The organism is Lactiplantibacillus daowaiensis (assembly GCF_005405085.1).
GTDB lineage: Bacteria > Bacillota > Bacilli > Lactobacillales > Lactobacillaceae > Lactiplantibacillus > Lactiplantibacillus daowaiensis.
Map to the genome: position 1 here is coordinate 57,672 of NZ_BJDJ01000002.1, position 57,671 is coordinate 115,342.

Genomic DNA, 57,671 nt, shown 5'->3' on the forward strand with positions numbered 1-57,671 from the left:
AAAGCCAACCATCGTGAACACGACATCACTATTAGCGGCGACGGCCGCTGGCGTGTCGGCCCAAGTTGCGCCGGCCGCAACTAACGCATCAGTCTTTTGTTTCGTCCGATTATAGACGGTCAATTGATGTCCCGCTGCCATTAAGTTAGTCGCAATTGCAGCACCCATCACACCAGTACCCACAAATCCAAGTTGCATCTTAATCACCTTTCTTTGTCGCGCGTCGACTACGGCGCACAAAATGAATCCCTAACGTTATGACAAATGCCCCCAAGACGATCATCCCAAAAATGCTAGCTGGAATATCCCAGTCAATTGCAGGAATCGAGATGAACAGCTTAATTGCAATCACAACGATTAACACATAGGCCATTGTTTCCAGTTCTGGAATCTTACGCATGAGCCGCATGATTACTTCAGCAATGCCCCGCATACAAGCAATCCCTAACATGCCACCAATCAAGACAATCACTGGATTACTAGAAATTGCCAATGACGCTAGCACGGAATCAATCGAAAAAATAATATCCATCATTTCAATTTGAAGCACCACTGACCAAAAATGACTCAACCCGAACCAGCGGTGTTGTTTAACTGGCTTCGTCGTCGTTTTCTCTTGATGTTGCGTAAAAAAGCGATAGACCAAGTACAATAAGTACGCCGCACCTAGAACTTTAATTTCCCAAAAACTAATTAAATACGTCCCAATCCCAATAATTAAGAAGCGGAATATATAAGCCCCCCAGAGGCCGTAAAACAAAGACTTTTCCCGTTCCTGCAGATTATCCAAACTTTGCGTTTGCGCGGCCAAGACCACAGCATTATCAACTGATAGCAAACATTCAATTAACGCTAATGAAAGAATAACTAACCAATCATTCCCCGAGGTAATCACCTGACTCCAATTGGCACCGCTAAAAAACGGGCCGTATAGCTGTTCGATGAACTGTATCACTGAAAAACCTCTTTCTGAAATTGTTTGGGTTCTTCTTTAGTATACCCGTTTTAATTACTTTTTTAATCATCACAATTCAGTTTAATTTAATTTTAGACTTGAGACGCGTACGATAATGATGGGGGTGAGCTTCATTATGGAACTAGGAACATTATCTGAATGGGTCGCGGCCACTGCGGAAACTTTAGCAGTCATTGTCGCTTTATTCTTACCATATTATACGCAGCGCCAAGCACGAAAGGCCCGGGCAAAACGCTTCGAAAAAATCGTCAGTCAAGGCATCAGTCGGTTAGCTGAAGGTGACTTGGCCGACTTAGACGACTTTAAATCATTTGTTAAGATTTCATCGTTACTTGAAATCGATGATGATTTACTCGCACTGTTACAAATTGGTCAAACGGCCGTCAACGTGATTGGTTCAGCAACTACCTTGACCCAAACCCAACAACATGATTTAGCCGAGTTACAACAACAATTACGCTTGGTCTAATCACACAAGGATTCTATCTGACGACAATCAAACTTGAAACAAATGAGGTCACCGCAAAAAATACGGTGGCCTCATTTTTCTTATGATTCAGCTAGTTCAGCAACTTATTATTGCAAGTCTTGATACGCCAAAATCAACGACCGAATGGCTTGATTATCCACCGCCGTACCAATCGTTAGTCGCAACCAATTTGGTCGCAATCCGGTGCGAAGACTGTACCCATGTTGTAACAAATAAGTCGCCAATTGATCTGCTTGCGGATAAGTAAAGAAGATAAAGTTGGCGGCACTTTGATCATATTGAATGCCTTGCTCATCAAAAAATGCTTGCCAGAGGGCCCGTTCCGTAGCATTTTTTGCCACAGTATCCGCAACAAAGGCCTGATCTTTGATCGCGGCTAAGGCGGCAATTTGCGTTAAGCTGTTCAAATTATACGGTAGCCGGACTGCTTGCAACGTCGGTGCTAAAGCTGGCGGTACCACCGCATAACCGACCCGAAAGTTCGCCAACCCATACGCTTTAGAAAAGGTGCGCATGACAATGACATTTGGATAAGCAGCTGGTAACTGCATCGCGGTCAACGCGGTGGCCTGGGGGGCAAAATCCAGATAAGCTTCATCGATCAACACCATTGTGGTTGCCGGGATTGCTTGAACAAACGCCGTTATATCGGCTAAGCTTTCAACCGTCCCCGTGGGATTATTCGGATTACATAGCCACACCATTTTTACCTGCGGCGTTACCGCTGCTTGCATCGCCGGCCAATCAATTTGACCGTTAGTTTTAGTCGGAACTGAAACGAGTTGACCGCCTTCGATTTCAGCGTGTAACCCATATTCACCAAATGTTGGTGTCGCCACTAAGACTTGATCATTGGGACTTAAAAAGGTCCGCGATAACATCACGATCATTTCATCTAAGCCGACACTAAAGACCAGCTGGTCAGGATCGACGTGTTGTTGGGTCGCCACTGCTTGGCGTAGTTCAGCTGCTTCAGCATCGGGATAACGATTACTTTGCGTAAAGTCCCAATTTTTCACAGCTGCCGCGACTTTCGGCGATGTCCCATATGGGTTCTCATTGGCAGACAGACGCACCAGTTGGTCAAGTCCCAGTTCAGCTTTTAACGTCGTCAATGGTTTTTCGGGGACGTATGGTTGTAAATGTTGAATGCTTGCCTTCATTTAAAAGCCCCCTATAAATTCTTAATCTCTGGTCGATCCTTAAAATCACTCATCTTGCCTTCACGCTTAGCTAGTTCAGCCTTGATTTGGTCAAAACTAACCCCTCGTTCAACCAGCAACACTAACACGTGATAAAACAAGTCCGCCGTTTCATAGACCAGTTCATCATCACCTGGATTCTTGGCAGCGACGATCACTTCAGTCGATTCTTCACCGACCTTCTTTAGAATCTTATCTAAGCCTTCAGTAAAGAGGTAGTCCGTATACGAGCCCTGCTTAGGATTCTTTTGGCGTGCAGCGATCATTTGATATAAGTCTTCCATATTTTGCATTGTTTTAATCTTCTTTCTTTGTCATGACGGTTTTAAAGAAACAACTTTGATGGCCAGTGTGACAGGCCGGGCCATGCGGATTCACCGCAATTAACAACGTATCGTTATCACAGTCAAGTTGAATTTCGACTACATCTTGTAAATTGCCACTGGTGGCGCCTTTATGCCACAGTTCTTGGCGCGAACGTGACCAAAACCAGGTTTGCCCAGTAGCTAAGGTCCGCCGATAACTTTCCGCGTTCATCCAAGCGACCATTAAAACGGCCTGCGTCGTGGCATCGGTCACCACGGTCGTCACTAAGCCATGGCCTTTTTCAAAATCTGGTTCAACACTCATCTGACAACCACTCCTTTAGCTGCTAGGGCTTGCTTAACTTGACCAATCGTTAACTCTCCATAATGAAAGACCGAGGCCGCCAGCGCCCCATCGACAGGTGCCTGCTCAAAGACGGTCACAAAATCTTGTAAGTTACCCGCACCACCCGAAGCAATAATTGGCACGGCGACCACTTCACCTAACGCTTGATACAGCTTTAAATCAAACCCTGCTTTAGTCCCATCGCGGTCCATACTAGTGACTAATAATTCACCAGCACCTAGGGCGACCACTTGTTGCGCCCAGGCAATCGCATCCAGATCCGTGGCTTGTTTGCCACCATGCGTATAGACCCGATACATCTGGGCCTGCTCATCCCAAGCCGCATCAATGGCAACAACGATACATTGGTTACCGAATTTTTCAGCACCAGCTTGAATCAAAGCTGGTTGCGCCACGGCCGCTGAATTAATGGCGACTTTGTCAGCGCCAGCTTTTAAAAGGCGCTGCATATCGGCCACACTGCTAATGCCACCACCAATCGTTAATGGCATAAAGACTTGCGCAGAAACTTGTTCGACTAACGCGGCCATCGTTTTACGATGTTCATTAGTTGCGGCAATATCTAAGAAAACCAATTCATCGGCGCCTTGCTGCTGATAAGCGGCGGCGATCTCAACCGGGTCTCCCACGTCCGTTAAGTTCACAAAGTTAACGCCTTTTTTGACACGCCCATCTGCCACATCTAAACATGGAATTAATCGTTTTGCTAACATGCATCCACCTCCGCTAAATCTGCTAATGTCAAGGTCCCAGCATATAAGGCTTTGCCAACGATGGCGTCTTGGATTCCAAGCGCTTGCAATGTCTGCAAGTCAGCCACATTCCGAATGCCACCACTGGCAATCAAGTTGGCCGCTGGCACTTGCGCTTGTAATTGCGTCAGCAACGCCACATTAGGCCCTTGCAAGGTACCATCACGGGCCACGTCAGTGACGATGAAGTGCTTGGCGCCACTAGCTATCATCGTTTGAATCAGCGTACTCATCTTTGTTTGTGATTGGGATAGCCAACCATCGATCGCGACTTGACCATTTTGACCATCGACGCCAATAACGATCCGATCACCGCCAAACTCGGTCAGTAAGCGCCGCACTAATGCCGGATTGGTTAATGCTGCTGAGCCAATAATCAACCGATCGATGCCTAGTTTTAAGTACCGCGCGGCTAACTCATAACTCCGAATCCCACCACCGAGTTCTAGTGTTCCCGTAAAGGCCTGCCGCACAGCCGCGATCGTCGCGGTATTTTCAGGCTGGCCGGACTTAGCACCATCGAGATCGACTAAATGTAACTGGTTGAGACCAGCCGCATTGATTTGTTGCGCCTGGGCCACTGGATCAGCGTTGATTAACGTCGCTTGTTGAAAATCACCTTGGTATAACCGGACACTTTGACCGGCTTTTAAATCAATTGCGGGAAAAATCATGTGCACTCACCATTTCCTTAAACGTCGCTAATTGTTGCAACCCAACTTGACCACTTTTTTCCGGATGAAACTGCATACCAACGACATTTTGTCGTTGCACGACACTGGGGACACGGACACCGTGTTGGACAGTCGCCACGATTTCTTCAGCCGGACAAATCGCATAATAAGAATGAACAAAATAAGTGTAGTTTTGATCAAGCGCTTTAAAAGGACTCGCGGGCTGTTGCACGACATTTTGATTCCAACCCATTTGTGGGACTTTCACGCCTAAGTCAGCTGGTAACGCCGTAACCCGGCCTTGCAATAAGCCCAAGCCATCATGATTGCCATATTCATTACTACTTTCAAATAATAATTGCATGCCTAAGCAAATCCCGAGCATCGGCTTACCGGCTTGTGCCAATCGTTGTAGCACGGGCACGAGTTGCCGGTCATTTAAAGCCGTCATCGCGGCCGCAAACGCCCCAACGCCTGGTAAAATCACGGCATCGGCCGCCGCTAATTCAACCGGATCAGCGGTTAACTGTGTTGGCACCTGCAAATAATCAAAGGCTTTTTTTAAATTGCGGGTATTCCCAGTATCATAATCTACGATTGCAAACATTTAAATCACACCCTTTGTCGAATTGACCCCCTGAATATCAGGATTAATCGTGACTGCGGCGCGCATCGCTCGGCCAAAAGCTTTGAATAAACTTTCAACTTTGTGATGGGTATTACGGCCATACAAGATACGCGCGTGTAAGTTCATCTCAGCCGCAAACGCCACCGCCTGGAAAAAGTCTTCGACCGTTTCTGTATCCAGCCCGCCTAAGCGTGGATTAGTTAACTCCGCATCAAAGACTAAATATGACCGACCACTCAAATCAACACTGACTTGCCCCAGCGTCTCATCCATCGGCACAAATTCAGTGCCATACCGTTCAATGCCCACCTTATCGCCTAAAGCTTGTTTAAAGCATTCCCCTAAGACGATGCCGGTATCTTCAGTCGTGTGGTGTGGATCAACGGCTAAGTCACCATGGGCTTTGACGACGAGCCCAAAGCGCCCGTGCTTGGCAAATAAATTCAACATGTGATTCAAAAAGCCAATCCCGGTGTCGATTTCAATTCCACTTTGTTCATCTAGATTTAAACTCACTTCAATTTGGGTTTCTTTGGTAACGCGTTTAATGGTTGCTTGTCGCATACTGATGACCTCCTTAGTCGTAATACGTGTCAAATCGCGCTTCAATCGCTCGGGCATGACCTTCTAGCCCTTCGACCCGCGCTAAAGTCGTAATCGCTTGGGCTTCTTTCGCTAACGCGGGCTTCGTATATTGAATAAATGAGGTCCGTTTGACGAAGTCATACACCCCTAGTGGTGAACTAAAGCGGGCGGTCCCACTAGTTGGCAAGATATGATTAGGCCCCGCCACATAATCGCCAAGTGGCTCTGACGCATACCGGCCTAGGAAAACCGAGCCAGCATTTTTAATCAAGTTTAAGTATTGGGTAGGATTTTGTAACTGAATCTCTAAGTGTTCAGGCGCCACGGTATTCATGAGGTCAAACATATCGGCGACTTGATCGACAACAGCGATGAACCCTTTGTTCATCACCGAAGCCGTCGCAATTTCCGTGCGTGGTAACACCTTCAGTTGCGACGTAACGTTATCACTCACCGCTTGAGCCAACTTAGGACTATCTGTAATTAGAATCGGTCGCGCTAATTTATCATGCTCCGCTTGGCTCAACAAATCAGCCGCCAACTCACGCGGATTGGCACTGTCATCAGCGATGATGCCAATCTCAGATGGCCCGGCAACCATATCAATGGCAACTTGACCAAAGACTTGCTTTTTCGCCGTCGCCACAAAAACATTCCCGGGACCAATGATTTTATCCACTTGGGGAATCGAATCAGTCCCGTAGGCCAGGGCCGCAATCGCTTGGGCGCCACCAACTTGATAAATCGCATCGACCCCGGCAATTTTCGCCGCGGCTAAGACCGCTGGATTAATGCCATCGGCTTGCGGCGGGGTCACCATAATCACTTCATTAACCCCAGCAATCTTAGCGGGCAAGGCACTCATCAAAATCGTTGACGGATACGCAGCCGTGCCACCTGGTACATAGAGGCCGACCCGGTTGAGTGGCAGTAGCTTTTGTCCACGTAAGACGCCAGGTTGTTCAGCATCGATGAACCCGGTCGCCTTTTCCTTTTCGTGGAAACTGGTAATATTGCGCTTGGCTAACAACAAGGCATCTTTAATAGCTGGGTCCAAGTTAGCGTATGCCGTATCGATTGTGGCTTGGTCGAGCTTGAACTGGTCAATCGTCACCTGATCAAATTGCTGTTCATATTGCCGTAGTGCGGTGTCCCCGTTTTGAATCACGTTGGCAATAATGGCTTGTACACTGGCAACCACGTTAGCATCCGTTAATTGTTGCGTCTTAGTTTGAACTAACTGCTTTAAGCTTGCTAAATCTTCATTAATAATTTTCATGATGGCATAACTTCCTTTTTCGCATTGGCATTGACGACGGCACTTAAGCGATCGACCAACTGATAAATCGACGTCGCTTGTTGTTTTAACGCCAGCCGATTCACAACTAACCGGGTTGAAACCGGCTGTAAATAATCATAAATTTGTAATTGATTTTCTCGAATAGTCGTTCCAGTTTCCGTAATATCAACGATGGCATCCGCCAATCCCGTTAACGGGGCCAACTCAACTGAACCTTCGATCTTGATAATTTCAACATCTTGGCCTAACCGGTCAAAATAGCGTTTGGTAATCAATGGGTATTTTGTCCCGATAATTTTCCGGCGCGGGGCCCGTGGATCAAAATCCTGAGTAGAGGCCAGCACAAACTGGCATTCACCAACACCTAAATCCAACAATTCATATTGTGTGCTTTGATGTTCGACTAAAATGTCACTACCGACGATGCCAATATCAGCGGCGCCACGTTCTAAAAAGGTGGTCACGTCTGGCCCTTTGGCTAAGATGAACTCATACGGCTGGGACTTAGAATCAAAAATCAAGCGGCGCTGCTTATGCCGTAATTGCTGACAATCAATGCCAGCTTGTTCAAGTAATGGGATCACTTGCTGTTCAACGCGCCCTTTGGTTAGGGCAATTTTCAATCGTGTTTTAGGCATTGGCTGTCCCCTCCGTTAAATCAATCAAAGTTGCGCCTAACTGCTGGGCTTCAATCATGGCGCCCGCCCGATCATCAGCTAGACTCAATCGCGCTTGCGGTTGTGCAGCCAAGACTGCTTCAGCCTGTGACCATTGATCGGGATTAAAGTAAATCACTGCCGTCGGCGTCGCTGAACTAGGCTGCAGGGCAAGCTCGGTCAACAAATCCACATCAAGCCCCATACCAACGGCTGGTTCACTTTTAGCTTGGAAGTTAGCCAACAACTGATCATAGCGACCACCGCTGAATAAGTAGCCCGCACCGGCTTGTGAAAAGCCGCGAAAGGTGAGTCCAGTGTAATACTTCTGCGGTGCCTGACTGCTTAAGTCGATGGAGACCGCTTGGGCCGGCATCGTCGTTTGCATCCAGGCGACAACTGTTTTTAGTTGGCTCAGACATGGCGTCACACTTGCTGGTAACGGGGCTTGAGCCAATTGCTGGAAAACTTGGGCTGGTTGACCAAATAAACGCGGCCACCGCTGCAAAAATGGATAAAGTGCTTGGTCTTGATACGCGGCAATCAAAGCGGTATATTGTGGCACCTGCTTATTGAATAGCGCGGTTTTAATCGCGGCTTGTTGCTGCGGGTCATTGGTTAAAGTTGCCACAACTTGTTGGGCAAATTGGGCATCGCCCAATTCAATTTCAACATCATCATCGATTAATTCAGCGCTCAATTGATTGGCAATCGCCAAACACTCTAATTCAGCTTTCAACGATGCATAACCGATCAGCTCAACCCCGGCTTGCGTGATCTGATTATAGGATCCGGACAACCGCCGGCTAACGCGAAAAATATCACCGACATAGCCAAATTTTTGTGGTAACGGTACTTTGGTCGCACTCAGAAAACGGGCAATCGGTAACGTCATATCCGGCCGTAAAACCAGGGTCTGTCCTTCCGGGTCAAGCAACCGATACAACTGATAGTTACCCATTTGATAGGGTGCAAAAACCGCTTGATTCTCTAGCAATGGCGTTGCAATCGGGGCTAAGCCACGTTGCTTGAAATGGGCTTGGATCACCGCGATGAGTTGTTGTTTAGTCGCGGCCCATTGACCAAATTCATCGCGGGTACCGAGTGGTAATAGATTACTTAACATGTGCAAGACCCCCTTGTTTAGTTGCGCTAATCTTTTTTGGTTGAAACGTGTTCAGTTGGGCAGCGGCCTCCGCTTAGCTACGCTAGGGAATTATCCCGGAAAACCCACCGGCATATTCCCCTAGCTAGGCTAATGCTCAGCAGCTACCGCCCGCCTTCACACTCTTAATAAAAAAACGCCCTTCTAGCATTATGCTAAAAGGACGTTCACACGTGGTTCCACCTTATTTCGTTACCAGCTCACACTGGTAACCTCATGTTGACTGATCGTCAACTTGGATAACGAAACCATTCGGCCAAGGCTAATTTACCTGGTTCACCTTGGCAGTTCATAGATGTGGGTTCGTTAATAATATCTGCTCGGTTCTCAGCTACCCGAACTCTCTGGATGAGGAAGTTATTAACTACTTTTTCTAATCACAACCATTTATTAAAATTTGATTAGGCATTTAATTTAAAATTCATTCTAGTAACTTAATCAGCATTTGTCAACCCAAAATTAATTTTTTTATGAGATGCTGGCCGCGACCGACGCTTAAAATATCATGGGCATCAGAACCATAAACTAGCGGAATATCTAGCTTTTGCGCCCGTTTTAGGATTTGATTACCAGGATAAAAATCGTTACAAAATGGTTTGAACAAACCGGCTAAATTTAAATCCAATTCCCGTTGTTGGGTTTTAATCAAAGCTAATATTTGATCAACTAACCTTAAATTTTCATCAGCAAACGGGGTGGTCAATGCAAAGTAATCTTGATATTTTCTAACGAGACTCATATGTCCAATCCGTTGCGGAGCATACGGTCCTAAGTCGGCCTGCACCGAAGCTAAGACCGTTTGATAGTAAATCTTGAACAGGGCTTGTGGCTGTGATAACCATGGTTGAAAGGCTACCCCAAAGTTTTCTGGTGACAAGTCGATCGCCCAGTTTTTATGATTGATTCCCGGCATAAAGTGGACTGATAAAATACTTTCCTGTGTTTTAGGGCCATACGTATTCAAGAAGTCCCGCGTCCACGCTTCAAACCCTGGCAAATAATCGACTTCAAAACCAATCGAGATGTCAATTTGGTCACGATATTGTTGTTGTAACTGTTGGCCCAACGCTAAGTATTGTGGTACTTGTGCCATCGTTAGCGATGCGGTCGTAATCCCAGTCGGGTCACCAGCGTAAGTTGCCGCATACGTTGGTGGCAATGGCGCATGTTCGGTGATGCAGTATTTTTGTAGCCCTAATTGAATCGCTCGCTGGACCATTTTTTCAGTTGATTCGCCACTACCATGCGGACATAGTTCGGTGTGGGTATGACCATCCATTAACATTTTCTCAGCCCCTTTTAATAATTGACCACTATTCAACCACATTTATCTCAAAATAGCAATTTAACCGAAATCAAAAAATAGCCGCTCTCACGTCAAAAATTTTGACGTGATGGCGACTATTCAATACTATTTATTTCACGACCCACTTTTCAATACTAGGCCAACTATTACTATTCACGATCATCCGTGGCAAATTAGTCATTGCCGTTTGATCCGTCACAATCCCAACATCCAGCGTTGCAATTCCTTGCGTCAAATGTTGCTTACTTAAAAAGTGATTGATCCGTTCTGGGCCACTCCCATATGGATAAGCAAACATCTGCGCATTAACACCCATATGAGCTTTTAACTCCCGTTTGCTAGTCGCAAAATCTTTAGTAAAGTGATGATATTCATTCGGCTGATCAAAGATCGGGGTAAACTTCTTGGTCAAGTAATGCATATCATGCGTATGCAATCCCAAGGTCATTAACGACCCCGCCGATTTTTTGGCTGCCTTGATTTGCGACCAAGTCGCTAATTGCGTACCTTCACGATAACGGCCCGTATTCCCCGTAATAATGAACGTCGTAAATGGCATGTGATACTTTTTCATAATTGGCAACGCATTATCAATCGTCGTCCGGTCAATATCATCAAACGTTAAGACCACATATTTGCCTTTTATTGGTTGGCCACTGGCCTTCATCTTGGCCATTTGCGCACTCGAGATCACTTTGACATGGTGCCGATGTAAATAAGCCATTTGTTTGGCGAACTGATCGGCCGGCACATCAAAATCATGTAACTGCGAGTTACTTGATAATACTTTCGACAACTGAACGCCAGCCGTATTTTTCAAAATCCGATGGTAGCAAAAAATGATAATGCCATTCTTGACTTGCTTATCTTGCGGCCGCAACGCGTAGTTTTCATTGCCACCCTTGTTGAACTGGAAATTCTGCTTCACTGTAAAGCCCATCCCGACAACAACTAAAATGGCGGCACACCAAATTAATAATTTTCGTTTCTGCCGATTCATGCTTGTTTCCCCCGTAATTTACGTAACCGCCATGCCGAATAGGCCCAAATCAATAATGAGACGACTACGATCGTCCCAACAACAATGCCGTATAACTTATAATCCAAGTTCATCAATAAGTAAAAGCTAACTAGCGTATCACTATAAACATGAAAGATGAAACCGAGATTAACCACGATTACAAAGGCCACGAATAACCATAGCGCCGCTAAAATCAGCACCCGCCCTAAGGTCCGACGATGACTCGTCTGCTTGCGGATAATAAACTTTTCACTAGAACGCATTACTTCAACCCCCGATCCGGACTAGTCCAAGTCCCAATCCGGTCTGGATCAAGCACAAATGAAATAATCGCGGCAATACAACTGACTAAGTTAATCATCCAGTAATACAAAATATAGACCGGAATCAGCAATAAATCGCGCCATTGCAAATAAGCGGCCGCTTGCGACGCTTTAAACCCGATCCCAAATTGGGTAAAACTAATCACTAACAAAATCAACAAAATATCGCCATCTAATTGAATCGAATGAACCATAATTAAATTTAAGACCCATGAGATCAAACTTAATGACGTACAAATCGCCCAAATATTACTGATGACCGTCTCATATAATAAGGCCCGTTTACTCCAGCGACCATGCGCTAAAACATCACGATTCCCCACTAAGACTTCAAGGCCGCCACGTGACCAGCGTTGACGTTGCTTGATGAGATTACGGACACTTTCCGGCACTAAAATCCAACAAATCGCCCGTGGTTCATAACGGACTTGCCAACCATGCCGATACATGCGCCAAGTGATATCAATATCTTCAGTCATCACCGCGGGATTCCAGCCACCAACATCTTCAAGTGCGGTTCGTCGAAACCCGACGATCACACCGGAAACAGTCGTAATCCGGCCAGTCAAAAAGGCTTGGGCCTTTTTGATGATATCAATGACCCCAATGTATTCCAGTAGTTGTAAACGCCCTAAAATCGTAGTCCGATTACGAACCACTGGTTTACCAGCCACGGCCCCAATCTTTGGATCACTATTCAACGTTTTGACAAGTTCTGACAAGGATTGATAATCCAAAATTGAATCTGAATCAATCCCTAAAATATAATCACCATTCGCCACTTTTAAGCCTTGATTCATCGCATTGGCTTTCCCTTGATTCACTGGAATCGGGACGACCTTGATCAAAAAGCGCTTGGCATACGTTGCTTGCAACGCGTACATCATTTGTAGCGTGCGGTCACTACTCTTATCATCGATTAGAATAATTTCAAAATTATGATAGTGTAAGGCCGCGATTGAAGCGACTGCCCCTTTTAAGGTATCTTCTTCATTGTGCGCTGGTACTAGAATGGACACTAACGGTGCTGTTGCCGGTGTTAATTCTGGTCGTGGTTGGGTTCGTTGGAATTTGCCAAAATACAAACAGCCAATAATCCAAAGCGCCGCCACCAGGATTGGATACCCAATCACAAAGTCATTCATTAAATTAATAACCCACATATTTTTTTAAAAGCTCCTTTAAATCGTTCCCCGTCAATAAGCATATTATTTTAACATACCACGGCCATAATATTAATCCCATCACATAATCGACGCATTTTGTTTCATAATCGTTGATCGCCCCCGCCGACTAGACCAATGTTTATGAAATCCTTTATTTTCTATGAAAAAAAGGTTAATTACCATCATTCAGTCACAATTCTCCAGTACAATGGGCATAGTCAATTCTCAGGGGGACGCCATTATGCAAAACTTAATTACAAAACTTTACCAACTGGCCAAGTCCAGTCATATCGTGAGTACTTTACTTGAACCAGCTCACATCATTATTTTGGCGTTACCATTTGTGACGTTACTCGTCGCCATTTTAATCTTAGCCGGGCAACTTCACAGCAAACAGACGTTAAGCGAACGCCGAATCGTCAGTACCTATTCCTTTATCTGGTACTTGGCAGCCGCTTACTTACTGATTATTTTGCCATTACCATCACGGAGCTCAGTGGCAAGTTTAACGACCGCTGAATACAATTTGCAGCCCTTTTACTTCGTCACGCAACTTAAATTACTGACTGGGTTTCAATTGAGTAATCCGGCAACTTGGATTGCAACGTTTAAAACATCAACTTTCTTTCAACCGTTTTTTAACGTGTTACTGTTAATGCCATTTGGGGCTTACTTAAAAGCTCGACACCACTGGCCCCTTTGGTTAATCACCTTAGCTAGCTTTGCGCTCTCATTGTTCTTTGAAACGACTCAGCTAACTGGCCTTTACGGGTATTATTCACGGGCTTATCGGATGTTTGATGTTGATGATTTGATTACCAATACATTCGGTGGTTGGCTTGGCGCAGTTGCCTTAGTGATGCTGCCTAAGAAGTGGTGGCAAACCGATCATTCCCGTCAACTACAACATACCGACCATCCAATCAACTGGCGGCGGATCATCGCATTGGTACTGGATTGGGCAGCGATTGCCGCATTTGATGCCGTTTACTTTGTCTTAGTTAAACATTTTAACTGGCCCTTACCACATGATTTTCGCTGGTTATATTTGTTTAATATCTTCTTATTTTTTTGGCTGCCAGCCAAGCTTTGGCATGGTAGCACCATCGGCGGCTGGCTCATGAACAGTCGCATCGTCAGTACCGACGGCACCCCGGCATCGGGATGGCAATTGCTGATTCACTATGGCGGCTTATACCTCGTCAGTTTACCGTTACTCTTTTTAGACTTGTGGTTCTTCAACAAACTCGGCAATGTCCCAAGTCCGGAGTTAAATCGTTGGGACATTTCATTAGTTGCCGTCTCATTAATCTTATTAGTCATCAGTTATGACTTGTTACTCACTTTCTTCAGTCGCCAGCATCAACTTTGGTGTGAACGACTCAGTCATACCACGGTTCATTAAAAAGCCCTTTACGTTCAGGTCCGAAGCATGGTAAATTGGGAGTAAATCAAAAATCTGGAAGTTTGAAAAATGATAAAAGTACAAGCTTTAAGCGACGATTTCCGGTGGGTCGCGGTTAACAATTATACCGATAATGATTACCATCAGCTGATCAATGAAGAGCACGTCACCGATGAAATGCTTGGCTATGCCACCGACCGCCATGAACGTGGCCGGTTGGAATACGATGCCAAAAGTGCGATTACGACCATTATCTTTGACGTGGTCACGAAAAATGCCGATGAAGGTACTTATACAGCGCAGGTGAGCTTTATGTTAGTCGAGCACACCCTACTGACCTTCACGACTGATAACACTGATTTTGTTGAAGATATGCTAGCCGATGTTATCGATGCCGACTGGGAAAAAGTCCAACGGCCAATCGATTATATTTTTGACGTTTTATATAAGTTGTCTCGTCAATATTTCCAGGCAATCAATGCCATCAACAAAGATCGCCAAAATATTCAATTAAAAATGCGCAAACAGATTCAACGCTCTGTGATTATTCAATTAATGGAATTAGAAACCACTTTGGTCTACTTTTTGACATCATTGAAAACCAATAATGACATGTTGCAATCACTCAAACGCTTTGCACCCATAAAACTTTCAACCACGCAAAAAGAGCGCCTCGATGACATCATCGTCGAAGCGCAACAAGGGTTGGAAATGGCCAACATTGCCTCTGATATTATCGGCCGGGTTTCAAACGCCTATTCGAATATCTTAGATAACAGTTTGAACAATACAATGTGGTTACTGACGATTTTCTCCATCGTTTTAACCATTCCCAATATTATCTTTGGCTTCTTTGGTCAAAATGTGGATTTACCATTTACCAAGAATCCATTTGGTTGGGAAATCACGTTAGTCATCGCAGTAGCGGGTTGTGCCCTCACAATCTGGCTCCTACGTCGAAACTCATTTAGAAAATAAAGAAAGCTGGACTCATTAATGCCAAGTCGTACACCAGTTAAAGATACTGCTGAATACATTGCCATAGCCGCACCGGCAGCCCAACCACACTTACAAACGTTGGTCGAGCTGATTACCACAACGTTGCCGCAAGCCACACCCAAAATCAAATGGCACTTACCTTTTTATGAACTGGGGGCGGCCTATGTTAGTGTCGCCGCCTATAAGGCTCACGTTAGTTTGAGTATCTCGGCTGATTTAACCCCCGACGTGCTCGCACAAGCAAAAGCTGCTGGTTATGCGACCGGTCAAAAACGGGTCAATATCACGTTTGATCAAGCAGTCCCAACTGAGCTGGTTAAAGCTGTTTTAAGTCTAATTGCATAGTAAAAGCCCGTATGATTCAAGTTATCGAATCATACGGGCTTTTGTTTTTTGAAACGTGTTCTGCGCGATAGCGGCCTGCGCTTGCTACGCTAGGTGACAATGACGGAAGAACACCGCCATCATCCCCTAGCTAGGCAATGCTCAGCAGCTACCCATCGCGCGCCACACTCTTTTATTGCATGTGCAATAAGCCTAACTTATCCAAATGTTCTGCAATTTGTACTGAGTTCCAAGCGGCACCCTTCAATAAGTTGTCAGAAACATCCCACATATGGAATGCCTTTGGCGTTTCTTGGTCAGGACGGACCCGGCCAACGAAGGTATCCTTGGAGCCTTCAGCGTTGTGAGCTTGTGGATAAATTTGATGATCTGGATCATCTTGTAAGACAATGCCAGGAGCCGCAGCTAAAGCTGCTTGAATTCCCTTAACATCAGCTTTGTCATCTTCAACTTCAAAGTAAACCTCTTCCGAGTGACTTACTGGCACTGGAATCCGGACACAAGTGGCCGTTACTTTGATGTCTTTACTGTCCATATCGCCGCCACACATAATCTTCTTGGTTTCATGGATCATCTTCCATTCTTCATGCGTATACCCGTCTTCTTCAAAGACATCGATTTGTGGTAAGGCATTGAAGGCGATTGGATAATGCTTCTTGTCACCAGAGACTGGTAAGATGCTGGCTTGCATTTCTTTACCGTCTAAGTAAGCTTGCGCTTCGTCCCGTAATTCTTGGACGGCCCGGTTACCCGCACCACTGACCGCTTGGTAAGTTGACACGATAACCCGTTTCAACCCAAAGGCTTTGCGGATTGGGGCTAAGGCAACGACCATTTGAATCGTTGAACAGTTAGGGTTAGCGATAATGCCATGATGTTTGTATAAGGCATCTTCGTTAACTTCTGGGACAACTAATGGGACTTCCGGATCCATCCGGAAAGCACTCGTATTATCAACAACTACGGCGCCACGTTTTACTGCTTCGGGGGCAAATTTCTTAGAAACTGAACCACCCGCTGAGAACAATGCTAAATCAATTCCTTCAAATGATTCAGGCACGGTTTCTTCAACCGTTAAGTCTTGGCCGTTAAACTTCAATTGTTTTCCAGCTGACCGACTTGATGCTAATAATTTTACTGAATTGACTGGTAGACTAGTTTGTTCCACCATTTTGATCATCCGCGCACCAACTGCGCCAGTTGCACCGACAATCGCGACGTTATATCCACTCACAATGAAGACCTCGCTTTGATAGTTATTGAAACTTTATTATAGCACAATTCAAAAAATTAAAAACCAATGAGATTTAAAAAATAATGCCCCACGATCAGATTTAATTGTATCACACTTAACTGTTGACGATTAAACCGTGTCATATCAAGGATTCATCGCTTATCAAGTGTTCACTCACTAATTAAAAAATTGATATTCGCGATGACATTGGAAAGAAACCGTTATCAAATTGATTAACCCGTTTCACTTTAGTTGCCTAATCACCTAAAATAGTTCAGAATATGGGTCGAGGTGAGAAGATGCGATTTAAAAAGCGTACGAAGCGTGTGCGGCTATTTGCCGATGTTAATCATGTTTTAGATACTTTAGAGATGAACTCAGCTAACCTAGTTTCTGAATATTATCATCAGATGACTGCTAAGGGTGTTATTCCTAATGGCTTTCACGCCGACAATCAATCAGGCTGTTCAACTGACCGACCTGATACGGCGCATCAGATGCCAATGATGACAACAATTGATGACTTAGATCAGATGTACGCTAGCCTAAAAGAATGCTAGTCAGTCAACAGTTTGGTCTAGGTAATCTATGACGACATCAGCAGTTAGAGCTTCATCTTATCTAGACTCAAACGGAGACCGTCAATTACGGGCGCCGTTTTTTTTTGCCCTAAACCAGCTGCTAACTATTGGTCCCATCATCTAACCAACATTTAGCGGTAATTTACTCAAAAATGAACTTACTTTGCCCATTGATTAGGTTGATTAACTGGCTGGTTAGGTTATATTAAGGTTTAATGATTAAATGCTAGTTTTCACGATTTTAAATGCGCTGACGACGGCATCATCGCCCGATTAAAGGCTAGCCGAGTTGACCAATTGCCAGCTTGATCGTTAATCCCCCAAAAGGCAGGTTAAGATTATGTGTACCAGTTTTACATATCAGTCTAGTGACCATCATCACTTCTTTGCACGCACGATGGATTTCCCGACCACGACGACTTGGCAACCACTAGCAATTGCCGCTGGATCAACTTATCCAACTGGGCTCGGCACAACGCGAACTGGCACCCTTGCCTGGTTTGGTGGTGGTCGCCATCCGCAAACGACCACCACCAATCTCATGGCTGACGGCATCAATAGCACCGGCTTAGTTTGTGCCGAACTGACTTTACCCCAAGTGGCTCACTATGCAGCGACCCCAGTAGTCGGTCACATTAACTTAACACCACAAGCCTTTATCAACTGGGTGCTCAGTGAACACACGAGTTTGGCTCAAGTCATTGCCGACTTGTCGCTGGTCACACTGATCGATCGTCCTTGGGTCGACCACCAGCCAGTATCCCCGTTTCATTGGCTATTGACTGATTCGACTGGCATGACAGTTGTCATTGAACCAACGGGTGGGCCTTTGCACGCCATCGCCAATCCTAGTGGTATCTTAACTAACACACCAGTCTTAGCAACGCACCTAGCGAACTTGAATCAATTAGTCGGCCTCACTGGAGATGCCTTTACGCCCCAGACCCAACTTGCGATTCAAGCTTACTGTCAAACGCATGCGGTCTTACCCACTGGTACGATTCCGACCACTCGCTTCTTACATACTGCATTACGTCGTTGGGGGCGCGCACCACAAACAGCGTCTAACACGATACCAACATTGTTGAACTGGTTAGATGAAGTCAGCTTACCAGTTGATGCCACCAAACAGCAGCGCCCTTACCATCATGATACGCATTATCAAAGTATCATCGACCTGACGAATCAAACCTACTACTTCCGTGACCAAAAGACTCGTCAACTACAAGTGTTTCAGCTATGCCACTAAAAAAGGTTGCTGACCGTAAAGTCAGCAACCTTTTTTAATGACGTCGTTTTAAGAAATGGTCGAATTGTTCATTCACAACCGCCATCACTTTAGGATCGTGTAAGTCAGCTTGGTCGGCCTCAGTGCCACCAGTGACATCACTGACGACTTGTAAATAACCGAATAAGACTTGACTAGGATCCAAATGATATTGTTGGGCTAATTTAACCGCCAAATCATATCGATCAGGCCCTAATAATGCTGAATAATTACTCATGCTGCGCTTCCTTTCGCTAAAGCCAACTGCTTGCTCATTCGCAAATAAGCTAAAAAGTGAAAAATAATCCCACCGGCTAACAAGATGGCCCCTAGCCAGATCGACCAAAAGGTCCCCACGATTGCCAGACCATAAATCGAGACACTACGTACTGGATCAAATTTGATGACTGCATAAAAGTCAGCAGTCACAGCCGGATTTTTAAGCTCTTGATGGCGGTGCAAATATAAATACATAAAATAGAAGGTTGCCGAAATAAACAACGCCACTAAATCATAAACGATGAAAGCCGTCTGCATATCAGCGCGATTGCGCGTCGTCAATGCATCTGCCACCAATGACATTGGATAATCCAATAAGGTGATACTAAAAAGCATCAGTAAATTCAATATGTTTACGTTCCGGTCAATCCGTTTGAGCATGCTGAAATAATCATGATGGAATAACCACAACGTCCCAACGTAAAAATACGAAAAAGCATACGATAAAAATAGTGGCCACTGCGCTAACAATGCCGTTAACAAATGCCCTTCACGGTATGTTGGAATATGAAACTCTAGCACTAAAATCGTAATTAAAATCGCAAAGATACCATCACTAAACGCCTGAAAACGGTCGATTTTCATGGCACCACCCCTCCCACAATTTTAATAGGATAGCATAATTTACAGTCATTTGCTCAGATTTGTCTTTTCAAGCGGTTACATCATTCAATTGTAATGCAAGCAGCGAGTTTTCTATGGTAGTATTATCATAACGAAATCAATAGATGAGGGGCGTCACATCCACATGAAAAAATTTCTCAAACCGAAATTTTTGTTCTTGGTTTTTTGGATTGTCGTAGTCTTTGTTGGTATCGCGGCGTTGCCAAATGTGCAGTCGTTGATTGATAACCATCAAAGCCAAACGAGCAGCCAAGTTTCCACGGCAAAATTGACGAAGCTACAAAACAAATGGGGGCGCGGTTTAGCGCATACTGACCAGCTTGTATTAGTCTTTAATAATCAACGAACCAAGTTACTGCCAAGTCAGCAAACCAAGATTGACAAGGCCTTAACACAGATTAACAAAAAGGCTAAATATTATGGTATCAAGCAAATCCGGACGATACATACTTCAACTAATGATCAGCAATTATTAACGTCCAACGATGGCTCGACTGAGTTGGCCGTGGTCTCAATTGATACGCAACAATCCGAACTAAAAGTCGTTGCTAATCAATTAAACGATGCCGCTAAAGTCAGCGGTTTAAAGACTTATGTGACCAGTACGAATTTAATTGCCGCACAACGACAACAAGCCCAATTAAATCACACCATTACCATCTTAGTCATTGGCGCGATTTGTGCCCTCTTATTGCTCGGCATTATTTTCCGTTCACTTTTAATTCCATTAATTAACTTATTGATTCAAACAATCGCTTTAATTACGACGACCAGTATCGCCGCAAATGCGGTTGATTTCTGGCGGTTACCATTTGCCGGCAATAGTGTGCTCATAGTAGGTATCGTGGTCCTCGTTTTAAGTACTGTTTTAACCTGGTCATACATGAGCGATTACTTGGCAAATGCCGAGGATGCCGACAGCTTAGAAGCTGATGCCTTGGCGACGCTGGCCTTACAATTTAAGAAATGGTTGATCGTGCTAATCAGCCTCGCGCTGATGGCCGTTGGTTTGAGCTTTACGGCATTACCAGCAGTTGCTTCTAGTTGGATCGTCGCACTAGCCGTCGTCTTAACAACCCTGGCTGTGCCAACCTTAAACTATACCTTCGCTGCCCTTTTAGGTCATGGTTTACGTTGGCCAGGGAATCGGTCTTGGGGGCATCATCCTAAAAATTTATGGGGCCAATTCGGAATCTTTAGTAGTTGGAAACCAGTCTTAGGTTGGTTAGTCGCTTTAATCTTAATCGTGCCCGGACTATGGTTTGCTCGTGCCCAATTTTCCTATGATTCATTGACACCTGACTTACTAGCAACAACGACCAATGCCGAAGATGGTAATCAAGTCATTACCGCTCATTTTGGCGCTGGTGCTGCAACACCAGTCGTTATCAATGTCAACGCTGATCATAACTTAACCACTCAAAACAACTTACAAACGCTTGATGCTTTGACGACTAAATTACAACATGTCGCTGGCGTTAAATCAGTGGTTTCAGTCACGCAACCGACTGGTCAAAAAGTTGCCCAATATTACGTTGGCAATCAGTTAGCCACTATTAATGCCAACTTAGCGGTTAATCAAAAGGATCTTAAAAAGATTCAAAAACAACTAAAAAATAATCAAGAAACGTTGACAAGTGCCCAGGTCGGCCAACAGATCAAAGCGTTAAAGAAACTACAAAAGCAGATTAACAAGTTATCAACTTACAATGAACGTATCTCTAGTTCGTTAGTGAATACCGAAATGACGGCCGGTAACATTACTGGTAAGAATAAACGTAGCCGCAGTGCTTTAAGAACTTTGAACCGGGAATTAAACAAAGCCGATAGCTTAGTTGCTGATATTACTGATTTAACCAGCACCGTTCAAATGAATCAAGATAGTGTCGTCTCAATGTATACTGATACGAACACCAAGCTTAAATCCGTTAAGAAGCGCCTTGCTAAAACGGTTAAATTAGTCGGTACAGTCAATAGTTCCGTCAACTCGACTAGTACGTACTTGGCTAGTTTGAAAGCCAGTGAAGTTGGTAAAGCATTCTATATTCCAGATGATGCTTACAACAGTGACCTCTTCCAAAACAGTTTAACCACGAATACAAGCAAAAATGGTAAGCAAACGCAGTTAATCGTCACCTTTAAAACCGCACCAACTAGTACCACTAGCTTCCATGCATTAAGCGCGGTTAAACAGACGGTTAATGCCAGCTTATTAGCAACACCCCTCTCAAAAGCTGGCATCACGTATAGTGGTGAAACGGTCACGCAAAGCAGCATTCGTAAGACCTTCATCTCTAACTACTTGAAGTGGGGCTTATTAGCCTTCATTCTAATTGGCATCTGCCTCTGGTTAGGCTTGCGTTCAATTGTCCTCAGCGAATACTTGGTCATCGGCTTAGGTGTGATCATTATGGCAAGTTGGGGCTTTACACGCTTGCTTTATACCAGCTTTGCCAATATGGGGAACTTACCTTGGTTGACCCTCATCTGGGGTAGTATCTTATTGACCTTACATTGGTTACTCATTAGTACGGTAACTGTCAATCGCAAAGATTGGTTACATCAGTTCGCCACTGACGATTTGAAACATCATTTTGCCCTTAGTGGTCGCTTGATTCTACCAGTCAGCTTGTTCGAATTGGTCTTCTATTTACCAATGCTCGGGATGCCAGAACAACTGCTACAATCGACTGGCGTGATGTTAGTTGTGGGTATCATCTTAAGCAACCTCATTACCCCATTGATTTTACCAGGTTTGATTGCTTGGACCGTTAATCCACCTAAGTTGAATATGAAGACTTGGGGACCATGGTTCAAACGGCATTTCAAACAACGACCTAAGGCTAAAAAGCCTAAAGCTACTAAATCAGATTCAAATACTAACTCATAAGTTACTTGCGAGTCTGGGACAAGACTTTTAGATACTGATTAGTTGTCGCTGCCGGTCAGCAGTAATTACGACTATCACTTAGACACCATAAAGGAGTCACCGCTAACAATAGAATAGTGGTGGCTCCTTTATGGTACTGTTCAAATAATAAGTGTCATAAAGCACTGACATCCCGGAAGCAAGTTAACATGTGAACGTACCGACGTTGTGCTAAGTCGAGGGGATTTCTCGGCTTAGCACAAGGACGTTTTTTGAGATCAGCGGTCTTGGCTGGGCTCAAAAACGAAGCTGGTGACCGCGCTTTGGCGCAAGCTGGTCCCGGTACGAGAAACATGTTAGCTTGCTAGAGGACACTATTCAAAGACTTTTGTTTCAGACTCATTTTTAAATCAACTAGAAAAACGCCGCCATCGATAGATAAAGCCCGATTGCTTATCTATCGATGGCGGCGTTTAATATGCGACCTAGTCCTAAACCTTACAACAGCTTAGGCATGACGTTTACGAGAAATGAATCCTAATCCGATTAGTAATGCCGCTAATGACACTCCTAATAGTGCAGCATTGAAGCTGGCATCACGATCGTCATTCGTTTGTGGCAAAGTCTTAGCCTTGCTAGCTTGTTGCCGCTGCTGATCATTATTAACAACACCGTTAACTTGGCTAGCGGCGACCGATTGTGCAGTCGTAGTGGTTGCTTGCGTACTTAACGGTACTGGTTGTGAAGGCTTGGCTGATTGAGTTGCTGACTGACTAAGTTGCGCAGCTTGCGGTGTCAATGACTTGCTTTGTTGCTTGGCGACTAAAGTGGTCTTGGTCGTCGGTTGTACAGTCACTGATTTAGCTGGCCGTTTCTCAGTTGTTGATTGCTTAATTTGAGCGGCCTGCGTCTCAGTTGCTGCTTGACCAGGCTGTGGCGTTGTACCTGACACCGATTGACTAGTTTGATCATCAGTCGTCGGCTGGGTCGGTTGTACAGGTTGCGTCGTAGCCACTTTTTGATAAGTCACGGCAACCGTGGCATCACCAGCCGTCACGGTTACGGCATCATCAGCTGGCACAATCGTTTGAGAAGCCGTGTAGCCATCCAGTTGTGGCAGTTTAACTGCTGCATATGTCCCAGTCGTCGCTTGGGTCCCCGCAATCGACCATTGACTATAGGTCACCGTACCAGTGACTTGATCAATCGTCGCAGTCCGGGTAAAGGTGACCGTTTGCGTGGTTGGCGTTGCAAGTTGGTCCCCGTTTGCATCGACATAAGTAATCACCCGTTTAACTTGGGTCGTTAACGCTGACTCGTCAGTCCCGACTGGATATTTAGGACCAGTGGGATTAGTACTATCAATAGCTTGACCCGGTGTGCCAGGATGTGCACTGTCAACACTGGTTGTCTTGTGTGACAACGCAATCTGATACGTTTTAACGACGCCATCTTGATCAAAGGTAATCCCCGTAGTTGGCAAATCTGAATGCGCAACTTGGTAGCCAGCTGCAGCATAACTATCAAGGGCTGCTTGTGGCGAATAAGCACTGGTCGTCCCAAACGCACCGCTAATTGTCGTGGTGACTTTTTGACCAGTGGAGACATCGATAAACGTGACCGTCGCGGTTTCTGTTTTAGCAGTATAAGCCACTTGGACAGTCTGATTTTCAGCACTCGCTGTCGCTGTTGTGGCCTCAACCTCCGTTTGATCTGGCGTGTATCCGGTCACAACTGGTGACGTCACCGCTGCAAAGTTGCCGGTCGTGACACCATCATCCGTCACCCAATCCGTATAGGTTACCACACCAGTAACTTCATCGAGCGTTGCATTACGCTTAAAGGCAAGCGTTTGGGTCAATGCGGGCGTTACTGGTGCTTTAGTTGTGACATCAACGTAATTAATTGTCCGTTTAACGGTGGTATTCAAAGCAGCAGCATCAGTACCCGCTGGATACTTAGGACCAGTTGGATCATTTTCATCAATGGCAGTGCCAGGTGTACCAGGGTTGTCCGCATCGATTGTAACGGTTTTGTGGGTCAACGTAACGGTATATTGTGGCACCGTCCCATCAGTATCATACCCAATGCCAGTACTTGGTATCGTTGAGCTAACCACTTGATAACCGGCTTTTTCATAATCTGCAATTAGCGCGGCGGTCGTTGTTGAATCAGTCGTGCCGTATTGACCACTAATGGCCGTCGTCGCAATTGTCTTATGATCACTTTGATCGTAAAACGTGACTGTTGCATTTTCAGTACTGGCTAAATAAACATATTTAACCACCCCACCGGTCCCAGTTAACGTACCATTAGCAGCTAAGCCTGTATTATCAGAAACCAGCGTATAGCCCGTTTTTGGTTGTGACACTGTCGTATAGGTTAAATAATCACTCGCCGTGGCGTCAGTACCATGACTAGCCTTCCCCGTTGTTGTGACAGTTGCGACAAAATGACCAGCCGCATCTTGCGTACCATAATCATATTCGACAGTCACATCGCCAACCGTTAAGGTTCCAGGAACAACTGTAATATCATAATTTTGATTGATGGCATCCGCTGGATCATAGGTTGCAGTGATGGTTTTAGTGCCGACCGTTTGTAACCCATCAGTCAACGTATATGCTAAAGTCTCACCATTAACGGTCCCAGTGACGGTTGCAGTCAAGTCTTTGGTGGTGCCATCAGCCCAATAAGTTTGGCTTGGAATCGTGATGGTTGCTGCTACCTTGTTGATCGTTAGGGTGCCATCGACCACTGTAATTTGATAATTATGCGTATCAGCACTCGTCGTACTAGTCATCGCATAAGTGCCAGCGGCTGTATACGCTGCCGTCGTCCCATCAGCTCTAGCCACCGCATTAAAGGTTAAATTATCATAGTTAGTCCCACTAGTTACTGTCGCCGTAGTGCCTTGAGCCGCCCCATCATAATCAACAGTTTTCGATGTGGTCGTAACTGTCAAAGCAGTTTTTTGAATCATCGCACTACTAGTGTAGGCATAACTACCATCAGCAGTGTAGCCATCAAAAATAAGGTTTTGACCTAATGCCGCTGTTAAATCCGCAATGCCTTTATCATTTAGCGCAATAGTATAGTTACCGGCATCATGACCAGTTACATTGGTCCCACTCGTATAGATATAATTAAAATCATCAGCGGTTAACACTGTCGTTCCTTTAGCAGCGGTATCATTAGATGCTGCGACAACTTTACCATTACTATCGGTCTTAAAAAGAAGGGACGTATTGTTGCCATAAGCAGTGACCGTTGGCAATGTCGTGGTATCACCACTATAATTTGCTACGACGCTACTTAAATTGAGGACATTATTCGTCACGCCAGCCGTTTTATGTGCCAACACTTTAGGGGTGACTGCGATTTGAAAGCTCACCGGCTCAGTAAAGTCGGCTGAAGTTGGTATATATGACGCAACATCAGTATCAGCTGCAAATGTATAATCAGAAAAACAACCAGCATTATATAATGTCTTAATCTCAGCTTCACCATAGGGCGTTATTGTTAGCGTATAAGTACCGGCATTGGGCAAGTCTGTCCAGACCTGCTCAGGCATAGCTTGTGTCGTAACCCCAGCTTCATTCGTATAATCTACCGTAAAATCGTCGATTAAATCACCATAAGCAATCAACTCATATATTAAGTTAACCTTATTGCCATTAGCATCGCATAAATAATCACCAGCCGCATTCTTAGCATATAACGCCGCATCAGGATCCCCAGTGGCAACGACGTGGTCAGGACCACTTAATACGGCCACACTACTTTCTAGCGTAAATAGATTCTCGTACGCAAAAGTTGGCACCCCCGTCGTAGAAAGTTCCACCGACTTTGTGGCGACAGTATCGGCACGTAATAACATCGAGCGTTGTAATTGCTTATTCGTTACGGCCGTGGCCATCGCCGTCGTCATCGTTGATAACGCCGCCGAATTAAGTTTAGTTGTTGCTACACCAGTTGTTGTCGTATCCGTCGCTTCAACCGTTGTTGTTGCTGCCGGTACGACTGCTTTTGGTGCTGATTCATATGTAGTTGGCTTGCTTTGTGTAGTCGAATTGCTTGAATCAGTATCAGTCACCGTCGAGGTACCCGTGGTTGCCGGTGTGGTTGTCACTGTGGTTGGTGCTGTTGACGAGGCAGTTTCAGTAGTTGTGGTTGCTGTTGCATTAGACGCACTACTAGTTGATGCGGTCACTTTAGCTTGGCTATTTGATGATGTGCCGGTCGCGCTAGTTGACGTCTGACTTGTAGTGTTAGCCTCGTTGGTGGTTGATTTTGGCGTGGTGTCGGTCTCAGACTGCTGACTAGTCTGATCAGCACTAGTTGTTGCCGTATCAGATCCGGTCTTAGTTGTTGCCTGGCTAGTGCTTGATGATGACTCACTAATTGTACTACTACTACTTGATGATGAACTGCTACTTGATGAAGCTGCCGTGCTTGAACCCTTCAAGATCACTGACTGACTGCTAGTTGCTGATGATGAATTAACAGCTGAGCTACTATCGGCGTCACTGACACTACTTTGCGTTGCCGCTTTGACTTGCCCAGGCTGACTAAATGTTAACCCCAGGCCCAGCGAGAACAGCGTAATACCCGCGGTTACCCATCTTCTGCCAGATTTATAAAGCTTATAATGTGTTTTCCCCTCAATACCATACTTCCGATAATTTCTACCCATAACAATGCCTCCAAAATTAATCCCAATTAATTTTTTTCGCTAGTTACGATACCTTTTTAATAATGCTAGCTATGGTTGAATGTAAAGCGGTTATTCAATTCAACCCTTCAACTACTAGTATAGGTTCAAATCAGTTGAAATATCAAGATTAATTATGGTAAAAGATCAATAAAATAATAAGTTAACTTTACTTTCACTAAAAGATTAAGCCTATTTAGGACACTCCGGCCTTAGTATCACGCCTTTTTCAGCCGGTTAGCAGGTCACAATAAAAAATGGTCTGCTCTCACAAACTGCTAAGAACAGGCCACTGCTAGGACGACTTATCTCACAATCGATCGCTTGCATTTAATCCAAGCAACCTAGCGATGATGTTCATCCAATTATTCAACTATAAAATAACATACGCATAATAAGTCACGAGCACACAGATGACCATACAAATCAGATTCAATGGAATCCCAACTTTAAAATAATCCGTGAACTTGTAATGGCCAGGACCATACACAATTAAGTTGGTTTGATAACCAATTGGCGTTGAAAAGTCGGCGGTCGCCGCAATCGTAATCAACATCACTAGCATCATTACTGGCAAGTTAACGATTTTGGCTGCCGAGACCACGATTGGAAACATCAACGATAGTGCCGCAGCATTGGATAAGATAGCGGTCAAGAAGTTGGTGATAAAATACAACAAGAACATGTACACTATCGGGGCCGAGTTCCCCGTCAGTGTCACCAATGATTTAGCGATAAACTTGTCTGCGCCAACGTTAGACATCGCCAAGCCAAGTCCATATGAACTAGCCACTAAAAATAGGACATTCATGTCCACAGCTTTAACCACATCATTGACGGACACACATTTCGTTAAGAATAATAAAACACAGCTCGCAGCTAGACCAACAAATAAATCAATAACGCCGATGGTCGAAGCCGCAATGGTCGCAATCAATAAGACAATCGGTAAAAAGTCTTTATACGTTGGTGAAACATTTTGCGTTGTTTGTGAATTGAAAACATGGATATCTTTTAACGCATCCAATTGGGCAACATCATTATTGGTAATCGCGACCAAATCATCCCCAGCTTTTAAGTTGATCCGGCCAATTTGACCGTGCAATTGCACCGAATTTCGATGAATCGCGACGATGACACTGCCGTAGCGATTCCGAAAATTAGCTGATTTGACCGTTTGATTGATCAACATGGAGTTTTCTGGAATCGACAATTCGACAATTTTGGCCTGTTCATTGGTAATATCTGCCATATTCACTTTTTCAGTACTAGGCATTAAGCCTTTAATTTGCAACAAATCATTAATTTCATTGATTGACCCGGTGAAGTACAGCTTATCACCTAGTTGTAAGTGCATGGCTTGGCTGACCGGGACGATTGGTCGGCCATCACGATTAATCGCCGCTAAAAAGACATTTTCCAAATCTCGTAACCCAGCGGCTTCAACCGTTTGGCCTAAATATTGGAAATCATCACCAATCGACATTTCGATCAAGTAATCATTCGGTACATTCATCACTTCATCAATCGGACTATTTTTATAATTGGGCAACAAGTGATAACCAATCGTCATCAAATAAAAAATCCCGACGATCGTAATCGGAATCCCAACGATAGCTAAATCAAACGTCCCAAATTGTTTTAAATGGTACTTGGACAATAACCCTTGCGCCACTAAGTTGGTGGAGGTCCCTAAGACGGTTAACAACCCGCTTAAAATCGTGGCATACGAAAGTGGAATTAAGAACTTGGACGCTGATAACCCTTTTTCTTTACACCACTTCTGAACCATCGGTGTTAAGGTCGACACAATTGGCGTATTATTCATAAACGGCGAAATTACACTAACCGTTGTTAGTAATTTTAATAGCGCCCCGCGTTCATGCTGGCCATTACCTAAGATCCGGTTAAACAGCCGATTGATCACATTACTTTTCGCAATGGCATATGCAATGATATACATTAACGCAATCGTCGCTAACCCATCGTTAGCAAAGCCTTCCAAGGCATCGCTTGGTGATAAGACGCCAATCAATAATAAGAAACCCAGCGCACACAAAATCACGGCATTCGGGGTCGTTACTTCCATGGCCATTAACACAAAGGTCACGAGTAACGTGATTAATACAATGGCAATTTGAACAGTCATTTACAAAAAACTCCAATCCGCGACTTAGTGAGTCGACGCTTTTGCAACATTTTTAAGCACCCCTACTGGTGCCTAACGGTTGTTATTGCAGTTAGCTAACAGTGATAACTGCTGACAATCTAGCAACTTACAACTATTTATTGTAAGCAACAAATATGCCCAAATTCGCGTCATATTGTGAAAGAGTTGTCCCATAAATCTAGATTTTAAGAAGATTATGTTTAAATTGTTAAGACACTTGACACAAAAAGACAAGTTTGGGATAAAAGCCTTCGAACCAGTAGCCGAAGACTTTTTAAACGAATGTGGATGGCACCTTTTTATTTATGAACACAGTAGTCAAACTGAATCCATATTTGTCGACAAACAATAATTAACATGCTATTCTATGTAAGAAAAAGTAAGGAGATGGAAGCTATGAGAAATGTTGTCACCATAAAAGCGCAATTATCATCCAAAAACCAACTTACTATTCCTAAAGCAGTGCGTGAATCCTTAGACTTATCAGATCATGATAAAGTTGTTTTCCAATTAGATCATGGCACGGTTACCTTAAAAAAGGACAATGACTTCTGGAACACAGTTAAGCAACAAGAACATATCTACGGCAATCTCAGCACTGATGAACTTAGTTGGGGTGCTGATGTTGGCAGCGAGGATATGCCAGAATGAGCTATCAAACCGGTGAAATCTATTATGTTGATTTAGACCCCGCCAAAGGTACTGAACAAAAAAAGAAACGGCCTTGTGTCATTGTCAGTAATGCAAATTACAATCAATATTTCAATACAGTTATCGTTGTCCCCATCAGTTCAAGCAAGAAATTCTTAACTGAACCGCGTTTTCTTGAGTCGCCATTGTTCATTCAACTTAATGACAACCATGGTGTCCACGGCACGATACTAACACAACATTTACGAGCTATTGATCCATCAGTCCGACTTACAAACACCCCGATTGATCACTTAACTGTCAGTGAACTTAGCCAAGTTAATCAAGCATTAATTAACTTTTTTAGCCCCAAATAAGTAACAAGCATCAACATGTGCCCCATAAACACTTGACAAAAAAGGCCCCGTCGATACGACCATCACTTGGATGATCATATCGACGGGGCCGTTACTTAACCCTAAACTTAATTATTCATTCGTCCCATAAGTTCGACTTGTGGGATATAGTGAGAAGCGTTCTGCCCGATAGACATAACCGCCACTCCCAAGATTGGTTAATTTAACATTGAAGACTTGCTTTTTAGTCTTCGTATCATATTCAATGATATTCGCGGCATCCCCGTTCTCCAGCCAACCAAAGTCAATTAGTCGGTTAGAACTGCTGAGATAACGGTTTGACCCAATGATATTACTAAAGTTAGACTTACCCAGGGATTTCCCATAGCTGCCAACTTGACTAATCGTCTTGGTCTTTTCATTGATATGGTATTCGACACCTTCTGAATACTTACCAGATGATTTCGCTAAGGACGACTTAGTATCACCGACCGCCACATTGTTGTTAAAGATCAACAAATTCAATGAATTCTTGTTCTTCAAAGTGGTTGGATCAACGATTGCCGCATGTTGACCACCTGGCCACGAAATCTTACCCTTCGCCGTTAACAAGTACTTCCGATACGACTTCGGCCAAGCAGAGCGTTTCTTACCAGATAAGATCCACTTGATTTTTTCGGTCTTGTAATCGATCTTCATAACCAAGTCTTGGTTCCGACTAGAGATAATCAAGCTATTATCCGTTGAATCATAATAAACTGAATTTTCATGGAACCAGTCGGTCTTACCCATATATTTCGACGACTTCGTTGCGGAATAGTTTTCATAGAATTTAGCCGGTAAAATCTTCTTCATATTGATAACTTTGGTAATCTTCCCAGTCTTATGTGAGATGACAATCATCGTATCTTCAACATACTTCCGACCACCATCAGAGACGGTCGCAATCAAATCACCATTTGGCAATTCAGTCACATCATGATGAATTTGATTATGATTTTGTTTCTTAGATCCAGCCGTCTTCCCCCATGCCTTATGGTTCAAACGGTAGGTCTTGTAGATTTTACCAGTATAATCCATTTCAACTAATTCATTGAAGTATGAATTACTCTTCTTGGATTTCGTCCAAATGAGTAAATGACCATTACTCAACTGTTTAAAGATATGTGACGTTGGTCGCGTGGTATACCAGCGAATCGTCCCATCGGCATCCATCCCAAATGAGAAGTTCTTAGACTTATTTTTACCAGAAATCGTCGTCCGGACCATAAAGGTCAACTTAGAATTGCCTTTACCTAGCACCATCTTCGACTTATTGTTCTTCTTGACGTTAACTTTAATTGACGACAATGAACTTGGTAATTTTTGCGTCTTCAGGCGAATTGTCTTCGTTTTGGTTGTCTTATTCTTGTAAGTAACCGTCACTTTGACTTTGTTATTATAGTTAGCATACAAACCAAGCACTTGGAGACTGTGGTTTTTCGTATACTTACTCGTACTATTGGTAATCGACGTCTTAGCAGTCTTACCAACAACGGTATAGGTCACCTTAGCCGCTTGTTTCGTGTGGAAAATGGCCACTGCCGTTAGTGGTGAACTCCCGTATGGGTTCACCTTAGTATACATATTATTCAACGTATACTTGGTATTCTTAGCCGTGGCCGTCAAAGTCTTCGTTTCCGACTTTTGCTTGTTGATTTCACCATAAACTAACCGCGAGTTAATATCCTTTTTAACCGCACTGTCAGAACGAATCTTACTACTACTGCTTGTGGTCGTTTTAGTGGTGGTCGCATGGTAACCATACCAACCAGCCCCGCCTAAAATGACAACAACAATCACCACAAGCCAACTTTTCTTGTGCATATCATCGACACCTTTGCTAAATTAAGCGCCCGTCTCAGCCAAATTGCTGGGATAGCGGACGCTTAATTTTTTATATTCTACTCTTTAGTAAACCACGTTTGACTTAAAAAATCTCTTGAACACGCTCAATAAGTTGTTGTCCAATCGTCATATTTTGCACGTACGTCCCACTAGCCAGCGGATGACCACCGCCACCAAAGCGCTGGGCAACCCCATCAATTGGGCGCTGCTTAGATCGCAGATGCACCCGATACGTGCCATCTGGGTGTTCAATAAACCATAGCCACGCTTGCACGTTCGTCAATCGACCGGGTAAGGCGACAACTGCATCGACTTCATCTAAACGTAACCCCAGTTGTTGCAGCGTCCGTTGCGTTAATGTTAACACACCAACGCCGTGGGCATCGACAACTAATTCACTTAAAACATAACCAGCTAATTTACTGATTTTAGGCGTTAAGTCGGTTTCTTGATGACTCACTTGACTCACATTGACCCCTAATGCCGCCAGTTTAGCTGCAATATTCAGTGTCCGTGCCGACGTTTCCGGCGTCGAAAATTGAACCGTATCACCTAAAATACCGGCATACAAATGGGTCGCTGCCGCGGCCGTTAACGTTAATTGCTGATGATGGGCTTGATACACCGTATAGATCATTTCCGCACAACTGGAATATGATGGATCGACCCAATTCAACGTCCCATAGGGTTGCCGATTGGGATGATGGTCAATTTTAATGACTGGCACTTGTGGTGGTACCGGACCATCAATGCGACTCGGATTCGCGCAATCCACAATTATGATCAAATCCGCTGCGGTTGGCGTTTGTAACGTCTGCACGCTGGCATCGCCTAACCAAGCCAGCGCCTGACTTGGGGTACCACCAGCATAAATTTGTTTGGCTGGAAAAGAAGTCTTTAATAACTGGACCAACCCAAATTGGCTGCCAATCGCATCGGGGTCAGGATTTTGATGGCGATACACATAAATCTGTTGATGCTGTTCAATTAGCGCTAGAATTTCGGTTAACATCGACACAATTCCCTTCTAAGCGGATAAATCTAAATAACCATGATTGGTTAAATAACGCATGATCTGTTCAACTGACGCCGCCAATGGTTGCTTGGACGTGTCAATCGTGATTTCCGGATCCGTGGGCGCTTCATAAGGTGCATCGATACCGGTGAAACCTTTGATTTCACCACGACGTGCTTTTGCATAAAGTTGTTTGACATCGCGTGATTCACAAACTTCAATTGGCGTGTCTACATGCACTTCAATAAATTCACCGGCAGCTAACAAGTCGCGAACTTGGTCACGATCAGCTTGATATGGCGAGATAAATGCCGTTAAGGTGATCACCCCGGCATCGACAAAGAGCTTGGCCACTTCGCCAACGCGGCGAATGTTTTCTTGCCGGTCTGCCGCTGAAAAGCCGAGATTGCTATTCAAGCCAAAACGCATGTTATCGCCGTCTAAAACATAGCTATTCACTTGTTCTTCATACAACCGTTGGGCAACCGCATTGGCAATCGTTGATTTACCAGAACCAGACAATCCTGTAAACCACAAGACCGGACTCCGATGGCCAACCAACGCTTGGCGTTGCGCCTTATTCACTTGCGTTGATTGCCACGTAATATTCGTTGCTTTAGTCATTAGCTAACGCCGCCTTTCGTTTTAAACCTTCGATTAAGACTTGGGCCACTTCTGGGCGTGAGACTTCTTTTGGTGGCACGACCCCGTCACTCAACATCTTACGGACTTTAGTCCCACTCAATGAGATATGGTCATCAGCGCTATGTGGGCAAGTCTTGCCGGTCGCCATTGACCCACACTTCTTGCAATAAAACGAATTTTCAAATTTGAAGAAATGCATGCCCATCTCATCTTCGACCGACGTAATCAATTCTTGGGCTTCATAGGTGCCGTAATAGTCACCAACACCCGCATGATCACGACCGACGATAAAGTGGGTACACCCATAATTTTTCCGCACGATGGCATGTAAAATCGCTTCACGTGGCCCAGCATACCGCATTGCCGCTGGATAAATCACCAAACGCACGCGATCAGCAGGATAGTAATATTTTAGAATTGTTTGGTAACTGTGCATCCGCACATCCGCTGGAATATCATCGGCTTTCGTTTCACCAACCAGTGGGTTTAACAATAAGCCATCGACACTTTCTAGGGCTGTTTTTTGAATAAATTCATGTGCCCGATGAATCGGGTTCCGCGTTTGGAAACCGACGATTGTTTGCCAACCTAAATCATGGAACATCTTGCGCGTTGCAATGGGTTCCATATAGAAGTCATTAAATTCACCATGACTGGGTTGTTTCAATAACTTGATGGGCCCACCTAAGTACACCTCACCATTAGCCAACATACGTTTGACCCCAGGATGGGCCGTTTCAGTTGTGCCATACACTTTTTGAGCTTCAACTTGTTTATCTGGGCGATACTTATCCGTCACCGTCATCGTCCCATAAATCGTACCGTCAGCGGTCTTTAACGCAATCGTTTGATCAAGTGCGATCGTATCTGCCGTGGCTTGATCAACTGGCAAGGTGATTGGAATGCTCCAAAGGACCCCACTTTGCAAATGCATGTTGTCTACCACTGAATCGTAATCAGCTTCCGTCATAAACCCAGTCAATGGGCTAAACCCACCAATCCCGATTAACTCTAAATCCGATAAATTCCAATTATTAATCGTTAAACTAGGCAATTTAGCGGCCGCCGTTTGCGCGTCAGTCGAATAGTCCTTTAAATCAATCAGTTGGCCCCCATGGGGTAAAATACCATATACGTTTGTCATTTTAATCACCTATCTGTTTTAAAATTTTGTCGTAATATAAGTCGAGATATTGATTCAATCGTTGTTGCCCAGCGGCATTTTGACTAGCTGCAGTCGTAAGGGTCGTCAATGCCTGCGCGACCTGACCTAATGTCAACGGAGCCGTAAAGTCATCACTTAATGATGGCTTATCCGCTGGAAACTCATCGGCATGGACGAACTCAGCCAATTGTTGTTGTGCCCCTTTTGTGGTCACTGCAGCCGCTGGCACGATCAAGTAAGCTTGGTCTTTAACTGCTCGCAGCACGCGAACCGTTGAGCGTAATGCGGCTTTTAGGGCCGCTGGATCACCTTGCAGGCGATCAAAGTCAGCCGTAATCACTAAGTTACGGGTTGTCAGGCCCATTTCGTCGCTGACTGCCATGACCATTTCAACGACTTGACTGGTGACAACGTCGCCCAGCCCCCAAAGATCATCATGCTTGGCATGTTTACGAATAAAGTTATTTAAATCTTCTTTATCGCTGACTAACGCAAAATCTTTGGGATAATCAGGATCTAAAGGTTGCGTTTTAGCCAGCTTCTTACTTAACTGGGCCTGAATACGATGGCCTTTGGTGTTATCAGCGGTTTGCATCACCACACCAAGTTGATCTAATTGTTGGTTGACCTGTTCAACGGCGGCAGCATCGGACCCAAAGACATAAACCGTCTTACCAGGAATCTTTTTATTGAAGTCACGGTACAACGACCCATGCTTCGTCACATATTGGTCAGCCAACTGATTAATAGCGGCATCAAATTCTGCAGATTCAAAATAGGCAGGATCATTGGCTGCTCGCACCCCTAATAAATATAAAGCCTTGGCATCGGGATCGATATTTTGGTCGGCTTTAAAGTCCGCCAAGCTTTGGGCACTATCACTGTGTTGCAGATTTGGATCAATGAACCCATCGATTTCTGCTTGTAAAGTGGTCTCATCGCTGGGCCATGGTAATTTCAATTGGTCAGCGATGCGTTTTAAGGTTGGTAAGGTTTGATTGAATAGATCTTCATACGTCACGAGAATTCGGTTTTGACCTTTCGTATCTCGCAAAGATAAGAACGTCCGGACTTGCCATTGACGAAGCGCTAACGTCGCGTCTCGATGCCAAGCCCGACTATTAGAATTAACCACATCAATGGGATTCCGAATCAAGATAATTTCAGCGGGTTGAACGTTGATATCAGCTAAGACATGTTGCCAAAGTTCAATATAATCATTCATCCGCGGATCTTTAATCGCTAAATAGCGTTCATCGGCAAAGAAGTCGGTTAAGTAAGTGGTGAGGTTTTCACGGTCTTTTTTTATTTTGGGACTATAGTAGTAACCGGCAAACGCTGGTCGATACCGAATCGTGCTCCCAATTGATTTGTGAATTTTAATCACGTCTTTATTTTCAAAATAGCCTTTCGGGTTGATCTTTTTACTAGGCCCTAATAAATTATTCGTGCCTAGCGAGATGCCCATAAAACTAATACATTTGGTGAGGACTGAGGTACCGGATCGGCCACTGCCGAGAATTAAAACGGCTTTCTTCGGGTGCCAGCGGGACATTAATTGTTGCATCAAATTTTTTGCCATTGTCATCATCCTAAGTAATTATTTGCGGTGCGTCGACTGGCACCAATCTGACCTGGCAAAAACTGTTCATACCAGAAACATTGGTAATAATCCTACCATGCTTTTTGCTTGCAAATATAACGGCGTCACGAAAATAATATGATTAATTCACGAACAAATCGCAAAGAAATATAAGCAAAATAATCATAATTAAAAAAGCCACAAAGTCGGTTAATCCTTGTCAAATCAGCAATTCCAATTAATTATGTGAATTTTCATTGACCTATTGATCTAAGACAAGCACGTAAAAGTTGGGTCATTGCCATCATCATGCTCACTTATTAACATGATTTTTCACCCTAAAAAAACACACCTTAACCACGTAAGGTGTGTCAAAAAAAGGTTATCCACGGGGTTTAGCCCCCGAAATTTGAAATCGTTTTGCATACTTAGTGCCCTGGGCCCATTGCTTGACCTGGGTTTCAGTCACCTGTGACCAATCAATCGTTGCCGCTATTGGTTGCAACTGCATTGGATCTTGTACTGGTAATTGATACTCGTGCGCCCAGTTGAATAAGACCGGTAGCACCGCCAAGTCATTATTCAAGATATGATAAGTGGCCGCATTGGTCGTCACTTCTAAGTTAGCTGTAAAACGCGGCTTAAACTTCACAATTGGACCGTAATCATTGGTTACCGAATGATAGATGCCAAGTTCAACACCCGTTATCACCGTTGGTCCAAATGAGCGAAACTCTTGGTCATGTTCATCCGCTAACTGCAAACGACCGGCCGTAATCGTTAATTGCCCGACTGCAAACGGATCCCGACTAAGTGCCTTGGCTAATAAGCCATGTTTTGCCGGTTGTGGTTTGGGGTATTGTTGACCATTGATCACAATCGTCATAAACGTTAATTGTTGATCAACATTCGCAGCAACATCGGCCACCGTGACTGGTTTTGGTAATTCCATCCTAAAACCCCCAGGTATTCCCATTTCTCTCTTCATAAGCATACCACTAAAAAAGTGCGCCGATACAGTTATCGACGCACTTTTTCAGTACTTATCACCCTCACCTAAGTTTAAATATTAGGGGTTGAATGGTAGCGTTCATCTAAAAATGTGGCTAACGGCAAACTGAACTGGTCACGTTGTTGCTTGAACAATTCTGAAAATTCACCCGTAACGATGTCCGCATCTTGATGTGACAACAACTTAGTCGCCCAATCGGGATCAAATAACAATTGTTCACCAACCGCGACTAAGTCGGTATGCGCTAAGACGGTCTCAACATCTTGCCGATTCCGAACACTCCCCACCCCGACTAGGGGCACTTGACCACCAATCGCGTCTTGCACGTAGGCCAAGATTGGCTTGTCTTGATAACCATCAGAACGAGCGACGCGATCAAACTTATTTAATGAGATATGGATATAATCTAAATCCGTAGTTGCCAATTCTTTTAATAAAGCTAACGTATCGGCAAACCGAATCCCTGGAGTTTCAAATTCTTCTGGCGAAATCCGATAGCCAACTAAAAACGGTCGGGTCGCATATTGCTGTACGGCACTAAAGACGCTTTTCAGCATTTCTCGAATAAAGTGGGTCCGTTGTTCACGGTCACCACCCCATTGGTCCGTCCGGCGATTGGAATGTGGTGAGAAGAATTGTTGAATTAAGTACGTGTTAGCACCGTGTAATTCAATCCCATCAAAACCGGCTTGAATCGCCCGTCGCGTTGCAGCACCAAATGCCGTAATGGTTGCTTGAACTTCCTCATCAGTCATGGCTCGCGGCGTTTCAGCACCAGGACGAGGGGCAGCAATCGCACTGGCGGAAACCGTTTGTTTCCCGCCTAAAGTCGCTGACGTGGTCATCCGACCGGCATGAACGATTTGAACGATGGCTTTAGCCCCAGCGCCTTGAATGGCAGTCGCTAAGTCATGTAACCGCGGTATCATTCGGTCATCGGCAATACTGAGTTCACCAGGCCAGCCTTTACCACCAGCTACCACATTGGCCGCACCAGTAATAATCGCACCGACCCCATGTGCACGCCGTTCATAATACGCGATTTCATCTTGCGTGACTTCACCATCAAAAAAACTTTGCCGGGTCGTCATCGGTGACATCATCAACCGATTTTTAACTGTGACCCCAGATTTAAACGTCAATGCTGCTGATAATTCTGTCATTTCAAAGTCCTTTCTATGCTTGCAACAACTTAACGACGGCTTCAGCGACGCCCTTAGCCGATTGTGGATTTTGACCAGTGACTAAATTGCCATCAACGACCACGTGTGCCGTATAAGCAGCGGCACTCGTATATAAACCACCAGCCTTTACTAATGCATCCTGCGTCAAAAATGGCACTGCATCGGTTAATTGATTAATGGCTTCTTCTTCATTAGAAAAGCCCGCCACATGTTTATCAGCGATTAATTCGCGACCATCGGTTTCATGCAATCCCAATAAGCCGACCACGCCATGGCAAACAGCGGCGGTAATGCCACCATTCTGATGAATCACATCAGCTAACTTAGCTAAGTCAACATTATTTGGGAAGTCCCATAAAACCCCATGACCACCCGCAAAATAAATCGCGGCATAATCAGCCGGATTCACTTCAGCCGGCGTGAATGACTGGGCTAAATCACGATTGCGAAAGTCAGCATCGTTATAATAGCGCCAAGTGGTTGCATCCATATCAGTTAGACTACCGGGATCTAACGGCACGTAACCACCTTTAGGGCTGACATAATCAACATCGATCCCATGTTCAGCCATCACCGCTTGGAAATGGACACTTTCACTTAACCATAAGCCGGTTGCCCGATCTAACGCACCAAACCGTTGATTGTTAGTAACCACCACTAATACTTTTGTCATTTTTACGACCTCCTCAATTTCAATAAATTAAATCTAGCACCTGAAGTCGGGTTGAGGTCAATGATTTAGTTCGCGGGCACTAAAATATGTGATAAATCAACCGCACATAATCCAGCTGGATATTTCGCTAACAATCGGTTGTAAGTGGCTAAAGCGGTTGTCTGCCCAGTGGTCGTCAAGTAAGTGGCAAACTGTTGATTTAACTCAGCTTGCGGTGTTTTTAAGTCCGCTAACCCACCGGCGGCCATTGCTTGGTCATAATACCATTGCTTATATTGCACATAGACTTGAGTCACTTGTAATTGGGCCATTCTATCGGCCAATTTATCGGCTTGATCAGCAAAAAAATCAGCTCGGTCCGCCATCGTTTGGTCACCAGCTTGGTATAACCGTAAAAACGCTGCGATATCATCTAGTGACGCATCGGCCCGTTTTAAATTAACGATCTGCCGCACGAGTGCCACATCTTGATCACTGAATTGTCGCCGTCCAGCCGCATCGCGGTGAATGGGTGGTAGTAAGCCTTCTTTTTCATAAAAACGTAACGTTGGCACGGACACCCCGCATTGGGCCGCCACGTCGCCGATTGCATAAGTCATCGCTAGATCCGTCCTTTCAATTTTCGTAACTTAACTTTAACGCAACTTAACCATAATTGCCGGTTCACAGTCTGCACCGCCTAACAACGAGCTGAGAATTAATAGATTAACCTGATTCTTGCCTGAGCGACTAATAAGCGTCTGTTTGCACCTAACTAACACTGGAATTAACACTGACGCGTTATCACACATCAAAAAAGACTAAGCCTAAAGGCACCAGCACTGATTCCTTTAGGTCTAGTCTTTTTGCAATGTTCATAGTGTCAACGCCATCTCTTGATGCGCTAAACCCGCTTCCATAAACTGAGGGCCTTGCGGTTCAAACCCTAATTGGGTGTAAAACCCTTGCGCCGTCACTTGGGCACCCAATACTAATTGCTGGTACCCTCGTTGGCGGGCATCCGTGATCATCTGCTGCAAGATGGCCCGTGCGTAGCCGTGGCCCCGGGCAATCGCCAAAGTTGCGACCCGTTGAATATGTAACTGTTGGTCATCATTTGGCGTCATTCGGGCGGTTGCCACTGGCGCTGCCGTATCGGTATATAAGACATAGTGCCAAGTGGCCGCCGTCACTTGATCTAACTCTAAAGCGGGATCAATATGTTGCTCATCAATAAATACTGCTTCACGAATCATGATTGCATCCGCATAAACTTGCGAGTTGGTTTGATTACTCGTTTTAATTTGCATGTCGCTTCACCACCAATTAATCTAGCCTTGAGAATACCGTTTTTTTCAACTAGCGTCAATTGCTTTCTACTTAACCAGATGTTAACGATTAAGCTTCCTTAGATATGGTAAAATGACATGATGACTGCTTTTCGAGTCATATCCAAAACTGTTACAAATGGGGTCTTATTAATATGTTAAAGCAACTCCGCCAACGTCTCAATACGCGTATGGGTTTCTTTTGGCTACTGATTATCTTGTTTTGGGCCAAAACAGTCTTCGCTTACTTGACAGAATTCTCACTCGGCGCGTCCGATGTGCTGCAAGTCTTCTTGATGTTGGTCAATCCGATTGCCATTACGGTCTTATTATTTGGGTTAGCACTATATATCCGTAAAACCGGCTTTTTTTATTACATCCTGTTGTTAATCGATACGTTAGATACGGTCTTACTATACGCTAACGTTATCTATTACCGGGAGTTCACCGATTTTATGACGGTCAGTACTGTCACTGGTTACTCCAAAGTTAGTCAGGGGTTAACGGGGTCATCAATTGCCTTAGTCAATTGGTACGATTGGCTCTATTGGATCGATATCGTCGCCATGTTAGCCCTTTATATTTTCAAGCGCATTAAACATGATGATCGACCGATTCGTCGTCGTAAAGCCTTTGCTTATACGTCAGTCGCTTTAGCCGGATTTGGGTTAAACCTAACGCTCGCCGAAGCCAATCGACCACAATTATTAACCCGGACATTTGATAATAACTATATTGTTAAATACCTGGGGCTAGACGCTTTCACCATCTATGATGGCGTTAAAGATGAACGGACGAATCACCAACGTGCCAGCGCTAAGAAATCTGAGCTCGATACAGTTGAAGATTTTACCAAGTCACATTATGCCAGTCCTAATAGCAAAATGTACGGGATTGCTAAAGGTAAAAATGTGATTGTGATTCACTTGGAAAGTTTCCAGCAATTCTTAATCGATAAAAAAATCAATGGTAAGGAAGTCACGCCGTTCTTAAATAAGTTGTATCATAGTCAATCGACTTACGCGTTTAAGAACTTCTTCCATCAAGTTGGTCAAGGGAAAACTAGTGATGCCGAAAATATGCTTGAAACCAGTACTTATGGTTTAGCGACCGGGTCCTTGTTTGCTCAACTGGGGTCAGACAACACATTCCAAGCCGCACCAGCGATTTTAAAGCAACGGTCTAAGTATAGTTCCGCGGTCTTCCACGGTAACGTTGCCAGCTTCTGGAACCGAAACAACACGTATAAAAACATGGGCTATCAATACTTCTTTGATGCCAGTTACTTTGATACGACCGGTGATAAATCAACCGGTTATGGCTTAAAGGACAAATTGTTATTCAAGGATTCCATTAAGTACTTGCAACGACTGCAGCAACCATTCTACGTGAAGTACATTACCGTCACTAACCACTTCCCGTTCACAATGGATAAAGAAGATACCACGTTTAAGACGACGGATACGAGTGATTCGGCCATCAACGGCTATTTCCAAACCGCTCATTATTTGGATCAATCGATTAAAGAATTTTATGCTTACTTGAAGAAATCAGGCTTGCTTAAGAATTCAATGATCGTCTTGTATGGGGATCATTACGGCTTGTCAAACAGTGAAAACACAACGTTAGCCCCAATCTTGGGTAAGAGCGCTAAAAACTGGACAAGCTACGACAATGCCCAACTGCAACGGGTGCCATTTATGATCAATATGCCGGGGACTAAAGGTGGTAAAGTCGAATCCACATATGGTGGTGAAATTGATGTCTTACCAACCATCTTGCATTTACTTGGAATTTCTAGCAAACGCTACGTCCAATTTGGGACCGACTTGTTCTCTAAGCAACATGACCAAGTTGTCGCATTTAGAAATCGTGACTTTGTGACACCAAAATATACGGTTCTCAGCGGGAAAGTCTACAGTAACAGTACCGGTGAAGAAGTTGAAATGACGGACAGCATTCAAAAAGTTATTGATAAGGACCAAAAGAAAGTCAATAAAGAACTGAGTTTGTCAGATTCATTGAACTCGAAAAACTTATTGCGTTTCTACCATCCTAAAGACTTTAAGAAAGTCGACGCCGCAAAGTATAACTATGCCGATGGGTTACAAAAAGAAATTAAGATTGAAAATGCCTTGAAGAAAGCGTCAACCAGTCTCTATTCGAAGAATGGTGACAAATCCACCACTTCACTCTATAAGACTGATGCGCCAGAAGCCTCGCATAAGAAGACCAATTCAACCCGGATTCAAATTACCAACCCGGATGATACGTCAACGACTAGCAGCAGTAGTAGCAGTAAGAAATAATCAGGTTAATTTAAAACCGGATCGCCATATGCAGGCGGTCCGGTTTTTGGTATGCTGAGGATAGGTTTAAGTCATTATACTAAGGGAGGGGTTTACATGCACCGTTTATCGCACTTATTACGCATCGCCAGCACTGATTTATTTGGGCCACTAACGGTTGATCAATGTCATGACCGGGACCACCAATTAGCCTTAAGTTACGCCTTGATGATGCCATTATTGACACTTGTTTTTTTAATTAGTATTTGGCAAGATGCCCAACTTGGGAATCAATTGCGCCTAACAACTTGGTTATTAGGGGCAGCCATCGTCATACCTGCTTGCTGGAACAGCTATCTGTTCAAACGTCATCATCTAACTGACCCGTTTGTGGTTAGAACCACGGCTGATTACCGGCATTGGCGGCGACTGGCACTGTTTAAGACGCTGAGTAACTTTTTCTCTTTTCTGGTCTTCTTTATCTTTGGCATGACCGCCGCAGGCAATTTAGACCGTAGTACGTTAATCGCCGCGGTCTTTGGCTCCACCCTTGGATCACTAGCCATGTATACCCATCTAAAAAATAAAATCATGTTGCGCCCCAAGTAACTTGCGCTTGATACCTCAGCCTTCGGCCATAACCAACATAACTTAATAGCGCGTCACGACAACTTTAACTAGTCGTGACGCGCTATTTGATTTGACCACTAGTATTAGACTAGCAGTGCGTTTTAACTTATTTTTGGTCGTGCGCCCGCTTTTCAAACAACGTCGTACTATGCAATGGACTCCGACGTTCAGGGTAGAGTTGCATCATTAATTGGTTCACCGCATTCGGGGCTTCCCCAAAACCACTGGCAATCAAACCTAGTTTACCAGGAAACGTAATCGCATCGCCAATAGCTGCCATCCCTGGCACATCCGTATTCATTTCTGTGTTCACGGTAATCAATTGATGTGCCATTTCTGGGGTCACTTGCCAAGCTTGTAACGCCTTGTTATCTGCAATAAAACCGTAGTTAACCACTAAATCATCAACGGCCAAGTGTTCTTCGGCGTCACCACGGACTTCTTTCATCATCAAGTCTAATTGCCCGTTATCTAATCGATGCAGTGCTTTGATTAAAAATGGCGTTTTGATGGTCACAGATGACGCTTCCAATAAGTCCACGCTATGCTCCATTCCGCGGAAGCGATTGCGTCGATGCATGATATAAACTTGCTTGGCAACGGGTTCTAGCATCAGGGCCATATCAATGGCTGAATCCCCACCACCGGCCACTAAGACAGTATGGTCACGAAAGGCATCCAGGCTGGGAATATGATAAAACAACTGTTGATCTTCAAACCGGTCCGCACCTTCAACAGCCAACTTCCGCGGTTCAAACGCCCCCGTCCCAGTTGCAACGATGATCGCCTTACTGTGCGAGACATCACCATTGACCGTCGTAATGGTAAAATCCCCCATTTTTCCAGTCACGTCACTCACCGCACTCTTTGTGTGGATGTCGATTGGAAACTCTTGTAATTGCGCCGTTAATTGCTTAACTAACTCCCGCCCTTTAATGGCTGGATAACCGGCAATATCATGAATCATTTTTTCCGGGTATAACGCTTGAACCTGGCCACCTAACTCCGGTAAGCTTTCAAGCAATTGTACTTTGGCATTTCGCATGCCCGCATAAAAAGCCGCAAACATCCCCACGGGACCGCCACCAATAATTGTTAAATCGTATTCAGTATCCATTCGGCAACCAACTTTCTCAATGATTAATTAATCTCATTTTAGTGGATTGACTAACCATTTGCAAAAAGCTTTTGACAGCGTTTTAATAGGATTTGTGAATAGATGCATCGAATCGCTATGGGGAAAGGTCGTTTGGGGATGCAACATAACCGAATTATTCAATTATTAGCCACTGTCAGTGTCGTGACCGTCGTCGGTGCTGGGATGTACTGGCAACATCGACTCACACCACTAACCAAAACCAAGGTCAAGGCAACGACCATCCCAACCGTGTTTGTGGCTGGCGATTACGCGCGGGCCTTTTCAACTGACGGTTTTGTACATCGCTTGAGCGGCGCCAAGCTCATGACCAAGGCACTAGTTGTCCATGTCACTTATCATGGTCATTTAAACATTCAACAGTACGCACCGTTACGTCACAACCCGACGATTCAAGTCGTCTTTGCGGACAATCACCATCCAGCCCGTCAAGCACGCCAACTAGCTGTCGTGATGCAACACTTAAAACAGCATTACCACGTTAACACGTTCAATGCGGTGGGGCACTCATCGGGTGGCAATATTATTTTTGATTATTTAGCCAATACGGCCCATCAAACGGTTCAACCTCGAATTCACAAATTCGTGACAATTGCCTCCACTTATCCGCATCCTGAAGTTGCCTTGTCAAAATTACCGTCTAATTTGCCGATCTTAAATATTGCAGGTCAAATCTGGCAGACAGCCGGTGATGGTGAGGTTCGCTTAAAGGGTGTCTTAGCTTTTAGCACCGCACTAAAGCAGCACGGCTTTAAGCCTAAAACCACCATCATGCACGGTGGTCCCTTGACGGTTGAACATTCAATGCTCCACATTAATCCAGCCGTGGACCGTGAAATCGTCACCTTTTTATATCAGTAATCAAAAAAGTTGCGACCGATACTGGTCACAACTTTTTTTAAGCTTTGGGTACTGGTAAAAAGATATGTTCTTCAGCTGGAATCCCGGCTTGTCGTAAAGTACGCACTTCACGTAAACCAGAGTCAATCAACACAAAAATAACGACCCACGCTAGTCCAATCAAGACGAGTTGATGGATATAGAAGACATCTAACCAGGCTAGTGGCAAATGCCAATCCCACAACGCGTGTAACGCCACGGCCATAAAATAAAACCGCATGAATTTTGGTCGCAACACCGTTTGCGTGGTCAATGGCCGGTAATCATCTTTTGCAAAGACCACGGCCGCGCCAACCATCGCCGACCACAACGTATGCGTACCAACTGCTTGCCAGGACCGAATGATCAACACGACTAAGCCATAGTCCATCCCATAACCAGCCGTTTCAAAAACAGCAAACCCAGCCCCAACAGCGGCGCCAATTAACATGCCATTAAAGATATAATTCAATTGCAAGTGATTGATAAACCAGGCAATAATCAATAACTTCCCCGTCTCTTCAATCAAACCAATTAGCAAAGCCGACCAAATATCGGTCCCATTGGAAGTCGGTATCAAGGAATACAACAGCATCGTTGCCACCATTGAGGCCACCCCACCAATTAAAAACACTTCTAGCACACTTAAAATCGAGACATTCTTAAACACATTAATTTCAAAAAAATAAATTAACAAAGCAAACGGCACCGTCAAAGACCCCATCACTAATAGTCCTGGTAAAGCCCGTTCGTTTTTAAACGCGTAAAATAATAGCAGTAACAAACTAAACGTGATCAATAACACCATCAAAACTCGTGAAAACAGCCACGGTTTCACAGGTGCATCCGACACTTCCGCTAATGGCGGCGTTGTTGCTTGCGTCCCAGCCGTGAATAGCTCGTCCGCATCATCCTTCGTATGCCGATCAAAGACTTCCGAAAACATCTGTAATGGATGGATTTCAACGGCTTTAGCTTCGCCGGTCCATTCATTGATCTCTTTGGTCGTATCATCTAAAAAGCGATGCGTTTGATGTGACCTTGGTTGTTTTGGTGCGCCCATTCAAAATCCCCCATTTCAAAATAAATATTAGCCCGTCCATCATACCGTTTTTAGCAACTGAGTACAATAATAGCTAATTCGATAAGCTTCCAAATAATCCTTATCAATATTTGACGCTTGTATAAGCGTGGTAAATTAGTGATGCCGAGTGGTGAGAGGCTCGGTAAGAATTGATTGGAGGGAGTAACAATGCGAAAGTTTTGGCATTTTTTAGTACTGGCAGTTGCTGGGTTAGCTTTAATGGTCTTTAGTCCCCCACTGTTAAGTCACGCGGCGCTCATCACAACCGGATCTGGGCTCGACGCAGATAATGCGGTGATTACTGATCCAGCTGGCAAGGTTCAGTCACATACTGCCGTTTTATCAGCTGATGTCACTTACAAGATTTCCTATCGCTGGAGTTTCCCAAACGCAACACAGATCAAGCCTGGAGACACAGCCCTAGTCACATTACCACAAAACATCAATCCCAATCTTGATGTTGACGCCAGTCTACCAAGTTATACTGGCTTAGCAAAGGTCGGCCAGTTAAACTTAACCGCTGGCTCCTACGTTGCGACAATTACCTTCAATAGTTACTTTTATTACCACACAGCTAACAAACAAGGTAACGTTTGGTTCAAATTTCCCGGCAAGGGAACCAATACAACCACGCCACCAACGCCGACCAAACCGATTGCCATGTCGAAAACCGCAGCATGGGTCGACCCTGATAGTCCAGACACCATTAACTGGGGACTAAATATTACAAGTAATGGGAATAAACTTGTCAACCCAGTCATTACAGATACACTCAGTGCTGATCAAACCTATGTACCTGGTAGTGTTTCCGCAACTAACGCGGCTGGTGAGGCAGTGCCAGTTGCGGCTACAGTAAATGGTCGTCAACTGACTTTTAAACTTGCTGGGACTTATGACAGCGATTTAAGGCTGACGTATCAGTCTAAAACAACTAATCGCACAACTTTAGACTTTAATAATAATGCCGTATATCGCGATGATAATGGCAACCAAGCTACCGCGACAGCGGATGTTGATCGTACAGAAGAAGATGAGCCTAATACAGGCACACCTACACCCACCAAACCGATTAGTATGACTAAGACCGCTAGCTGGGTGGATGCGAATGACAAATCAAAAATAAATTGGTCGCTAGCGATTACTAGCAATGGGAATGCACTTGTCAAACCTACGATTACCGACACATTAAGCAGTAATCATACCTATATTCCCAATAGTGTCACTGCAACCGCCGAACGGATTCCAATTCCAATTACGGCTACAGTCAACGGCAACCAGGTTATTTTCAAAATTGATGAAACCGTTAACAGTGATTTAACGATCAATTATCAAACGCAAGCCGCACTTGGCGCAATTGCCGAGGTATATCGAAACAGTGCCGTCTATTCTGATGAAGATGATCATACGGCTACAGCCACAGATAATATCGTTTTAACACCAGACGATTCCGGTGGCACAACGGAGCCGGAGAATCCCGGCACAACGGAACCTGAGAACCCTGGTACTACTGAGCCGGAGAATCCCGGCACAACGGAACCTGAGAACCCTGGTACCACCGAACCTGAAAAGCCCGGCACGACTGAGCCTGAAAAGCCTGGTACCACCGAACCCGAAAAGCCCGGCACGACTGAACCTGAAAAGCCCGGTACGACTGAGCCTGAAAAGCCCGGTACGACTGAGCCTGAAAAGCCTGGTACCACCGAACCTGAAAGGCCTGGTACCACTGAACCCGAAAAGCCCGGTACGACTGAGCCTGAAAAACCTGGTACAACGGAACCTGAAAAGCCTAGTCCCACAACACCGACGACTCCGGCAGCACCAAGTCGACCTGGCCTAACACCAGAAACATCCGGAACAGTGCCATATCGGCCGAATGCCGAAAGTTCAGCTACTGGTGAATCGACAAATGCAACGAACACACCAGCATCGACAGCAAGTCAATCAACGATGACTACTGGTACACCAACAACGACTATTACGACGACGACAACGACGCCGACTAGTAAGAACGCTGCAACCTTACCACAAACTAGTGAGCAACCCTCATGGAATGCCGTTATTGCTGGCATAATTGGTCTCGTATTAGGCACATTAATTGGTGGTTACTTTTATTTGCGTTCACGAAAAGTTTAGCTCCTAACAAAAAATCTTCGGCCATTTCATTTCACACTACAATAGGCTGTAGCGTGCAGATGGTCGAAGATTTTTTCATTATTCAGCTGGTGTATCTTGTAAACTCCAATTAACCGTACCACTATAAGTCCCATTATAGACGCCAGGGAATACGTCTAAAAAGATGCCCTTGGTACTATTATCCCAATCACTAGTCACATCAGTCGTATTACTACCACTATTACGTTCGCCACTAGCAATCAAGGTTGACGTGTTGGTTAATGATTGTTGATCACTACCATCTTGATAAATTAAATTACCTTTTAACGTGTGTTTTGCAGACGTCATCGCTGACGCTGTCGCATACACATACCATTTTGAACCCGCTGCCCGTGTATCGCTAATCGACACATCCCAGCTACTGGTAGGTTTAAAAATCGTTTCTTTGGTTGGCACTTCCAAATCACCAAAGCCAATCGCACTTGAAATAGTACCGAACGTTAACGTCCCAGCTTGTTTCGTCAATGTAATCGTCTTTGCACTAGACTTCAACGTCCCATCGGTTGCATAAAGACTAACAGTCGTACTATCCCCCGTTGCTAATGCTTTGATTTTAGCGGCAATCCCACTATCATCAGTTGCATAAGTAACGTCACTAGTACTACTCCCATCCGAATAACTTGGACTTAACCCTAAGGTCGTTTGTTTGGCCAACCAAGCAACGATTTCACTATCACTCATTGATGCTAACGAACTCGCATCATCTGGGGATAAGTCTAAACTCGTCGACTGACTATCCAGGTCTAATGTTTTTTGAACAACATCTGCAGTGGCTGTCCCTTTATCCCCGGTTGCGTTGCTTTCAGTAACGGTGACGCTGCTGGCACTCCCAATCGCTGAACCCAGGTCTAGACTGTAAGTTTTATCACTGCCAACCGTGGTTGATCCACCAGCACTACTCGTGATTTTATCACCGACATTGGTCCCCGTCCCAGTAATCTTTTGATCACTCGCACTAACTTTACCACTACCAGCGGTTGAATCGATTGTTGGTTTTAAAGCCGCTGCTGCCGTTGCATCATTGGTAAATGACCCCAATTGGTAGGCAATATCACCACCACCACTTGACGCATTATAACGAAAGCCAACATAAATCGGCAAATCATTCGCCAAGTCAGTTAAATCAACGGTAATAGTCTGCGTTGTACCAGAACTTGAAAAAGTCTTACTATTGCCGGAAAAAAGCGTTGTCGAGCCACTTTGCAACGAAGTCCCATCTTTTTGCATCATGTCAAAATAAAAGTTATTCATTGACACATTATTTTTAGCTGTCACAGTCCCCGTTAAAGTAATCGCAACCTGAGTTGTTTTAGTTGTGATTCGACCGTTTGACACATTATTCGCAGTAATTGCTTTTAGCTTAGGATAACTATTGATACCATAATACCCCGAACTCCCAAAAACAACGTTACCGGTTGATTCAGGCGTAAACGTTGTCCCCGTACCTGACATCACATTTGTCATGGTATCAGCCTGTACACGCCCGACCAAGATGAGCAGCGCCAACATGACACTAGTCAACACGACCATTAATTGTGACCGATTTTTCAACTTATTCATGTTTGACACTCCCATCATCAGAGCGTTTCAATTGATACCAAAGCACTCCACTTAAAATTAACATCAATAATAACAAACCACCCACAAGGCGATACAACTGCCATTGTCGCTCACTTGTTTGCGGCAGGCGCCCATGTCTAATCGCCGCTATAGCAGCGCCCATACTGGCATCGGTCTCCGTTGATTGTGCCTTTTTGGTCACCGGCGTCTTAGTGACTTGGTGATACACCGTTTGACCATCTGGAATCAACGCGTTGATTTTAGCCGTTTCTACTTGCCGAGACGTTTTCGGGCCTTGATAAAATTGAACCGTCAACTCTGTTGTCGACGAATGATCAGCAAGCACCGGCCGACCAAATAAGACTAGGAGTCCTAAGGCCACCCCTAAACTAACCCATAGTTTTCGCATGCTGCTCACCCCGCTCTCCTATTTAATCATCCGTTGATTTCCGACGGCGTTTGCGAATGATAAAGATCAACCACAGTATTAATAACACCACGATCAACATGCCCAAGGCACCTAAAACCACAAACCAAATCAAACTAATTCCTGAGTTATCCACTGATTGTTTATTATACTTACTTGCCATGGCCGCCGTAATCGTAAAGTCTTTATCAAAGACCCACCGGTGTTGGCTATTCTTAGCAACTAAATGTAAATGATATTTTCCCGCCTGTAACTTGGTACTCCCGGTTAAAATCGGATACTTGTAGACGGAATTTGGCGCTAATTGCACATTGGCTTTTTTAGCTGTTTTGACCACTTTACCGCTGTTCTTGCTCGTTATCGTTGACTTCAAGTTTAAGTTCGGTACGATAACCGCCGTGGTATTCCGTAAATAGGGAAAAATACCGCGATGATAATTATTCATCCCAGCTGTCACTTTATCCAACGCTAACTTAGGACTAGGCACATGTCCTTCGGTATACTTCAAGCCAATCACATACGAATATTGGTTTTGGATATTCATTGACCCTTTCACCGTACTCGTTGCTTTTTGATCGACACGCTTGAAGTACCAGCCACCAAGCATTACCCCATTAAACGTTTGCGTTGGCATCGTGACATTAGCCGTCACAGTCTTTGAGCCATTGGCTGGTACCGTCACTGTTTTCACTTTACCTAAAGTCGTCACATCGCTCATCTTATAACGTAATGATGCATCATAAGTCTTAGTTGGTGTCACATACTCAATGACCCCATTGCTATTCGTATAAGCCGTATGGATCGCTGTTTTAACTTTGATATCACGATTCGTTACATTATAGATGACCGTCTTTAGTGTTTGCTGTTGACCAGCCTTCATCTTTAAATCAAAGAATGAATTTTTAGCATTGATTTGATTTTTAGGAATCTTAGCCCCAACACTAAACCCGATATTATTCGTCGCAGTTGTGCTAGAACTCGTCTTTGCCGCTTGACCATTAACGGCCAGCGTCAAACAAAACATCAATCCTAAAATCAAACTGAGGCCTTGCCACTTCACTTTTAAACGATTCATCAATATTCTCCCCTGTCTGTAACATACTTATCGCAATGATACCATTTCTATTATGTAATAAAAAGGTGTTCGCTGTACCTACAGCGCCCACCCTTTAAAGTTAAATCTGAGTTATTTAGTTGGCGTGTCTGATAAGTTCCAAGTTAATGTTGATTTATAAGCTTGGGCACTAACCGTGTTAGCACTCACATTTAATTTAACTCCGGTTGGGTCCATTTGGTTAACTGTAACCCCGGCACCATTATCAACAGCGGCACCCATCACATTAGTTGAAGAACCATCTAAATTAACGGTCGCAGCAGTCGCAGTCGCGCCGTTGTTAGACGTTGCCCCACTGGCAGTCACATTCCCAGCTGGCAAGGTAATTGACGCCCCAGCTGCTGTCTTGTTATCAGCACCAGTCAACGCTGAACCAGAAACAGTTAAGCTCCAACCAGCATTGGTCCCACGCACGTCTGAAACTTCAACGACCACATTGTTATTTAACAAGTTGGTTGCCGTGGTATCAGTCGTATCTAAGGCATAGTTTTTATCATTTTGAACATCGATTTCGTTTGAACCAAAACTCAAGTTAGCAGGTACATAAATTAATGACAAGCCGCCCCCGGCTTTACCACCGTTAGTATCAGTTCCTGGTTCTGGATCCAAGTTTTTGTTTGGATCAGTTGGATCAACTGGATTTACAGTACTAGTACTTCCTGTAAATGTTGCCGTGACACTAGTTGAACCTGAACGATTTTCAGTTGCATCGGCATGTGCAACCATTGGTAAAACTGCCCCTAATAATAACGTTCCTGACAATAATAAGCTTCCTAGCATTTTTTTCATTTTGTAGGCACCCCTTTATATTTTCATCTCTCCAATAGTTTATCAACTTAACTATAAAATAGCAATATTTTTATCACATTTATTTCATAAAGTCATAAAACATTCACATATTGGTTGATTGATGCGGTTGATTACCTATTATAAATAAAAAAATGCCCATCTTTGCCCAAACAAAAACTCCAGGCTGATTGTCGCAAAATGACATCACCTGGAGATTTTATTTACCTTATTTAACTTCACGATGGCCTAACATTGGATATAACCCAAAGACCACGATCAACGCAATAATCACGCCGACAATTGCGGAAGTGCCTAATTGTAAGCTGAAGCTTTGGTGAATCGCACTAACGATTTGATCGCCAATGTAACCAATCACTAACCCAAAAATAGCACCCCAACAAGCGGTAATGACTGCGCCTGCGAACCAATGATTCTTACTCATAACTGACCTCCTAATGAAGCTAACACTACGTTACGACAAGTATTAAAACACTCATCATTAACTATAGCAGAACCATTCCCGAAATGCATCGAGAACCTGTTGTTCATTATCTTAATCCGAATTTTGAAAAATTGCCAGCGTTTCTGAAAAGTTAATCGGTTTCACGGTCCAATTGATTCAACGCGGTCTTTAATTGCGCTTGGTCAGCGGCATCCAGTGATGGGTAGGCCAATGGCAATTGACTTAACCGTTGATTGATAATTTCCGACACACATAACCGCGAATACCATTTACTGTCTGACGGAATCACATACCAAGGCACGGATTTGGTCGCCGTTTGCGAAATCGCATCATCGTAAGCCCGTTGGTAGTCATCCCAATAGTGACGCTCACGAATATCCGCCGCCGAAAACTTCCAATTATGACTAGGAATCTCGATCCGGCGAATGAAACGCTGCTTTTGTTCTTCTTTCGACATATGCAAGAAGAATTTCAACACCGTATAGCCATTATGTTGCAAGTAGTCTTCCATATATCTTAAATCCTTATACCGGCGCTTAAAGAATGTCTCATCAACTTGATCAACATTATCAATATCACCAATATGTTCATTGACAATGATATTCGGATGAACACGACTCACTAACACATCTTCATAATAAGACCGATTAAAAATGCCAATCATGCCACGTTTAGGCACTTGATTATGAATCCGCCATAAATAATCATGGGCGATTTCCGTTGCGGTTGGCTGTTTAAATGATGTGACTTCACAACCTTGTGGATTAACGCCACTCATAATGTGGGCAATCATGCTATCTTTCCCCGCTGCATCCATTGCTTGAAAAATAATCAAGACGCCATAACGATCTTGGGCATAAAGTTTGCCTTGCAACTCCGTGAGTTGCTTAATATTTTGCGCAATTTGGGCCTTAATGACTTTTTCATCGGCATATTTGGCATCTGGCTGGGTGGTTTGGCCAGTTAAATCTAACGTTTGTTTCCCGATATAACGATATTGTTTTTCAAAATTCACGCGTTTAGACCCCTTTTAACGATAATCGACTAGTTGTTTGAGTGCTTTATGCTTGGCCAGTTTACCAGCTTGCGCAGCGTGACCAATTGAAACTAATAGTAATGGCTGATAACGCTTGGAATCAAGCTGCAAGATTTTACTAAAAGCAGCATGATCAAAACCAGTCATCGGATTCGTATCATACCCGGCATCTTTGGCTAATAGCATAAACTGCATGGCCACCAACCCAGCATCTAAAGCGCCAATATCGCTATGTGTCGACACACTAGTTTGCTGGGCTGGCAAAAATGGCTTGCGTTCGTCACGATTTTCTAAATCATTAACAAACAAGACAACGGCACTGGCCGTCATTAATTGGCTCGTATTCCCCGTCGCAGTCGCCAAGTCACGCCGCAATTCTGCTGATTCAATAACCAGCGCCCGAATCGGTTGTAAATTCAACGCGGTCGGGGCTAAAAAGGCCGTCTTTAGCATTTTCTCTAAGTCAGCCCGTTTAATCACAGTCTGGTCATCATATTGGCGCACAGAACGGCGCGCCTGCATCACATCAATAATCGGATTATTCGTCGTCATGGTTTCCACTTCCTTCCTTTAAGTATAAGTCAGCGGTTTCACTTTGACAAAAAGGAATATTCATCAAATTCAAGTGATAAATGTTAGTGAATCTGGCGGCAACCGTTGTCACCCCCGCGGCGAACGTTTACAATTAGACTATAACTTGTTTGCGTGGTGCAAACTTTGTCGCCTGTCGGTTGGCCCGGCTTAGTCAAAGGTCGAGTTTTGAAACCGGCGGGTTGTGACGGGTTCAAAATCGTGTCCAACACGTTCCAGCGTTTCTAGCGCCAACCGGTCGACGGCAAAAGGACCACTACCAAACAATTCACAGACCTATCAACTATTGATCCAGGGAGGAATTTGGCTCATGGCAAAACGTAAAATGATTTTGGATTTAGACACTGGGATTGACGACGCAATGGCAATCGCCTATGCGGTTGGGGCCCCAGATGTAGATTTAATTGGGATTATCAGTTCTTACGGTAACGTTGTGGTTGAACAAGCTGCTTATAATAGTTTACAAATTTTAGAATTATTAGGTGCAACTGACGTGCCCGTTTATGTTGGTGATCCACATTCCAGTACCACGGAACACTTTGATGTGATGCCTATTTCTGCACAAATCCACGGTAAAAACGGGATTGGTGAAGTTGACTTACCCGCACCTAAGCGACAACCTGAAACCCAATCCGGGGTTGATTTCTTAATCGATGCTGTTCATCAATACGGCGCTGATCTGACCTTAGTGCCAACTGGTCCTTTAACCAACTTAGCCGCTGCCATTGAAAAAGCTCCGGACATTGCCACTACGATTGGTAACGTTACGATTATGGGTGGTGCCTTAACCGTTCCTGGTAACGTGAGCCATTTTGCAGAAGCCAACATTAACCAAGATGCCGAAGCTGCTAATACGGTCTTTACAAGTGATATCAAATTAACGATGGTTGGTTTGGATGTTACTTTGCGGACCTTATTAACGACTAAAGAAACTGGTCAATGGCGTGACCTAAAGACAACTGCCGGTGAAAAGTTCGCTGACATCGTTGATTACTATATCGATGCTTATAAGGTCACTAGTCCCCATTTGCATGGCTGTGCCTTACACGACCCCTTAGCTGTCGGGGTTGCCTTAGATCCTAGCTTTGTGTCAACCTTGAAGTTGAACATGTTCGTACAAGCTAGCGGTGAAGACTACGGTCGAACCATTGGTGATCCTGCCCGCTTAACAGATGCCAATCCGAATGTCACGGTTGCACTAACCGTGGACACTGACCGTTACCTACAAACGTTCATGACTTATTTAACGGCGTTATTTAAAGAACACTAATCGCTAATCGGAAGCTTGAATATGCCCTTGATTGAGCATACACGAGTTAATCAGCTGTCAATAATGACATGAATTGATAGCCTTTATTAGTTGAATAATCAAAATGAGGTCACCGTACTTTTTTGCGGTGACCTCATTTTTTGACTCATATTTTAGCTGTGTACCAGCAATCTTGGCAGTCGCCAATGACTACTTTATTCAATCAAAAAAGCGTTACAAGATTAATCGATCTCACAACGCTCACCTGATCTAATAGCTGATTAAATCCAGCCGATTGCTTTTAACCCATTTTGAATGCCATCATGATCACAATCCGTCGTGGTCAAGTTTGCACAAGCTTGAATGGCTGGTTCCGCATTTCCCATGGCAATCCCGATACCCGCACTGCGTAACATTTCACGATCATTATCATTGTCACCAAAGGCCACGATATCTTTAGCATCCACATGTAACTTAGCCGCTAATTTAGCCACGCCTTCTGCTTTTGAGCCGACTCGTGGAATCACATCGACCCCATTTTGAGCAAACCGAACAAACGAGAACTCATCGGCATGTGGTAGCTTCGCATCCATGTCTGGTTGATAAAACATCATCGCTTGATAAATCGGATGCGACCGATAGTAATCAGGGGCATAATCTGGTAGCGGTGCGCGGAAATCGTGTAACACTTGTCGTGTGGCTTGACTGGGCTTGGTATGGGCATGTAACCCATCCAAAGATTCAAAAATCATATCCACATGATGTTCGTCAGCAGCAGCGACTAACGCCGCCACATTAGCTGATGACAACGTCTGTTGGTGTACTTGTTGCTTGTTGGCAAACGCCGCTGACCCATTACATAAGATGAAATCTTGTAAATCCAGCGCTTTAATAATCGGCCGCGCTAACCGTAAGTTGCGCCCAGTCGCAATTGCCACGTTGATTTTTTGTTGTTTTAACTTTTGAATACTCGTCACCGTGCTCCGCAACAATTGCTTGTTACGTGCCAACAACGTGTTATCGATATCAAAAACCGCTAATCTCGCTACCATTATTAATTACCGCCTAATAAATTCTGATTTAATCAACTCATGCGTTGTCGTCTGACCCGTCGCCAGCTTAAACGCCGCCCGTCCTAAGGCTTCTAAGTGATGATCAATCGTTGAAAATTGACATAACCGACTAGATAATAAATTCTCTTGCCCAATGATCGGCAAGGGCGTTAAATCGTGTTCTAAATAGTATTGATAGACCCCCGCACCGATATCATCACCATTCGTAAAAATGGCATCAACGCTAGGATTCAAACTTGCAAAGTAAGCACCTGCTCGATAGCCGTCTTCATAAGTTACAGCGCCTACAAATAAATCGCGA

The 57,671-nt window shown here is 44.4% G+C and carries 56 protein-coding genes and 1 other annotated feature (2 of these 57 cut by a window edge); of the genes, 14 read left to right on the forward strand and 42 right to left on the reverse strand.

Annotated features, from left to right (window positions below; all coding sequences use genetic code 11):
• Together FFM75_RS01520 and FFM75_RS01525 are read right to left on the reverse strand one after the other, a co-directional pair.
• Positions 1-198, reverse strand: partial view of an NAD(P)-dependent oxidoreductase gene (locus FFM75_RS01520; RefSeq protein WP_137627432.1) — the 5' end (the start) only. The gene continues 660 nt to the left of window position 1, outside the view; 198 of the gene's 858 nt are visible here — the first part of the coding sequence; the start codon lies at positions 196-198; its stop codon lies beyond the left edge, outside the window.
• Position 199: 1 nt separating this feature from the next.
• Positions 200-955, reverse strand: coding sequence for a TerC family protein (locus tag FFM75_RS01525; protein WP_137627433.1), 756 nt, complete (start codon positions 953-955; stop codon positions 200-202).
• 136 nt (positions 956-1,091) lie between these two features.
• Between FFM75_RS01525 and FFM75_RS01530 the strand changes: the two genes are divergently transcribed.
• Entirely contained in the window at positions 1,092-1,445 is a 354-nt protein-coding gene (locus FFM75_RS01530; RefSeq protein WP_137627434.1) for a hypothetical protein, read from the forward strand.
• 107 nt (positions 1,446-1,552) lie between these two features.
• Here the strand turns inward: FFM75_RS01530 and hisC are convergent, their stop codons facing one another.
• The 14 genes from hisC to FFM75_RS01600 all read right to left on the reverse strand — a co-directional run bounded on the left by hisC (position 1,553) and on the right by FFM75_RS01600 (position 12,913).
• A complete protein-coding gene (hisC, locus tag FFM75_RS01535) occupies positions 1,553-2,629 on the reverse strand; it encodes a histidinol-phosphate transaminase (protein WP_137627435.1) in 1,077 nt (358 codons plus the stop codon).
• Positions 2,630-2,640: 11 nt separating this feature from the next.
• A complete protein-coding gene (gene hisE / locus FFM75_RS01540; protein ID WP_137627436.1) occupies positions 2,641-2,961 on the reverse strand; it encodes a phosphoribosyl-ATP diphosphatase in 321 nt (106 codons plus the stop codon).
• A gap of 4 nt (positions 2,962-2,965) precedes the next feature.
• Positions 2,966-3,298: a phosphoribosyl-AMP cyclohydrolase gene (gene hisI, locus FFM75_RS01545; protein ID WP_137627437.1), complete on the reverse strand. Its 333-nt coding sequence runs from the start codon at positions 3,296-3,298 to the stop codon at positions 2,966-2,968.
• The gene (gene hisF / locus FFM75_RS01550; protein WP_137627438.1) at positions 3,295-4,053 is read right to left on the reverse strand and encodes an imidazole glycerol phosphate synthase subunit HisF; all 759 of its coding nucleotides are present in this window, start codon (positions 4,051-4,053) and stop codon (positions 3,295-3,297) included. Before hisF ends, hisI begins: the two co-directional genes overlap by 4 nt.
• A complete protein-coding gene (gene hisA, locus FFM75_RS01555; protein ID WP_137627439.1) occupies positions 4,047-4,766 on the reverse strand; it encodes a 1-(5-phosphoribosyl)-5-[(5-phosphoribosylamino)methylideneamino]imidazole-4-carboxamide isomerase in 720 nt (239 codons plus the stop codon). The genes hisF and hisA overlap by 7 nt, the downstream gene beginning before the upstream one ends.
• Entirely contained in the window at positions 4,747-5,373 is a 627-nt protein-coding gene (gene hisH / locus FFM75_RS01560) for an imidazole glycerol phosphate synthase subunit HisH (RefSeq protein WP_137627440.1), read from the reverse strand. The genes hisA and hisH overlap by 20 nt, the downstream gene beginning before the upstream one ends.
• Entirely contained in the window at positions 5,374-5,958 is a 585-nt protein-coding gene (hisB, locus tag FFM75_RS01565; RefSeq protein ID WP_137627441.1) for an imidazoleglycerol-phosphate dehydratase HisB, read from the reverse strand. It lies immediately after the preceding gene.
• Between the two features lie 13 nt (positions 5,959-5,971).
• On the reverse strand, positions 5,972-7,258 hold the full coding sequence (hisD, locus tag FFM75_RS01570) for a histidinol dehydrogenase (protein ID WP_137627442.1): 1,287 nt from the start codon (positions 7,256-7,258) through the stop codon (positions 5,972-5,974).
• Complete coding sequence (gene hisG / locus FFM75_RS01575) at positions 7,255-7,917, reverse strand: ATP phosphoribosyltransferase (RefSeq protein WP_137627443.1); 663 nt, start codon at positions 7,915-7,917, stop codon at positions 7,255-7,257. Before hisG ends, hisD begins: the two co-directional genes overlap by 4 nt.
• Positions 7,910-9,061 carry an ATP phosphoribosyltransferase regulatory subunit gene (locus tag FFM75_RS01580; protein ID WP_137627444.1) on the reverse strand — a complete coding sequence of 384 codons (1,152 nt, stop codon included), beginning with the start codon at positions 9,059-9,061 and terminating at the stop codon, positions 7,910-7,912. The genes hisG and FFM75_RS01580 overlap by 8 nt, the downstream gene beginning before the upstream one ends.
• Before the next feature lie 195 nt (positions 9,062-9,256).
• Positions 9,257-9,490, reverse strand: a binding site (T-box leader).
• Between the two features lie 58 nt (positions 9,491-9,548).
• The gene (hisJ, locus tag FFM75_RS01585; RefSeq protein ID WP_137627445.1) at positions 9,549-10,385 is read right to left on the reverse strand and encodes a histidinol-phosphatase HisJ; all 837 of its coding nucleotides are present in this window, start codon (positions 10,383-10,385) and stop codon (positions 9,549-9,551) included.
• A gap of 130 nt (positions 10,386-10,515) precedes the next feature.
• Positions 10,516-11,406, reverse strand: a complete 891-nt coding sequence (locus FFM75_RS01590; RefSeq protein WP_137627446.1) for a polysaccharide deacetylase family protein — start codon at positions 11,404-11,406, stop codon at positions 10,516-10,518.
• Positions 11,403-11,690: a hypothetical protein gene (locus FFM75_RS01595; protein WP_137627447.1), complete on the reverse strand. Its 288-nt coding sequence runs from the start codon at positions 11,688-11,690 to the stop codon at positions 11,403-11,405. The genes FFM75_RS01590 and FFM75_RS01595 overlap by 4 nt, the downstream gene beginning before the upstream one ends.
• Positions 11,690-12,913 (reverse strand): glycosyltransferase family 2 protein, encoded by a 1,224-nt coding sequence (locus tag FFM75_RS01600; RefSeq protein WP_307722388.1) that lies wholly within the window; start codon positions 12,911-12,913, stop codon positions 11,690-11,692. The genes FFM75_RS01595 and FFM75_RS01600 overlap by 1 nt, the downstream gene beginning before the upstream one ends.
• Positions 12,914-13,157: 244 nt before the next feature.
• Between FFM75_RS01600 and FFM75_RS01605 the strand changes: the two genes are divergently transcribed.
• The 3 genes from FFM75_RS01605 to FFM75_RS01615 all read left to right on the forward strand — a co-directional run bounded on the left by FFM75_RS01605 (position 13,158) and on the right by FFM75_RS01615 (position 15,665).
• Positions 13,158-14,321 carry a VanZ family protein gene (locus FFM75_RS01605; protein WP_137627448.1) on the forward strand — a complete coding sequence of 388 codons (1,164 nt, stop codon included), beginning with the start codon at positions 13,158-13,160 and terminating at the stop codon, positions 14,319-14,321.
• Positions 14,322-14,390: 69 nt separating this feature from the next.
• Positions 14,391-15,299 carry a magnesium transporter CorA family protein gene (locus FFM75_RS01610; protein ID WP_137627449.1) on the forward strand — a complete coding sequence of 303 codons (909 nt, stop codon included), beginning with the start codon at positions 14,391-14,393 and terminating at the stop codon, positions 15,297-15,299.
• A gap of 18 nt (positions 15,300-15,317) precedes the next feature.
• Positions 15,318-15,665 carry a DUF1801 domain-containing protein gene (locus FFM75_RS01615; RefSeq protein ID WP_137627450.1) on the forward strand — a complete coding sequence of 116 codons (348 nt, stop codon included), beginning with the start codon at positions 15,318-15,320 and terminating at the stop codon, positions 15,663-15,665.
• Positions 15,666-15,837: 172 nt separating this feature from the next.
• On the opposite strand, the gene FFM75_RS01620 is transcribed toward FFM75_RS01615, so the two are convergent.
• Positions 15,838-16,899, reverse strand: a complete 1,062-nt coding sequence (locus tag FFM75_RS01620) for an aspartate-semialdehyde dehydrogenase (RefSeq protein WP_137627451.1) — start codon at positions 16,897-16,899, stop codon at positions 15,838-15,840.
• Positions 16,900-17,198: 299 nt separating this feature from the next.
• Between FFM75_RS01620 and FFM75_RS01625 the strand changes: the two genes are divergently transcribed.
• Together FFM75_RS01625 and FFM75_RS01630 are read left to right on the forward strand one after the other, a co-directional pair.
• Entirely contained in the window at positions 17,199-17,459 is a 261-nt protein-coding gene (locus tag FFM75_RS01625; protein ID WP_137627452.1) for a hypothetical protein, read from the forward strand.
• A gap of 361 nt (positions 17,460-17,820) precedes the next feature.
• A complete protein-coding gene (locus FFM75_RS01630; protein WP_137627453.1) occupies positions 17,821-18,729 on the forward strand; it encodes a linear amide C-N hydrolase in 909 nt (302 codons plus the stop codon).
• A gap of 34 nt (positions 18,730-18,763) precedes the next feature.
• Here FFM75_RS01630 and FFM75_RS01635 read toward each other — a convergent pair whose 3' ends face one another.
• Both FFM75_RS01635 and FFM75_RS01640 read right to left on the reverse strand, forming a co-directional pair.
• Positions 18,764-18,985 (reverse strand): hypothetical protein, encoded by a 222-nt coding sequence (locus tag FFM75_RS01635; RefSeq protein WP_137627454.1) that lies wholly within the window; start codon positions 18,983-18,985, stop codon positions 18,764-18,766.
• Positions 18,982-19,611 (reverse strand): TMEM175 family protein, encoded by a 630-nt coding sequence (locus tag FFM75_RS01640; protein WP_137627455.1) that lies wholly within the window; start codon positions 19,609-19,611, stop codon positions 18,982-18,984. Before FFM75_RS01640 ends, FFM75_RS01635 begins: the two co-directional genes overlap by 4 nt.
• A gap of 163 nt (positions 19,612-19,774) precedes the next feature.
• On the opposite strand from FFM75_RS01640, the gene FFM75_RS01645 reads away from it, so the two are divergent.
• Entirely contained in the window at positions 19,775-22,540 is a 2,766-nt protein-coding gene (locus FFM75_RS01645) for an MMPL family transporter (protein ID WP_137627456.1), read from the forward strand.
• Between the two features lie 487 nt (positions 22,541-23,027).
• Here the strand turns inward: FFM75_RS01645 and FFM75_RS01650 are convergent, their stop codons facing one another.
• Both FFM75_RS01650 and FFM75_RS01655 read right to left on the reverse strand, forming a co-directional pair.
• A complete protein-coding gene (locus FFM75_RS01650) occupies positions 23,028-27,215 on the reverse strand; it encodes a mucin-binding protein (RefSeq protein WP_137627457.1) in 4,188 nt (1,395 codons plus the stop codon).
• Positions 27,216-27,606: 391 nt separating this feature from the next.
• Positions 27,607-29,382 (reverse strand): SLC13 family permease, encoded by a 1,776-nt coding sequence (locus FFM75_RS01655; RefSeq protein WP_137627458.1) that lies wholly within the window; start codon positions 29,380-29,382, stop codon positions 27,607-27,609.
• A 417-nt stretch (positions 29,383-29,799) separates the two neighbouring features.
• Here FFM75_RS01655 and FFM75_RS01660 point away from each other — a divergent pair, with 417 nt between their 5' ends.
• Entirely contained in the window at positions 29,800-30,054 is a 255-nt protein-coding gene (locus FFM75_RS01660; protein WP_137627459.1) for an AbrB/MazE/SpoVT family DNA-binding domain-containing protein, read from the forward strand.
• The gene (locus FFM75_RS01665) at positions 30,051-30,410 is read left to right on the forward strand and encodes a type II toxin-antitoxin system PemK/MazF family toxin (RefSeq protein WP_137627460.1); all 360 of its coding nucleotides are present in this window, start codon (positions 30,051-30,053) and stop codon (positions 30,408-30,410) included. Before FFM75_RS01660 ends, FFM75_RS01665 begins: the two co-directional genes overlap by 4 nt.
• A 111-nt stretch (positions 30,411-30,521) precedes the next feature.
• Here FFM75_RS01665 and FFM75_RS01670 read toward each other — a convergent pair whose 3' ends face one another.
• The 10 genes from FFM75_RS01670 to FFM75_RS01715 all read right to left on the reverse strand — a co-directional run bounded on the left by FFM75_RS01670 (position 30,522) and on the right by FFM75_RS01715 (position 40,841).
• Positions 30,522-32,255, reverse strand: coding sequence for an aryl-sulfate sulfotransferase (locus FFM75_RS01670; protein ID WP_137627461.1), 1,734 nt, complete (start codon positions 32,253-32,255; stop codon positions 30,522-30,524).
• A gap of 103 nt (positions 32,256-32,358) precedes the next feature.
• Positions 32,359-33,288 (reverse strand): DHH family phosphoesterase, encoded by a 930-nt coding sequence (locus FFM75_RS01675; protein WP_137627462.1) that lies wholly within the window; start codon positions 33,286-33,288, stop codon positions 32,359-32,361.
• A gap of 15 nt (positions 33,289-33,303) precedes the next feature.
• Entirely contained in the window at positions 33,304-33,915 is a 612-nt protein-coding gene (gene cysC, locus FFM75_RS01680; RefSeq protein WP_137627463.1) for an adenylyl-sulfate kinase, read from the reverse strand.
• Positions 33,908-35,080, reverse strand: a complete 1,173-nt coding sequence (gene sat / locus FFM75_RS01685; protein WP_137627464.1) for a sulfate adenylyltransferase — start codon at positions 35,078-35,080, stop codon at positions 33,908-33,910. The genes cysC and sat overlap by 8 nt, the downstream gene beginning before the upstream one ends.
• Before the next feature lies 1 nt (position 35,081).
• Positions 35,082-36,683 carry a sulfotransferase family protein gene (locus FFM75_RS01690; protein WP_137627465.1) on the reverse strand — a complete coding sequence of 534 codons (1,602 nt, stop codon included), beginning with the start codon at positions 36,681-36,683 and terminating at the stop codon, positions 35,082-35,084.
• A 382-nt stretch (positions 36,684-37,065) separates the two neighbouring features.
• On the reverse strand, positions 37,066-37,635 hold the full coding sequence (locus FFM75_RS01695; protein ID WP_137627466.1) for a hypothetical protein: 570 nt from the start codon (positions 37,633-37,635) through the stop codon (positions 37,066-37,068).
• 110 nt (positions 37,636-37,745) lie between these two features.
• Positions 37,746-38,858 carry an NADH-dependent flavin oxidoreductase gene (locus FFM75_RS01700; RefSeq protein WP_137627467.1) on the reverse strand — a complete coding sequence of 371 codons (1,113 nt, stop codon included), beginning with the start codon at positions 38,856-38,858 and terminating at the stop codon, positions 37,746-37,748.
• 13 nt (positions 38,859-38,871) lie between these two features.
• A complete protein-coding gene (locus tag FFM75_RS01705; protein WP_137627468.1) occupies positions 38,872-39,552 on the reverse strand; it encodes a type 1 glutamine amidotransferase domain-containing protein in 681 nt (226 codons plus the stop codon).
• A 65-nt stretch (positions 39,553-39,617) separates the two neighbouring features.
• Positions 39,618-40,151 (reverse strand): MerR family transcriptional regulator, encoded by a 534-nt coding sequence (locus FFM75_RS01710; protein WP_137627469.1) that lies wholly within the window; start codon positions 40,149-40,151, stop codon positions 39,618-39,620.
• Positions 40,152-40,406: 255 nt separating this feature from the next.
• The gene (locus FFM75_RS01715) at positions 40,407-40,841 is read right to left on the reverse strand and encodes a GNAT family N-acetyltransferase (protein WP_137627470.1); all 435 of its coding nucleotides are present in this window, start codon (positions 40,839-40,841) and stop codon (positions 40,407-40,409) included.
• Positions 40,842-41,014: 173 nt separating this feature from the next.
• On the opposite strand from FFM75_RS01715, the gene FFM75_RS01720 reads away from it, so the two are divergent.
• On the forward strand, positions 41,015-43,168 hold the full coding sequence (locus FFM75_RS01720) for an LTA synthase family protein (protein WP_137627471.1): 2,154 nt from the start codon (positions 41,015-41,017) through the stop codon (positions 43,166-43,168).
• Positions 43,169-43,264: 96 nt separating this feature from the next.
• On the forward strand, positions 43,265-43,756 hold the full coding sequence (locus FFM75_RS01725; RefSeq protein ID WP_137627472.1) for a hypothetical protein: 492 nt from the start codon (positions 43,265-43,267) through the stop codon (positions 43,754-43,756).
• A 127-nt stretch (positions 43,757-43,883) separates the two neighbouring features.
• Here the strand turns inward: FFM75_RS01725 and FFM75_RS01730 are convergent, their stop codons facing one another.
• Positions 43,884-44,894: an NAD(P)/FAD-dependent oxidoreductase gene (locus tag FFM75_RS01730; protein WP_137627473.1), complete on the reverse strand. Its 1,011-nt coding sequence runs from the start codon at positions 44,892-44,894 to the stop codon at positions 43,884-43,886.
• Positions 44,895-44,996: 102 nt separating this feature from the next.
• On the opposite strand from FFM75_RS01730, the gene FFM75_RS01735 reads away from it, so the two are divergent.
• Positions 44,997-45,794, forward strand: coding sequence for an alpha/beta hydrolase (locus tag FFM75_RS01735; RefSeq protein ID WP_223876584.1), 798 nt, complete (start codon positions 44,997-44,999; stop codon positions 45,792-45,794).
• A 37-nt stretch (positions 45,795-45,831) separates the two neighbouring features.
• Here FFM75_RS01735 and FFM75_RS01740 read toward each other — a convergent pair whose 3' ends face one another.
• Positions 45,832-46,875: a PrsW family intramembrane metalloprotease gene (locus FFM75_RS01740; protein ID WP_137627474.1), complete on the reverse strand. Its 1,044-nt coding sequence runs from the start codon at positions 46,873-46,875 to the stop codon at positions 45,832-45,834.
• A gap of 189 nt (positions 46,876-47,064) precedes the next feature.
• Between FFM75_RS01740 and FFM75_RS01745 the strand changes: the two genes are divergently transcribed.
• Complete coding sequence (locus FFM75_RS01745; protein ID WP_171001409.1) at positions 47,065-49,029, forward strand: Ig-like domain-containing protein; 1,965 nt, start codon at positions 47,065-47,067, stop codon at positions 49,027-49,029.
• Positions 49,030-49,107: 78 nt separating this feature from the next.
• Here the strand turns inward: FFM75_RS01745 and FFM75_RS01750 are convergent, their stop codons facing one another.
• The 7 genes from FFM75_RS01750 to FFM75_RS01780 all read right to left on the reverse strand — a co-directional run bounded on the left by FFM75_RS01750 (position 49,108) and on the right by FFM75_RS01780 (position 55,009).
• A complete protein-coding gene (locus FFM75_RS01750; RefSeq protein WP_137627475.1) occupies positions 49,108-50,628 on the reverse strand; it encodes a cell surface protein in 1,521 nt (506 codons plus the stop codon).
• On the reverse strand, positions 50,621-51,037 hold the full coding sequence (locus tag FFM75_RS01755; protein WP_137627476.1) for a hypothetical protein: 417 nt from the start codon (positions 51,035-51,037) through the stop codon (positions 50,621-50,623). The genes FFM75_RS01750 and FFM75_RS01755 overlap by 8 nt, the downstream gene beginning before the upstream one ends.
• Before the next feature lie 22 nt (positions 51,038-51,059).
• On the reverse strand, positions 51,060-52,130 hold the full coding sequence (locus FFM75_RS01760) for a WxLIP family cell surface protein (RefSeq protein ID WP_137627477.1): 1,071 nt from the start codon (positions 52,128-52,130) through the stop codon (positions 51,060-51,062).
• Positions 52,131-52,241: 111 nt separating this feature from the next.
• Positions 52,242-52,958: a WxL domain-containing protein gene (locus tag FFM75_RS01765; RefSeq protein WP_137627478.1), complete on the reverse strand. Its 717-nt coding sequence runs from the start codon at positions 52,956-52,958 to the stop codon at positions 52,242-52,244.
• Positions 52,959-53,184: 226 nt separating this feature from the next.
• Complete coding sequence (locus FFM75_RS01770) at positions 53,185-53,400, reverse strand: DUF2929 domain-containing protein (protein ID WP_137627479.1); 216 nt, start codon at positions 53,398-53,400, stop codon at positions 53,185-53,187.
• A 151-nt stretch (positions 53,401-53,551) separates the two neighbouring features.
• Complete coding sequence (locus FFM75_RS01775) at positions 53,552-54,436, reverse strand: polyphosphate kinase 2 family protein (RefSeq protein ID WP_137627480.1); 885 nt, start codon at positions 54,434-54,436, stop codon at positions 53,552-53,554.
• A gap of 15 nt (positions 54,437-54,451) precedes the next feature.
• The gene (locus FFM75_RS01780) at positions 54,452-55,009 is read right to left on the reverse strand and encodes a nitroreductase family protein (RefSeq protein WP_137627481.1); all 558 of its coding nucleotides are present in this window, start codon (positions 55,007-55,009) and stop codon (positions 54,452-54,454) included.
• Between the two features lie 349 nt (positions 55,010-55,358).
• On the opposite strand from FFM75_RS01780, the gene FFM75_RS01785 reads away from it, so the two are divergent.
• Positions 55,359-56,318: a nucleoside hydrolase gene (locus FFM75_RS01785; protein ID WP_137627482.1), complete on the forward strand. Its 960-nt coding sequence runs from the start codon at positions 55,359-55,361 to the stop codon at positions 56,316-56,318.
• A gap of 260 nt (positions 56,319-56,578) precedes the next feature.
• Here the strand turns inward: FFM75_RS01785 and FFM75_RS01790 are convergent, their stop codons facing one another.
• Positions 56,579-57,349, reverse strand: a complete 771-nt coding sequence (locus tag FFM75_RS01790) for a Cof-type HAD-IIB family hydrolase (RefSeq protein ID WP_137627483.1) — start codon at positions 57,347-57,349, stop codon at positions 56,579-56,581.
• 6 nt (positions 57,350-57,355) lie between these two features.
• Positions 57,356-57,671 carry the 3' portion of a LacI family DNA-binding transcriptional regulator gene (locus FFM75_RS01795; protein ID WP_137627484.1) on the reverse strand. The gene runs 623 nt beyond the window's last position, so the window shows 316 of its 939 coding nt (coding positions 624-939); its start codon lies off the right edge, out of view; the stop codon is at positions 57,356-57,358.

What these genes read in the sequence shown, in the direction of transcription:
- FFM75_RS01530 (WP_137627434.1), top strand. Translation starts at nt 1,092, where the DNA reads ATGGAACTAGGAACATTATCTGAATGGGTCGCGGCCACTGCGGAAACT.
- hisC (WP_137627435.1), bottom strand. Translation starts at nt 2,629, where the DNA reads ATGAAGGCAAGCATTCAACATTTACAACCATACGTCCCCGAAAAACCA.
- hisE (WP_137627436.1), bottom strand. Translation starts at nt 2,961, where the DNA reads ATGCAAAATATGGAAGACTTATATCAAATGATCGCTGCACGCCAAAAG.
- hisI (WP_137627437.1), bottom strand. Translation starts at nt 3,298, where the DNA reads ATGAGTGTTGAACCAGATTTTGAAAAAGGCCATGGCTTAGTGACGACC.
- hisF (WP_137627438.1), bottom strand. Translation starts at nt 4,053, where the DNA reads ATGTTAGCAAAACGATTAATTCCATGTTTAGATGTGGCAGATGGGCGT.
- hisA (WP_137627439.1), bottom strand. Translation starts at nt 4,766, where the DNA reads ATGATTTTTCCCGCAATTGATTTAAAAGCCGGTCAAAGTGTCCGGTTA.
- hisH (WP_137627440.1), bottom strand. Translation starts at nt 5,373, where the DNA reads ATGTTTGCAATCGTAGATTATGATACTGGGAATACCCGCAATTTAAAA.
- hisB (WP_137627441.1), bottom strand. Translation starts at nt 5,958, where the DNA reads ATGCGACAAGCAACCATTAAACGCGTTACCAAAGAAACCCAAATTGAA.
- hisD (WP_137627442.1), bottom strand. Translation starts at nt 7,258, where the DNA reads ATGAAAATTATTAATGAAGATTTAGCAAGCTTAAAGCAGTTAGTTCAA.
- hisG (WP_137627443.1), bottom strand. Translation starts at nt 7,917, where the DNA reads ATGCCTAAAACACGATTGAAAATTGCCCTAACCAAAGGGCGCGTTGAA.
- FFM75_RS01580 (WP_137627444.1), bottom strand. Translation starts at nt 9,061, where the DNA reads ATGTTAAGTAATCTATTACCACTCGGTACCCGCGATGAATTTGGTCAA.
- hisJ (WP_137627445.1), bottom strand. Translation starts at nt 10,385, where the DNA reads ATGTTAATGGATGGTCATACCCACACCGAACTATGTCCGCATGGTAGT.
- FFM75_RS01590 (WP_137627446.1), bottom strand. Translation starts at nt 11,406, where the DNA reads ATGAATCGGCAGAAACGAAAATTATTAATTTGGTGTGCCGCCATTTTA.
- FFM75_RS01595 (WP_137627447.1), bottom strand. Translation starts at nt 11,690, where the DNA reads ATGCGTTCTAGTGAAAAGTTTATTATCCGCAAGCAGACGAGTCATCGT.
- FFM75_RS01600 (WP_307722388.1), bottom strand. Translation starts at nt 12,913, where the DNA reads ATGTGGGTTATTAATTTAATGAATGACTTTGTGATTGGGTATCCAATC.
- FFM75_RS01605 (WP_137627448.1), top strand. Translation starts at nt 13,158, where the DNA reads ATGCAAAACTTAATTACAAAACTTTACCAACTGGCCAAGTCCAGTCAT.
- FFM75_RS01610 (WP_137627449.1), top strand. Translation starts at nt 14,391, where the DNA reads ATGATAAAAGTACAAGCTTTAAGCGACGATTTCCGGTGGGTCGCGGTT.
- FFM75_RS01615 (WP_137627450.1), top strand. Translation starts at nt 15,318, where the DNA reads ATGCCAAGTCGTACACCAGTTAAAGATACTGCTGAATACATTGCCATA.
- FFM75_RS01625 (WP_137627452.1), top strand. Translation starts at nt 17,199, where the DNA reads ATGCGATTTAAAAAGCGTACGAAGCGTGTGCGGCTATTTGCCGATGTT.
- FFM75_RS01630 (WP_137627453.1), top strand. Translation starts at nt 17,821, where the DNA reads ATGTGTACCAGTTTTACATATCAGTCTAGTGACCATCATCACTTCTTT.
- FFM75_RS01635 (WP_137627454.1), bottom strand. Translation starts at nt 18,985, where the DNA reads ATGAGTAATTATTCAGCATTATTAGGGCCTGATCGATATGATTTGGCG.
- FFM75_RS01640 (WP_137627455.1), bottom strand. Translation starts at nt 19,611, where the DNA reads ATGAAAATCGACCGTTTTCAGGCGTTTAGTGATGGTATCTTTGCGATT.
- FFM75_RS01645 (WP_137627456.1), top strand. Translation starts at nt 19,775, where the DNA reads ATGAAAAAATTTCTCAAACCGAAATTTTTGTTCTTGGTTTTTTGGATT.
- FFM75_RS01650 (WP_137627457.1), bottom strand. Translation starts at nt 27,215, where the DNA reads ATGGGTAGAAATTATCGGAAGTATGGTATTGAGGGGAAAACACATTAT.
- FFM75_RS01655 (WP_137627458.1), bottom strand. Translation starts at nt 29,382, where the DNA reads ATGACTGTTCAAATTGCCATTGTATTAATCACGTTACTCGTGACCTTT.
- FFM75_RS01660 (WP_137627459.1), top strand. Translation starts at nt 29,800, where the DNA reads ATGAGAAATGTTGTCACCATAAAAGCGCAATTATCATCCAAAAACCAA.
- FFM75_RS01665 (WP_137627460.1), top strand. Translation starts at nt 30,051, where the DNA reads ATGAGCTATCAAACCGGTGAAATCTATTATGTTGATTTAGACCCCGCC.
- FFM75_RS01670 (WP_137627461.1), bottom strand. Translation starts at nt 32,255, where the DNA reads ATGCACAAGAAAAGTTGGCTTGTGGTGATTGTTGTTGTCATTTTAGGC.
- FFM75_RS01675 (WP_137627462.1), bottom strand. Translation starts at nt 33,288, where the DNA reads ATGTTAACCGAAATTCTAGCGCTAATTGAACAGCATCAACAGATTTAT.
- cysC (WP_137627463.1), bottom strand. Translation starts at nt 33,915, where the DNA reads ATGACTAAAGCAACGAATATTACGTGGCAATCAACGCAAGTGAATAAG.
- sat (WP_137627464.1), bottom strand. Translation starts at nt 35,080, where the DNA reads ATGACAAACGTATATGGTATTTTACCCCATGGGGGCCAACTGATTGAT.
- FFM75_RS01690 (WP_137627465.1), bottom strand. Translation starts at nt 36,683, where the DNA reads ATGGCAAAAAATTTGATGCAACAATTAATGTCCCGCTGGCACCCGAAG.
- FFM75_RS01695 (WP_137627466.1), bottom strand. Translation starts at nt 37,635, where the DNA reads ATGGAATTACCAAAACCAGTCACGGTGGCCGATGTTGCTGCGAATGTT.
- FFM75_RS01700 (WP_137627467.1), bottom strand. Translation starts at nt 38,858, where the DNA reads ATGACAGAATTATCAGCAGCATTGACGTTTAAATCTGGGGTCACAGTT.
- FFM75_RS01705 (WP_137627468.1), bottom strand. Translation starts at nt 39,552, where the DNA reads ATGACAAAAGTATTAGTGGTGGTTACTAACAATCAACGGTTTGGTGCG.
- FFM75_RS01710 (WP_137627469.1), bottom strand. Translation starts at nt 40,151, where the DNA reads ATGACTTATGCAATCGGCGACGTGGCGGCCCAATGCGGGGTGTCCGTG.
- FFM75_RS01715 (WP_137627470.1), bottom strand. Translation starts at nt 40,841, where the DNA reads ATGCAAATTAAAACGAGTAATCAAACCAACTCGCAAGTTTATGCGGAT.
- FFM75_RS01720 (WP_137627471.1), top strand. Translation starts at nt 41,015, where the DNA reads ATGTTAAAGCAACTCCGCCAACGTCTCAATACGCGTATGGGTTTCTTT.
- FFM75_RS01725 (WP_137627472.1), top strand. Translation starts at nt 43,265, where the DNA reads ATGCACCGTTTATCGCACTTATTACGCATCGCCAGCACTGATTTATTT.
- FFM75_RS01730 (WP_137627473.1), bottom strand. Translation starts at nt 44,894, where the DNA reads ATGGATACTGAATACGATTTAACAATTATTGGTGGCGGTCCCGTGGGG.
- FFM75_RS01735 (WP_223876584.1), top strand. Translation starts at nt 44,997, where the DNA reads ATGCATCGAATCGCTATGGGGAAAGGTCGTTTGGGGATGCAACATAAC.
- FFM75_RS01740 (WP_137627474.1), bottom strand. Translation starts at nt 46,875, where the DNA reads ATGGGCGCACCAAAACAACCAAGGTCACATCAAACGCATCGCTTTTTA.
- FFM75_RS01745 (WP_171001409.1), top strand. Translation starts at nt 47,065, where the DNA reads ATGCGAAAGTTTTGGCATTTTTTAGTACTGGCAGTTGCTGGGTTAGCT.
- FFM75_RS01750 (WP_137627475.1), bottom strand. Translation starts at nt 50,628, where the DNA reads ATGAATAAGTTGAAAAATCGGTCACAATTAATGGTCGTGTTGACTAGT.
- FFM75_RS01755 (WP_137627476.1), bottom strand. Translation starts at nt 51,037, where the DNA reads ATGCGAAAACTATGGGTTAGTTTAGGGGTGGCCTTAGGACTCCTAGTC.
- FFM75_RS01760 (WP_137627477.1), bottom strand. Translation starts at nt 52,130, where the DNA reads ATGAATCGTTTAAAAGTGAAGTGGCAAGGCCTCAGTTTGATTTTAGGA.
- FFM75_RS01765 (WP_137627478.1), bottom strand. Translation starts at nt 52,958, where the DNA reads ATGAAAAAAATGCTAGGAAGCTTATTATTGTCAGGAACGTTATTATTA.
- FFM75_RS01770 (WP_137627479.1), bottom strand. Translation starts at nt 53,400, where the DNA reads ATGAGTAAGAATCATTGGTTCGCAGGCGCAGTCATTACCGCTTGTTGG.
- FFM75_RS01780 (WP_137627481.1), bottom strand. Translation starts at nt 55,009, where the DNA reads ATGACGACGAATAATCCGATTATTGATGTGATGCAGGCGCGCCGTTCT.
- FFM75_RS01785 (WP_137627482.1), top strand. Translation starts at nt 55,359, where the DNA reads ATGGCAAAACGTAAAATGATTTTGGATTTAGACACTGGGATTGACGAC.
- FFM75_RS01790 (WP_137627483.1), bottom strand. Translation starts at nt 57,349, where the DNA reads ATGGTAGCGAGATTAGCGGTTTTTGATATCGATAACACGTTGTTGGCA.